This is a genomic window from Gordonia sp. C13 (assembly GCF_023218005.1).
GTDB lineage: Bacteria > Actinomycetota > Actinomycetes > Mycobacteriales > Mycobacteriaceae > Gordonia > Gordonia namibiensis.
In genome coordinates this window covers 1-56,971 of the sequence record NZ_JALPSY010000027.1, presented here as the reverse complement: position 1 = coordinate 56,971, position 56,971 = coordinate 1, and the positions used below count along the sequence as shown (strand labels likewise).

General features: G+C 67.0%; 60 protein-coding genes and 2 tRNA genes (1 of these 62 cut by a window edge). 36 read left to right on the top strand and 26 right to left on the bottom strand.

Annotated features, from left to right (window positions below; all coding sequences use genetic code 11):
* The 15 genes from M1L58_RS18780 to M1L58_RS18710 form a co-directional block, all read left to right on the top strand.
* On the top strand, positions 1–117 hold the 3' portion of the coding sequence (locus M1L58_RS18780) for a 16S rRNA (uracil(1498)-N(3))-methyltransferase (protein ID WP_248660048.1). Its footprint begins 633 nt before the window's first position; 117 of the gene's 750 nt are visible here — the last part of the coding sequence; its start codon lies off the left edge, out of view; its stop codon occupies positions 115–117.
* Positions 114–908, top strand: a complete 795-nt coding sequence (locus M1L58_RS18775; RefSeq protein ID WP_248660047.1) for an alpha/beta hydrolase family protein — start codon at positions 114–116, stop codon at positions 906–908. Before M1L58_RS18780 ends, M1L58_RS18775 begins: the two co-directional genes overlap by 4 nt.
* A 75-nt stretch (positions 909–983) precedes the next feature.
* Positions 984–1,274, top strand: a complete 291-nt coding sequence (locus M1L58_RS23645) for a type VII secretion target (protein ID WP_374112756.1) — start codon at positions 984–986, stop codon at positions 1,272–1,274.
* 287 nt (positions 1,275–1,561) lie between these two features.
* Positions 1,562–2,620, top strand: coding sequence for a hypothetical protein (locus M1L58_RS18765; protein WP_248660045.1), 1,059 nt, complete (start codon positions 1,562–1,564; stop codon positions 2,618–2,620).
* Between the two features lie 61 nt (positions 2,621–2,681).
* Complete coding sequence (locus M1L58_RS18760; protein WP_248660044.1) at positions 2,682–3,467, top strand: hypothetical protein; 786 nt, start codon at positions 2,682–2,684, stop codon at positions 3,465–3,467.
* A gap of 145 nt (positions 3,468–3,612) precedes the next feature.
* Positions 3,613–4,701, top strand: coding sequence for a PhoH family protein (locus tag M1L58_RS18755; RefSeq protein WP_227026628.1), 1,089 nt, complete (start codon positions 3,613–3,615; stop codon positions 4,699–4,701).
* Positions 4,698–5,279 (top strand): rRNA maturation RNase YbeY, encoded by a 582-nt coding sequence (ybeY, locus tag M1L58_RS18750; protein ID WP_248660043.1) that lies wholly within the window; start codon positions 4,698–4,700, stop codon positions 5,277–5,279. The genes M1L58_RS18755 and ybeY overlap by 4 nt, the downstream gene beginning before the upstream one ends.
* A 2-nt stretch (positions 5,280–5,281) precedes the next feature.
* On the top strand, positions 5,282–6,709 hold the full coding sequence (locus M1L58_RS18745; RefSeq protein ID WP_154884997.1) for a hemolysin family protein: 1,428 nt from the start codon (positions 5,282–5,284) through the stop codon (positions 6,707–6,709).
* On the top strand, positions 6,706–7,050 hold the full coding sequence (locus M1L58_RS18740; protein ID WP_006865782.1) for a cytidine deaminase: 345 nt from the start codon (positions 6,706–6,708) through the stop codon (positions 7,048–7,050). Before M1L58_RS18745 ends, M1L58_RS18740 begins: the two co-directional genes overlap by 4 nt.
* Positions 7,043–7,966 (top strand): GTPase Era, encoded by a 924-nt coding sequence (gene era, locus M1L58_RS18735; RefSeq protein WP_248660042.1) that lies wholly within the window; start codon positions 7,043–7,045, stop codon positions 7,964–7,966. The genes M1L58_RS18740 and era overlap by 8 nt, the downstream gene beginning before the upstream one ends.
* Positions 7,967–8,022: 56 nt before the next feature.
* On the top strand, positions 8,023–9,429 hold the full coding sequence (locus M1L58_RS18730; RefSeq protein ID WP_248660041.1) for a YhgE/Pip domain-containing protein: 1,407 nt from the start codon (positions 8,023–8,025) through the stop codon (positions 9,427–9,429).
* A 51-nt stretch (positions 9,430–9,480) separates the two neighbouring features.
* Positions 9,481–11,337 (top strand): pyruvate kinase, encoded by a 1,857-nt coding sequence (locus M1L58_RS18725; RefSeq protein WP_248660040.1) that lies wholly within the window; start codon positions 9,481–9,483, stop codon positions 11,335–11,337.
* Positions 11,338–11,419: 82 nt separating this feature from the next.
* Positions 11,420–12,235: a DNA repair protein RecO gene (gene recO, locus M1L58_RS18720; protein WP_035751313.1), complete on the top strand. Its 816-nt coding sequence runs from the start codon at positions 11,420–11,422 to the stop codon at positions 12,233–12,235.
* Positions 12,216–13,037, top strand: coding sequence for an isoprenyl transferase (locus M1L58_RS18715; RefSeq protein ID WP_248660039.1), 822 nt, complete (start codon positions 12,216–12,218; stop codon positions 13,035–13,037). The genes recO and M1L58_RS18715 overlap by 20 nt, the downstream gene beginning before the upstream one ends.
* Positions 13,034–13,435: a hypothetical protein gene (locus tag M1L58_RS18710; RefSeq protein ID WP_248660038.1), complete on the top strand. Its 402-nt coding sequence runs from the start codon at positions 13,034–13,036 to the stop codon at positions 13,433–13,435. Before M1L58_RS18715 ends, M1L58_RS18710 begins: the two co-directional genes overlap by 4 nt.
* A 127-nt stretch (positions 13,436–13,562) precedes the next feature.
* On the opposite strand, the gene M1L58_RS18705 is transcribed toward M1L58_RS18710, so the two are convergent.
* The 3 genes from M1L58_RS18705 to M1L58_RS18695 form a co-directional block, all read right to left on the bottom strand.
* Complete coding sequence (locus M1L58_RS18705; RefSeq protein ID WP_248660037.1) at positions 13,563–13,994, bottom strand: Fur family transcriptional regulator; 432 nt, start codon at positions 13,992–13,994, stop codon at positions 13,563–13,565.
* The gene (locus M1L58_RS18700; RefSeq protein WP_006867915.1) at positions 13,991–14,362 is read right to left on the bottom strand and encodes an ArsR/SmtB family transcription factor; all 372 of its coding nucleotides are present in this window, start codon (positions 14,360–14,362) and stop codon (positions 13,991–13,993) included. Before M1L58_RS18700 ends, M1L58_RS18705 begins: the two co-directional genes overlap by 4 nt.
* Before the next feature lie 73 nt (positions 14,363–14,435).
* Positions 14,436–15,965 carry a M28 family peptidase gene (locus M1L58_RS18695; protein WP_248660036.1) on the bottom strand — a complete coding sequence of 510 codons (1,530 nt, stop codon included), beginning with the start codon at positions 15,963–15,965 and terminating at the stop codon, positions 14,436–14,438.
* Between the two features lie 169 nt (positions 15,966–16,134).
* Here M1L58_RS18695 and M1L58_RS18690 point away from each other — a divergent pair, with 169 nt between their 5' ends.
* The 6 genes from M1L58_RS18690 (at position 16,135) to M1L58_RS18665 (ending at position 23,073) form a co-directional block, all read left to right on the top strand.
* The gene (locus tag M1L58_RS18690) at positions 16,135–17,520 is read left to right on the top strand and encodes a glycine--tRNA ligase (RefSeq protein ID WP_248660035.1); all 1,386 of its coding nucleotides are present in this window, start codon (positions 16,135–16,137) and stop codon (positions 17,518–17,520) included.
* 148 nt (positions 17,521–17,668) lie between these two features.
* Complete coding sequence (locus tag M1L58_RS18685) at positions 17,669–18,154, top strand: cold-shock protein (RefSeq protein ID WP_006867912.1); 486 nt, start codon at positions 17,669–17,671, stop codon at positions 18,152–18,154.
* Positions 18,147–19,463, top strand: coding sequence for a deoxyguanosinetriphosphate triphosphohydrolase (locus M1L58_RS18680; RefSeq protein ID WP_248660034.1), 1,317 nt, complete (start codon positions 18,147–18,149; stop codon positions 19,461–19,463). Before M1L58_RS18685 ends, M1L58_RS18680 begins: the two co-directional genes overlap by 8 nt.
* 228 nt (positions 19,464–19,691) lie before the next feature.
* A complete protein-coding gene (gene dnaG / locus M1L58_RS18675) occupies positions 19,692–21,617 on the top strand; it encodes a DNA primase (RefSeq protein WP_248660033.1) in 1,926 nt (641 codons plus the stop codon).
* A gap of 72 nt (positions 21,618–21,689) precedes the next feature.
* Complete coding sequence (locus tag M1L58_RS18670) at positions 21,690–22,235, top strand: dihydrofolate reductase family protein (RefSeq protein WP_248660032.1); 546 nt, start codon at positions 21,690–21,692, stop codon at positions 22,233–22,235.
* A 37-nt stretch (positions 22,236–22,272) separates the two neighbouring features.
* Positions 22,273–23,073 (top strand): alpha/beta fold hydrolase, encoded by an 801-nt coding sequence (locus tag M1L58_RS18665; protein WP_248660031.1) that lies wholly within the window; start codon positions 22,273–22,275, stop codon positions 23,071–23,073.
* 29 nt (positions 23,074–23,102) lie between these two features.
* On the opposite strand, the gene M1L58_RS18660 is transcribed toward M1L58_RS18665, so the two are convergent.
* Positions 23,103–23,176, bottom strand: a tRNA-Ile gene (locus M1L58_RS18660).
* 322 nt (positions 23,177–23,498) lie between these two features.
* Between M1L58_RS18660 and M1L58_RS18655 the strand changes: the two genes are divergently transcribed.
* Positions 23,499–23,571: transfer RNA gene (locus tag M1L58_RS18655), tRNA-Asn, on the top strand.
* A gap of 104 nt (positions 23,572–23,675) precedes the next feature.
* Entirely contained in the window at positions 23,676–24,062 is a 387-nt protein-coding gene (locus M1L58_RS18650) for a hypothetical protein (RefSeq protein ID WP_248660030.1), read from the top strand.
* Between the two features lie 89 nt (positions 24,063–24,151).
* Here M1L58_RS18650 and M1L58_RS18645 read toward each other — a convergent pair whose 3' ends face one another.
* The 15 genes from M1L58_RS18645 to M1L58_RS18575 form a co-directional block, all read right to left on the bottom strand.
* Positions 24,152–24,460, bottom strand: coding sequence for a hypothetical protein (locus M1L58_RS18645; protein WP_248660029.1), 309 nt, complete (start codon positions 24,458–24,460; stop codon positions 24,152–24,154).
* Positions 24,457–24,771, bottom strand: coding sequence for a hypothetical protein (locus M1L58_RS18640; RefSeq protein ID WP_024497268.1), 315 nt, complete (start codon positions 24,769–24,771; stop codon positions 24,457–24,459). Before M1L58_RS18640 ends, M1L58_RS18645 begins: the two co-directional genes overlap by 4 nt.
* Positions 24,768–25,604 carry a phage major capsid protein gene (locus M1L58_RS18635; RefSeq protein ID WP_248660028.1) on the bottom strand — a complete coding sequence of 279 codons (837 nt, stop codon included), beginning with the start codon at positions 25,602–25,604 and terminating at the stop codon, positions 24,768–24,770. Before M1L58_RS18635 ends, M1L58_RS18640 begins: the two co-directional genes overlap by 4 nt.
* 121 nt (positions 25,605–25,725) lie before the next feature.
* On the bottom strand, positions 25,726–25,902 hold the full coding sequence (locus M1L58_RS18630) for a hypothetical protein (protein WP_248660027.1): 177 nt from the start codon (positions 25,900–25,902) through the stop codon (positions 25,726–25,728).
* A 13-nt stretch (positions 25,903–25,915) separates the two neighbouring features.
* Positions 25,916–26,389: a hypothetical protein gene (locus M1L58_RS18625; protein ID WP_248660026.1), complete on the bottom strand. Its 474-nt coding sequence runs from the start codon at positions 26,387–26,389 to the stop codon at positions 25,916–25,918.
* Between the two features lie 531 nt (positions 26,390–26,920).
* On the bottom strand, positions 26,921–28,252 hold the full coding sequence (locus M1L58_RS18620; protein ID WP_248660025.1) for a phage portal protein: 1,332 nt from the start codon (positions 28,250–28,252) through the stop codon (positions 26,921–26,923).
* Complete coding sequence (locus M1L58_RS18615) at positions 28,249–29,718, bottom strand: terminase large subunit domain-containing protein (RefSeq protein ID WP_248660024.1); 1,470 nt, start codon at positions 29,716–29,718, stop codon at positions 28,249–28,251. The genes M1L58_RS18620 and M1L58_RS18615 overlap by 4 nt, the downstream gene beginning before the upstream one ends.
* Positions 29,719–30,130: 412 nt before the next feature.
* Positions 30,131–30,406: a hypothetical protein gene (locus M1L58_RS18610; RefSeq protein WP_248660023.1), complete on the bottom strand. Its 276-nt coding sequence runs from the start codon at positions 30,404–30,406 to the stop codon at positions 30,131–30,133.
* Positions 30,399–30,563 carry a hypothetical protein gene (locus M1L58_RS18605; RefSeq protein WP_248660022.1) on the bottom strand — a complete coding sequence of 55 codons (165 nt, stop codon included), beginning with the start codon at positions 30,561–30,563 and terminating at the stop codon, positions 30,399–30,401. Before M1L58_RS18605 ends, M1L58_RS18610 begins: the two co-directional genes overlap by 8 nt.
* Positions 30,560–30,715: a hypothetical protein gene (locus tag M1L58_RS18600; protein ID WP_248660021.1), complete on the bottom strand. Its 156-nt coding sequence runs from the start codon at positions 30,713–30,715 to the stop codon at positions 30,560–30,562. Before M1L58_RS18600 ends, M1L58_RS18605 begins: the two co-directional genes overlap by 4 nt.
* Complete coding sequence (locus M1L58_RS18595; RefSeq protein ID WP_248660020.1) at positions 30,712–32,532, bottom strand: AAA family ATPase; 1,821 nt, start codon at positions 32,530–32,532, stop codon at positions 30,712–30,714. The genes M1L58_RS18600 and M1L58_RS18595 overlap by 4 nt, the downstream gene beginning before the upstream one ends.
* Before the next feature lie 103 nt (positions 32,533–32,635).
* Entirely contained in the window at positions 32,636–32,830 is a 195-nt protein-coding gene (locus M1L58_RS18590; RefSeq protein WP_248660019.1) for an excisionase family DNA-binding protein, read from the bottom strand.
* 148 nt (positions 32,831–32,978) lie between these two features.
* Complete coding sequence (locus M1L58_RS18585) at positions 32,979–34,100, bottom strand: tyrosine-type recombinase/integrase (RefSeq protein WP_374112754.1); 1,122 nt, start codon at positions 34,098–34,100, stop codon at positions 32,979–32,981.
* Positions 34,101–34,464: 364 nt separating this feature from the next.
* A complete protein-coding gene (locus M1L58_RS18580; RefSeq protein WP_248660017.1) occupies positions 34,465–34,863 on the bottom strand; it encodes a hypothetical protein in 399 nt (132 codons plus the stop codon).
* Between the two features lie 151 nt (positions 34,864–35,014).
* Positions 35,015–35,404, bottom strand: coding sequence for a winged helix-turn-helix transcriptional regulator (locus M1L58_RS18575; RefSeq protein ID WP_248660016.1), 390 nt, complete (start codon positions 35,402–35,404; stop codon positions 35,015–35,017).
* A gap of 112 nt (positions 35,405–35,516) precedes the next feature.
* Between M1L58_RS18575 and M1L58_RS18570 the strand changes: the two genes are divergently transcribed.
* The 5 genes from M1L58_RS18570 (at position 35,517) to M1L58_RS18550 (ending at position 39,389) form a co-directional block, all read left to right on the top strand.
* A complete protein-coding gene (locus M1L58_RS18570) occupies positions 35,517–36,377 on the top strand; it encodes an SDR family oxidoreductase (RefSeq protein ID WP_248660015.1) in 861 nt (286 codons plus the stop codon).
* Between the two features lie 80 nt (positions 36,378–36,457).
* On the top strand, positions 36,458–37,105 hold the full coding sequence (locus M1L58_RS18565) for a dihydrofolate reductase family protein (RefSeq protein ID WP_248660014.1): 648 nt from the start codon (positions 36,458–36,460) through the stop codon (positions 37,103–37,105).
* A gap of 52 nt (positions 37,106–37,157) precedes the next feature.
* The gene (locus tag M1L58_RS18560) at positions 37,158–37,910 is read left to right on the top strand and encodes an isocitrate lyase/PEP mutase family protein (protein WP_006867903.1); all 753 of its coding nucleotides are present in this window, start codon (positions 37,158–37,160) and stop codon (positions 37,908–37,910) included.
* Between the two features lie 139 nt (positions 37,911–38,049).
* Positions 38,050–38,475, top strand: a complete 426-nt coding sequence (locus tag M1L58_RS18555; protein ID WP_006867902.1) for a pyridoxamine 5'-phosphate oxidase family protein — start codon at positions 38,050–38,052, stop codon at positions 38,473–38,475.
* Positions 38,476–38,534: 59 nt separating this feature from the next.
* On the top strand, positions 38,535–39,389 hold the full coding sequence (locus M1L58_RS18550; protein WP_248660013.1) for a hypothetical protein: 855 nt from the start codon (positions 38,535–38,537) through the stop codon (positions 39,387–39,389).
* 195 nt (positions 39,390–39,584) lie between these two features.
* On the opposite strand, the gene M1L58_RS18545 is transcribed toward M1L58_RS18550, so the two are convergent.
* Positions 39,585–40,790: a TetR/AcrR family transcriptional regulator gene (locus M1L58_RS18545; protein ID WP_248660012.1), complete on the bottom strand. Its 1,206-nt coding sequence runs from the start codon at positions 40,788–40,790 to the stop codon at positions 39,585–39,587.
* Positions 40,791–40,989: 199 nt separating this feature from the next.
* Between M1L58_RS18545 and M1L58_RS18540 the strand changes: the two genes are divergently transcribed.
* The 5 genes from M1L58_RS18540 to M1L58_RS18520 all read left to right on the top strand — a co-directional run bounded on the left by M1L58_RS18540 (position 40,990) and on the right by M1L58_RS18520 (position 46,304).
* Positions 40,990–41,790, top strand: a complete 801-nt coding sequence (locus tag M1L58_RS18540; RefSeq protein WP_006867899.1) for an enoyl-CoA hydratase-related protein — start codon at positions 40,990–40,992, stop codon at positions 41,788–41,790.
* An 88-nt stretch (positions 41,791–41,878) separates the two neighbouring features.
* Complete coding sequence (fadD5, locus tag M1L58_RS18535; RefSeq protein ID WP_248660011.1) at positions 41,879–43,483, top strand: fatty-acid--CoA ligase FadD5; 1,605 nt, start codon at positions 41,879–41,881, stop codon at positions 43,481–43,483.
* 177 nt (positions 43,484–43,660) lie between these two features.
* The gene (locus M1L58_RS18530; RefSeq protein WP_006867897.1) at positions 43,661–44,791 is read left to right on the top strand and encodes an NDMA-dependent alcohol dehydrogenase; all 1,131 of its coding nucleotides are present in this window, start codon (positions 43,661–43,663) and stop codon (positions 44,789–44,791) included.
* A gap of 48 nt (positions 44,792–44,839) precedes the next feature.
* On the top strand, positions 44,840–45,658 hold the full coding sequence (locus tag M1L58_RS18525) for a serine hydrolase domain-containing protein (RefSeq protein ID WP_248660010.1): 819 nt from the start codon (positions 44,840–44,842) through the stop codon (positions 45,656–45,658).
* Positions 45,659–45,785: 127 nt separating this feature from the next.
* A complete protein-coding gene (locus M1L58_RS18520) occupies positions 45,786–46,304 on the top strand; it encodes a DUF3145 domain-containing protein (protein ID WP_005200180.1) in 519 nt (172 codons plus the stop codon).
* 228 nt (positions 46,305–46,532) lie between these two features.
* On the opposite strand, the gene M1L58_RS18515 is transcribed toward M1L58_RS18520, so the two are convergent.
* The 6 genes from M1L58_RS18515 to aceE form a co-directional block, all read right to left on the bottom strand.
* Complete coding sequence (locus M1L58_RS18515; RefSeq protein WP_248660009.1) at positions 46,533–47,984, bottom strand: acyl-CoA carboxylase subunit beta; 1,452 nt, start codon at positions 47,982–47,984, stop codon at positions 46,533–46,535.
* A 69-nt stretch (positions 47,985–48,053) separates the two neighbouring features.
* Positions 48,054–49,322, bottom strand: a complete 1,269-nt coding sequence (locus M1L58_RS18510; RefSeq protein WP_248660008.1) for a KasA/KasB family beta-ketoacyl-ACP synthase — start codon at positions 49,320–49,322, stop codon at positions 48,054–48,056.
* Entirely contained in the window at positions 49,322–49,624 is a 303-nt protein-coding gene (gene acpM / locus M1L58_RS18505) for a meromycolate extension acyl carrier protein AcpM (RefSeq protein ID WP_005200177.1), read from the bottom strand. The genes M1L58_RS18510 and acpM overlap by 1 nt, the downstream gene beginning before the upstream one ends.
* A 124-nt stretch (positions 49,625–49,748) precedes the next feature.
* The gene (locus tag M1L58_RS18500; RefSeq protein WP_248660007.1) at positions 49,749–50,657 is read right to left on the bottom strand and encodes an ACP S-malonyltransferase; all 909 of its coding nucleotides are present in this window, start codon (positions 50,655–50,657) and stop codon (positions 49,749–49,751) included.
* A 195-nt stretch (positions 50,658–50,852) separates the two neighbouring features.
* Positions 50,853–52,127 (bottom strand): PucR family transcriptional regulator, encoded by a 1,275-nt coding sequence (locus M1L58_RS18495; protein ID WP_248660006.1) that lies wholly within the window; start codon positions 52,125–52,127, stop codon positions 50,853–50,855.
* A 74-nt stretch (positions 52,128–52,201) separates the two neighbouring features.
* Entirely contained in the window at positions 52,202–55,030 is a 2,829-nt protein-coding gene (aceE, locus tag M1L58_RS18490; protein WP_374112751.1) for a pyruvate dehydrogenase (acetyl-transferring), homodimeric type, read from the bottom strand.
* Positions 55,031–55,240: 210 nt separating this feature from the next.
* On the opposite strand from aceE, the gene M1L58_RS18485 reads away from it, so the two are divergent.
* The 3 genes from M1L58_RS18485 to M1L58_RS18475 all read left to right on the top strand — a co-directional run bounded on the left by M1L58_RS18485 (position 55,241) and on the right by M1L58_RS18475 (position 56,941).
* Complete coding sequence (locus M1L58_RS18485) at positions 55,241–55,861, top strand: hypothetical protein (RefSeq protein ID WP_248660005.1); 621 nt, start codon at positions 55,241–55,243, stop codon at positions 55,859–55,861.
* A 172-nt stretch (positions 55,862–56,033) separates the two neighbouring features.
* Positions 56,034–56,462, top strand: coding sequence for a DUF3052 domain-containing protein (locus tag M1L58_RS18480; protein WP_006867889.1), 429 nt, complete (start codon positions 56,034–56,036; stop codon positions 56,460–56,462).
* Positions 56,459–56,941: a peroxiredoxin gene (locus tag M1L58_RS18475; protein ID WP_006867888.1), complete on the top strand. Its 483-nt coding sequence runs from the start codon at positions 56,459–56,461 to the stop codon at positions 56,939–56,941. Before M1L58_RS18480 ends, M1L58_RS18475 begins: the two co-directional genes overlap by 4 nt.
* The last annotated feature ends 30 nt before the right edge of the window (positions 56,942–56,971 follow it).

Genomic DNA, 56,971 nt, shown 5'->3' with positions numbered 1-56,971 from the left:
CTCACCGCGCTCGGCGCCCATTCGGTGGTGCTCGGTCCCGAGGTGCTGCGTACCTCGACCGCGGCCGCGGTGGCACTGGGTGCGATCGGCGTGCTGACCGGACGGTGGTCGAGATGAGTGGCGTCCGACGCTGCGCCGTACGACGCACCAAGATCGAATACGGCACCGAGCCTTCACAATTCGGCCACCTCTACCTGCCTCGCGACGGCCTCGATCCCGCGACGCCGGCCCGGGTCGTCGTCCTCGTCCACGGCGGCTCATGGTCGGTGGAGTACGGCTCGACGATCCAGACCGCGGTCGCGCGCACGATGGCCGAACGCGGTGCCGTTGCGTGGAACATCGAGTACCGCCGCGTCGGAGAGCCGGGCGGCGGCTGGCCGAACACCGGCCGCGACGTCGTCGACGCGATCCGCGCCCTCGACGGTCCGGTGCGCGATGCGCTGCAGGAGCAGGACGTCGACCTCCGTGCGATCGACTTCTCCTCGGTCGGCGTCGTCGGACACTCGGCCGGTGGGCAGCTCGCGGTGTGGGCGGTCGGCAAACTCGGCGCGCGCACCGCATCGACCACCATCACCACCGTCGTCGCGCAGGCAGCGGTCCTCGACACCGTCTCCGCGGCGGACAAGGACTCCCTGCGCGCCCTCATGGGCCGGCCCTACAGCGAGTCGCCGCGCCGCTACGAAGAGGCGTCGCCCATGCTGGCACCGGTCTTCGACGCGCACGTCGTCGCGATCACCGGTGACGAGGACGACCTAGTGCCCGACATCGTCAGCCGTCGCTACGTCGACGACGCCATCGCCCGCGGACAGTCGGCCGAACTGATCGTCGTGCCGGGCGAAGGACATCAGGCGTTCGTCGACCCGCGCACGGGCTGTGCGCGGCAGACGATCCGGGTGCTGGGGATCTGAGCGACCGGTACGTCTGGTCAGTGGGCATACTGAGACCCTGACATTCGACTTACGTACACGAAGTGGTGGGGGCTCGTGCTTGTAAATCCAGATGCCTTACGTGGACTCTCTGACAAAACGTCGGACGCTGCGGACGTCGTCGAGGCGAACACACTTGGCGGAGTGGTATTGGGTGCGTTCTCTGAGATGCACGGGTCGACCTCCGAGTGGAGCGCACGCGCGGTGGATGAATTCGTGGCACCGCTCGTCGAAACTGTGTCGCAGGGCTTCGAGCAGTTGGCAAACGCGGCTAGGGGAGCTGCAGGCGACTACGAGGTGACAGACGAGGATCTCAAGTCCGACATCGAGACCTCTTTCAAACAATGATCCCTTCGCGCGCTCGGTTGAACGGTTGGAAGTTTGGGCCCATCGCGGCTGCAGCGGACACGGTGAGAACTCGGGGAGCCGCTATCGAGAAGGCAGGTCACGAGATCGAGAGTTCGTGCGAAGCTCTACCTGCTGTCCGGGCGTGGGACGGTCCTGGCCACGTTGCCGCGAGTTCGGCATTCGGACGCGCGCGAGGCCAAACCGGTGAGATCGGGAAACTGGCTGACCGCCTCGTCGATTCGCTGACTCAGGGGTATTGGACCTTGACGTCCTCGAAGGAAAAGCTGATGGGTAAGGTCGCGGAGATAGAGGGCAGCAAACTCTTCCTGGTCCACGACCATTGGGCAATCACCCTCTGTCCGATGCCGATGAGTCGCGCTCGCGCTCAGGAACTCATGGCGCAACGGGACACCCTGCAGGAGCAGCTGAACCCGCTGGTGACGGCAATGGGTCAGGCGGATGACTCAGTGTCCGACAGTTTGCAGAGTGCCGCTCGCGGTGTGGGTTTCGAGATGCGCGCGTCTTCGATACCCCAGGTGACCCCCTGGCTGATGGAGCCTGAAGACGACGTTCCTGACCCGGCCACGCTACCCGGGCAGCTTTACCAACGCTCCGTATCAGGAGCAGACGCCGCGGTGACGGTGGCAGAGACGATCGCGGGTACAGATCCGGACGGTCATGAATTCACGACCCTGATCATGCAAGACGGAAGCAAAGTAGTCAGGACTGAAATCGGTCAGTCCCGCGGGGTGCTTTGGATGGAGGAGCGGTACGACCCGAGAGGAGAGCTCGTGTGGAGTACCAGTGCGACGGATTGGCTGAATGGCCGGACCATGGTGTCAACCAGGTACGCGGACAAAACCTTGGTCTCGGTGCTCTACGGCGAAGATGGACGGGCCATCAGCGGCAAGGTCCTGCCAAACGGGAAATCCGAGGACGCGCAACCGCTGGACAGCACCTTCTTCTCACACCCGGCTTTGACAACAGTGGGCGGAATGTTGGCCGGTGCCGAAGAGCATAGCGACAACGCGCTCAAGAACGATCTCCCTACCCTGCCGAAGAACCAGTTCCAGAACATCAAAGCGGGCGCGAAATTCGGGGGTTATGGACTTGGGGTCGGCCTTGCGCTCTATGACGTGGCGACCGCGGATGAACCAGAGGACAAGTGCCGGGCAGCGATCTCGGGCTTGGCAAGCGCCGCCGGTGGCACGGCCCTAGGAGCCGCCGGCGGTCTGGTGCCCATACCCGTCGTTGATGTTGCGGCCGCTGGACTCGGCACTATTGCAGGTTCATGGATGTTCGGGTTCCTCGGCTCCGAGTTGGGAAAGGCTGTTTGTTATGACTGACGAGCAAGCGGTGCCGGAATGGGACAGAGTTCGCGTCCAAACCCGATATACGTTCCTGGCCTTGACCCTCTTCGGAGCTCTCGCACTCTTCTGGCTGTGGCAGCTGGGGCGAGCGCTGTCTGACGGCCGCTTCATGGACGCAGCCTTCTATGTGTGCGCGTCCGGGGCTTGCGCAGCGGTCCTCTGGGCGTCTGGGCTCGTGCTGAGGAACCGGGCGCGGTCCACCGCGCCTCCGGGGGCGGCCGAGGCGGTACCGGGCGGGATTCGGTTCGCGACCTCACGTCGACTGCGAATGGCGTATCGAGTGTCTCTGACGCTGATCGCGGTCTCCTCCGGTTTGTTCGCCATCGGGATGTGGTTGGGGCAGTTCGATTTTCCGATGAGTCCGGGACAGGCTTCGGTCTTCCCCTGGATCACAGCCGCGATCGCCGCATACTCCGCCATCGCCCTCGCCTGGTTCGCGACGGGACTCCTGCGATACCCGAGCATCGAGGTTTCGACTGCCGGTGTGGACGTCACCGGGTTTCGGCTGAAACAAACCGTCGAGTGGGACGACATCGCAGACATCGTTCCGCTCGCCGACGGCAAGAATCCGGAGATCGGCATCGTCCTGAGAGACCGGGCACGAGCCGGCGTGGAGATCTTCTACCGGGGGCCCTTCGCCCCGGGGTACATGCAGGCTCAGCGATCGGTCCGGATCACCGCCGATCTCTTCGCCGTCGGTGCCGCGCCACTTCTCGACTTCCTCGACTACTACGCATTCAGTCCGGAGGATCGCGCCGAGTTGGCCGATGGTCGAGCACTGCGCCGGTTGGCTGCGATGGGCCAACCGACACTCGACGGTTGACGGTCAGGAAATATTGCCTGCTGATCGGCCGTTGCATAGCGATACACTGGCCAGACAACTGTGCGTTTCCTTCAGTGAATCCGTCACTGCGAATCAGCGGACACGCGCAGGCCACAACCGCAGACCACCAGGAGTGATTTCATACGTGAGTGACGACAACCCCGACCCGAGCGGGCAATCCAGCCGAACGCAGCCGCGCCGGTCTGGGGTCACATCCACCGTCGAAGTCTCTCCCGGAGTGGTGTTCGGGCTGCTCGGTGCCAGTGACGTCAACCTTCGGACGCTCGAGCAGCTGCTTCCCGCCGACATCCATGTGCGCGGCAACCAGGTGACGTTGACCGGCGAGCCCGCCGATGTCGCCGCCTCCGAACGCGTCATCGCCGAACTCACCGACCTCGTCGGACGTGGCACCCCGCTGACCCCGGACCTCGTCCGGCACAGCGTGTCGATGCTCTCCGACGGCGGCCAGGAATCGCCCGCCGAGGTGCTGTCGCTGGACATCCTCTCGCGCCGCGGCAAGACGATCCGGCCCAAGACGCTGAACCAGAAGCACTACGTCGACGCCATCGACGACAACACCATCGTGTTCGGGCTGGGTCCGGCCGGCACCGGCAAGACCTATCTCGCGATGGCCAAGGCCGTGCAGGCCCTGCAGTCGAAGTCGGTCAACCGCATCATCCTCACCCGCCCGGCCGTCGAGGCCGGCGAACGCCTGGGCTTCCTGCCGGGCACGCTGAGCGAGAAGATCGACCCATATCTGCGTCCGCTGTACGACGCCCTGCACGACATGATGGACCCCGAGGCGATCCCGAAGCTGATGGCAGCCGGGGTCATCGAGGTGGCTCCGCTGGCCTACATGCGCGGCCGCACGCTCAACGACGCCTTCATCATCCTCGACGAGGCGCAGAACACGACGAGCGAGCAGATGAAGATGTTCCTGACGCGCCTGGGCTTCGGCTCCAAGGTTGTCGTCACCGGTGACGTGACCCAGGTCGACCTCCCGGGTGGTGCGAAGAGCGGCCTGATGGCGGCGACCGCGATCCTCGAAGGCATCGACGACATCCACTTCTCCCGGCTCACCAGCCAGGACGTCGTCCGGCACCGCCTGGTCGCCGACATCGTCGACGCCTACGGTCGCGCGGAGGAGAATCAGCGCACCGGTGCACGCATCGACGCCGCGATCGGCGGTAACCGTGCAGCGCGTCGTGCGGCTTCTCACGGGCGTCGCTCATGAGCATCGAACTGGCCAACGAGTCGGGGGTCGAGGTCCCGGCCGAGCTGATCATCGACGCCGCACGGTTCGCGGTGAACGCGATGGACGTCAACCCCGCCGCGCTGCTGTCGGTCCTGTGTGTCGACGAGGACACCATGGCCGACATGCACGTGCAGTGGATGGATCTGCCCGGACCCACCGACGTGATGAGCTTCCCGATGGACGAGCTCGTCCCGGGCGGTCGTCCCGACGCCACCGATCTCGGCCCGGCGATCCTTGGCGACATCGTGCTGTGCCCCGAGTTCGCGCGCAAGCAGGCCCGCGAGGCACGTCGCTCGTTCGAGCACGAACTCGCGATGCTGACCATCCACGGTGTGCTCCACCTCCTCGGCTACGACCACGCCGAACCCGAGGAAGAGCGCGAGATGTTCGGGCTGCAGAACGAGATCCTCGACGCCTTCTATGCCGAACGGCATCGGCGCGCGCAGGAACAGCGTCAGACCGACCGCGACTCGCGGTTGCTGTCGAACATCGGATTCACCGGCACCGAGCAGGGGACCGGAGACGCAGGGACGACCGGACGGTCCGAGGAAGACTGAAAGTGTCCTCCGACTATTGGTTCATAGTGGCCGCAGTCGTCCTGATCGCGCTCGGCGGACTGTTCGCCGCGGTCGACACCGCGGTGTCCACGGTCTCCAACGCGCGTGTCGACGACATGGTCCGCGAGGGCCGCACCGGCGCCCGACGCCTCGCCATCATCCTCGATGCCCGGGCCACCTACGTGGGACTGGTGGTCCTGCTGCGTGTGGTCTGCGAGACGGCGGCCGCCGCGCTCATCGCCCTGTCCGCGACCGAATGGCTCGGTGTCGGCTGGGGACTCGTCGTCGCCATCACCGCGATGACGGTCATCTCCTACGTCGCCATGGGTGTCGGACCGCGCACCCTCGGCCGACAGCACGCGTACACCATCGCGCTGTCGATGTCGTGGCTGTTGTCGGCGCTGGGCATCCTGCTCAAACCGGTGACCCGACTCCTCATCCTCATCGGTAACGCCCTGACTCCGGGTCGTGGCTACCGAAACGGCCCGTTCGCCACCGAGATCGAGCTGCGCGAGGTCGTCGACCTCGCCGAGGCTCGGGGTGTGGTGGCCGCCGACGAACGCCGGATGATCCACTCGGTCTTCGATCTCGGCGACACCAGCGCACGCGAGGTCATGGTGCCGCGACCGGAGATGGTCTGGATCGAGGCCGACAAGAACGTCCTGCAGGCCACCAATCTCGCGACACGGTCGGGACATTCACGTATCCCGGTCATCGGCGAGAACACCGACGACGTGCTAGGCATCGTCTACCTCAAGGACATGGTCCAACGGACGGTCGCCAAGCGCCTCGACCCGACCACGCTGCGCGTCTCCGACATCATGCGCGAGGCCGAGTTCATCCCGGACTCCAAGCCGCTGGACAAGGTCCTGGCCGACATGCAGCTCACGCGCAACCACATGGCGATCCTCGTCGACGAATACGGCGGCATCGCCGGGCTGGTGACGATCGAGGACGTCCTCGAGGAGATCGTCGGCGAGATCACCGACGAATACGACACCGACGAACTCGCACCCGTCGAGGACCTCGGCGACGGCTCCTACCGGGTGTCGGCGCGGCTTCCCGTCGAGGATCTCGGCGAACTGTTCGACGTCGAGATCGAGGAGGAAGAGGTCGAGACGGTCGGCGGACTCGTCGCCCTCGAACTCGGTCGCGTCCCGCTGCCCGGGGCGAGGGTCAAGTCCCACGGCCTGCAGCTCGTGGCCGAGGGCGGTCCCAACCGCAAGGGACGCCAACGCATCATCACGGTCCTCGTCACGCGCGTCCCCGGGACCGACGACGACGGCCGGGACTCGCACCGGCACGAATCGGCGAGTGGTCGAGGGCATTCCGGCCGGCAGGGTCGCCATGACCGCACGGCGGCCCGCGAACACGAGGACGAGTCCCATCGCAACAACCACGAGCAACCGACAGCAAGGATGAATCAGTGACCGAGACCCTCGCCGACGAGGATCAGAAGCTCGTGGTGCTCGCACGCGGAGCACTCGCACGCGCCGAGGCGCGGTCCGGAGCGGCCGTTCGTGACGGCGACGGCCGCACCTACGCGGGCGCCGAGGTCCGCACCAAGACCCTCACGCTGAGTGGCCTGCAGGTCGCGGTCGCCTCGGCGATCTCGAGTGGAGCCACCGCCTTCGAGGCGGCGGTCCTCGTCAACGGCGACGCCGACGATCCCGGTCTCGCGACCCTGCACGAACTGAGCCCGCAGGCCTACGCCTACGTCACCGACGCCGCCGGCCGGCCGCAGCAACGACTCGGCGGCGCAGATGTCTGAGTCCGCCCCCGAATTCCGTTCCGGCTTCGTCTGTTTCGTCGGCCGCCCCAACACCGGCAAGTCGACGCTCACCAACGCGCTGGTGGGGGAGAAGATCGCGATCACCTCCAACCGGCCGCAGACCACGCGTCACACCATCCGCGGCATCGTCAACCGGCCCGACGCGCAGCTGATCCTCGTCGACACCCCGGGTCTGCACCGGCCGCGCACACTGCTCGGCAAGCGGCTCAACGAACTGGTGCGCGACACGTACTCCGAGGTCGACGTGATCGGCGTCTGCATTCCGGCCGACGAGGCGATCGGCCCCGGCGACCGTTGGATCATCTCCCAGGTCCGCGAGATGGCGCCGCGCACCACGCTTCTCGGCGTCGTCACCAAGATCGACCGGGTCGGCCCCGAACAGGTTGCCAAGCAACTCATGGCGCTCTCCGAACTCCTCGGCCCCGGCGCCGAGGTGGTGCCGGTGTCGGCGAAGTCGGGCAAGCAGCTCGACGTCCTGAGCGACGTGCTCGTCAGCCTCATGGAAGAGGGCCCGGCGTTCTATCCCGACGGTGAGCTCACCGACGAACCCGAACAGGTCCTCATGGCCGAGTTCATCCGCGAGGCCGCCCTCGAAGGCGTCCACGACGAACTGCCGCACTCGCTCGCCGTGGTGATCGAGGAGGTCATCGACCGCGAGGACCGGCGTCCGGACCAGCCGCCGATGGTCGACGTCCACGCGGTGCTCTTCGTCGAGCGGGACAGCCAGAAGGGCATCATCATCGGGCGCAAGGGAGCACGCCTGAAGGAGGTCGGTACAGTTGCGCGCGCACAGATCGAGCGGTTGTTGGGGACAAAGGTCTACCTGGATCTGCACGTGAAGGTCGCCAAGGACTGGCAGCGCGACCCCAAGCAGCTCCGCCGGCTGGGCTTCTAGACGAGAAGATTGACGGCACCGTCCTCGCGGACATGGGCCGCGAGGGAGGTACGTCGATGGGAACGCACGAGTCGCAGGAGGCCTCCGAGACAGGTCACGGAGCGCACGAGGCACCGGAGATCGAGGAACCGACCGGACGGACCATCGCCGGGGTACTCGGATCGCCCCGGTTCTGGCTCGCTCCGCTGATCCTCGTCGCGGTGCTGTTCTCGCTCATGGCCGCGCTCTACATGTCGGCCGTCGTCGACCCGCAGCGCCACCTCCACGACTTCCCGATCGCCCTCGTCAACGAGGACTCCGGTGGCGAGGTGACCGGCGCCGACGGCAAGGCCACCAAGCAGAACATCGGCGATCAGGTGGCCGACGGCATCATCACCTCGGCCGCCGACAACGGCATCGTCGTCCGGCGCACCGACCGGTCGACCGCTCTCGGCGAACTGAACAGCGGCAAGGTGTACGGCGTCGTCATCATCGGCTCGAACTTCACCAATCGTGCAGTCGCGCTGGGACGTTCGACGGTGCTCCCGGCGCAACCGACGCGTCCCGCCATCGACATCTTCATCAACCGCGGGTCCGGCGCCTTCGCATCGTCGATCACCTCGACCTTCGCCGAGCAGGTGACCACGCGGGTCAACGCCGAGGTCGGACAACAGCTGACCGCGCAAGTGCGCGATCAGCTCGACCGCAACGACATCACGTTCACCGGTGCCGCCCAGCTCGCGCTCGCCAGTCCGGTGGCGGTCTCGGTGACGGAGCCGACGCCGCTGCCACAGGGCGCCGGAAACGGATTGTCCGCGTTCTACCTCACGCTGCTGCTGGTGCTGGCGGGCTTCACCGGCGCGATGATGGTGAGCATCGTGGTCGACGGCATGTTGGGTCAGACGCCCATCGAGTACGGCCCGTTCTACCAGCTCCGCGAACGCCTCGCGATCAGCCGCTGGGCGACGCTCGCCGCCAAATGGACCATCATGTTCCTCGTCTCGGTGGTGCTCTCGACCCTGTTCATCGCGGTCGGCTCCTGGGTGGGCACCTCCTTGCCGAACGCCTTCGTGCTGTGGCTGATCTCGATCCTCGCGATCTTCGCGGTCGGGGTGAGCGCGAGCGCGATGATGGCCGTCTTCGGCAACGCCGGTCTGCTGTTCAACCTCGTGTTCTTCGTCGTGTTCGGCCTGCCGTCGTCGGGCGGCACACTGCCGCTCGAGGCGAGTCCGCGGTTCTTCGAGTGGATCGGCGCTATCGAGCCCATGCACGTCATCTACCTCGGCGTGCGATCGGTCCTGTACTTCGACGCCGACCTGTCCGCCGGACTCGCGCGGTCGGTCATCCAGTGCTTCATCGGCCTTCTCCTCGGCGTGCTGCTGGGCATGCTCGGGACGAAGTACTACGACCGCAAGGGCTGGCACCGGTACCCGGGCGGCATGACGCTCCCGCCGAAGCTGGACAAGATCGTCAACGCGGGCTGAGCGGGTTCTGCGCTCCGCCCCCTTTCCGCGGAAACCTGGCACGGTGGATGCATGGGTACGTCGGTGGAGATGTCGATCGCGGAGATGTCGGCCGCTCTGCACGACCTTCGGGACGAGCTCGACCGTGCAGAACAGCTCGCGGGCCCGCTGATCTCCGCGGTCGCCGAACAGCATCGGCAGAGTGCGCGCAACCTCGTTCACTACGTCACGGTGCGGCGTCGCGATCTGCGTCCGCTGCAATCGTCGATGGCCGCCCACGGGCTGTCGAGCCTCGGCCGGATGGAATCGATCGTCTACTCCTGGATAGAGACGGTCATCGAGACCGTCGACGCTCTCGCCGAAGGCCGACGCAGACACCCGATCTGGGGCGATCTTTCCGACGGGGTGCGGATTCTCGGCGCCAACCGCGACCAGTTGTTGGGCAGCGTGCACCCGGGTGGGGCCGACGATGTGACCGCCGACCGGCCCGGCGACGAGCACGGTGAACGGGCCAGCCGGGTGATGGTCACGATGCCGACCCAGGCCGCCGACGACCCGGATCTGGTGCGACGCATGGGCGAGGCCGGGATGGATGTGGCACGGGTGAACTGCGCCCACGACGGACCCGCCGAATGGGCGCGGATGATCGAGTCGGTTCGCGGACTCCCCGGGCGTGTGCGCGTCGCGATGGATCTGGCCGGACCCAAACTCCGCACCGGACCGCTCGAACCGGGGCCGAAGGTGGTGAAGGTGAAACCTGTCCGAGCCGACGACGGGACCGTCGAACGCCGATCGCGGGTGCGGCTGAGTACGAACCCGCCCGATCCCGATCACGCCCTGCCCGACGGCATCGACGCGATCATCCCGGTCGACGACCTCGGCGCGGTGTCCGAGGGCGACCGACTCCGGCTTCGCGACGCACGCGGTCGCCGTCGACGCCTGGACGTCGTCGCGGTGTCCGAAGCCGGGATCGACGCCGAATGCGATCGCACCGTCTACTACCGGACCGGGTCGTCGATCACGGTGAAACGCGTCCGCGGGAAGGCCCTCGTCGTCGGGGACCTGCCGGAGAAGCGTCAGCATCTGCTGATCCGCACCGGCGACGAGATCCGGCTCCAGCGTGACCTCACGCCCACACCCGCGACCAAGGTCGGACCACATCGGATCGGATGCGAACTCGGGGACGCCTTCGACGACGTCGAACCGGGGCACCGGGTGCTGTTCGACGACGGGAAGATCGCCGGACGCGTACGCGAGAGGCTCGACGACGAGATCGTCGTCGACGTCGAACGCGCCGGCCCGAAGGGTTCCAAGCTGCGAGCCGAGAAGGGCGTCAACCTCCCGGACACGACGCTGCACATCCCGGCGCTGACGCCCGAGGATCGTGCGGCGCTCGAGTTCGTGGCGACTCACGCGGACATGGTCAACTACTCGTTCGTCCGGTCGCCGGGCGACGTCGCCGATCTCATCTCCGAACTCGAACGCCTCGACGCGCGCAATGTCGGGATCGTGCTGAAGGTCGAGACCCGCGCCGCCTTCGAGTCGCTGCCGCAGATGCTGCTCGAGGCGATGCGATGGGATGCCGTCGGCGTGATGATCGCGCGGGGCGACCTCGCCGTGGAGGTCGGGTTCGGCCGACTGGCCGAGGTGCAGGAGGAGATCCTGTGGCTCTGCGAGGCCGCGCACATTCCGGTCATCTGGGCCACCCAGGTTCTCGACGGCCTGGCGAAGAAGGGCGTTCCATCGCGTGCCGAGGTCACCGACGCCGCGATGAGCCGCCGTGCCGAGGGGGTCATGCTGAACAAGGGTCCGTACATCGTCGAGGCCATCGAGGCGCTCACCTCGATCCTCGACCGGATGGGCGGCCACGTCGAGAAGAAACGGTCGCTGCTCCGTCCGCTCACCTCGTTCGACATCAGCCCGCACTGATCCACTGCTATTCGAGCAGCCCCGAGCTTGCGAAGGGCATGTCGGGGGCGGCGGTGTCGGTGGACGGTGGGACAATCGGCGGGTGAGGTTCTACCGGGATGAGGCCGTCGTGCTCCGTCAGCACAAGCTGGGCGAAGCCGACCGCATCATCACCCTGCTGACCGCGGAGCACGGGCTCGTGCGCGCGGTCGCCAAGGGGGTGCGCCGGACACGGTCGAAGTTCGGCGCCCGCCTCGAACCCTTCGCCCACATCGACGTGCACCTGTACCCGGGACGCAGCCTCGATGTCGTCACCCAGGTGCACAGCCTGCACGCCCTGACCGACGCGATCGTCGCCGACTACGGGCGCTACACGACGGCCTGCGCGGTCCTCGAGACCGCCGAGCGGCTGGCGGGTGAGGAACGCGCACCCACCCGCCAGCTGCATCGCCTCACGGTGGGTGCGTTGCAGGCGCTGGCCGAGGACCGTCGGCCGCGGGAACTGATCCTCGACGCCTACCTGCTGCGGGCCATGTACAGCGCCGGCTGGATGCCCGCGCTGGAGGAATGCGCGCGCTGCGCCAACCCCGGTCCGCACCGGGCCTTCCACGTCGCCGCAGGCGGGGCGGTGTGCCTGCACTGCCGACCCCCGGGCTCGGCCACCCCGTCGCCCGGCGTGCTCGACCTCATGGACGCGCTGTTCCGGGGCCAGTGGGAACACGTGGAGGAGTCGTCGAACTCGCTGCGCCGCCAGGCCAGCGGCCTCACCGCCGCGCATCTGCAATGGCATCTCGAACGTCAGCTCCGAACCCTGCCGCTCATCGAACGCACCGCGCCTCATAGGCTGATGGAAACGGGTGTCGAGCCAGTGGTGGATGACGGGGTGAGGAGAGTCGACGATGGCGTTGCGGCCGGGTAGTTCGTCGAAGGGACGCAAACCGACGAGCCCACGCACTGAGGTTCGTCCCCCCGACCCCCATCCCAGCGGAGCGCGACCCCCGGCCATTCCCGCCCAGTTCGTACCCAAGCACGTGGCTCTGGTGATGGACGGCAACGGCCGCTGGGCCACCGATCGCGGGTTGCCGCGCACCGAGGGGCACAAGCGTGGCGAGGCCGTCCTGATGGACACCGTCTGCGGCTGCATCGAACTGGGCGTGGGCTGGCTGTCGGCGTACGCCTTCTCCACCGAGAACTGGTCCCGCAGCCCCGAAGAGGTCCGCTTTCTGATGGGCTTCAACCGCGACGTCATCCGCCGACGCCGCGACGAGATGCACGAGATGGGTGTCCGTGTCCGCTGGGCGGGTCGCCGACCCCGCCTGTGGCGCAGCGTCATCCGCGAACTCGAGATCGCCGAGGAACTGACCAAGGACAACACCGTGATGACGCTGACGATGTGCGTCAATTATGGTGGCCGCGCCGAGATCGCCGATGCCGCCCGCGAGATCGCCCGTCGCGCCGCGCGTGGCGAGATCGATCCCGAACGCATCACCGAGTCGACCTTCGCGCGCTACCTCGACGAGCCCGACATGCCCGACGTCGACCTCTTCCTGCGGCCGTCGGGGGAGCAGCGCATCTCGAACTTCCTGCTGTGGCAGTCGGCCTACGCCGAGATGGTCTACCAGGAGAAGTTGTTCCCCGACTTCGACCGCCGCGATCTGTGGGACGCCTGCCTGGAGTACGCCTCCCGCGACCGTCGCTTCGGTGGGGTGAAGCCGTCGTGACCGATGCCGCCGCACTGCTCGAACGTGCCGCCGTCATCGTGGCCGAGCTCGGCCCCACCGACCGCCCCGACGCGGAATCCGTTGTGGTACAGGTTGGTCCGACGCGTGCGTCGATCCGTGTGCTCACGCTGTCGGACGGCCTCGACGTTCTCGCCGTGACCCAGATGGTCGCCATGGATCTGCCCAACACCCCGACCCTGCGTGACGACGTCGAAGCCTTCGGCGCCCAGATGAGCTTCGGCAGCCTCCGCCGCTCGGACCCGACCGGCGTCACCACTGATGTGTTGCAGTACTACACGTTTCCCGCCGGACGACTCGACGACCTGCCACTCCTGACGGTCCTGCACATCGTGCTCGCCGCCGGCGTCGACGCCGCCGAACGCCTGGTCGCGAACTAGCTTCCCGGGCACAGTTCCGAACCCGCCCCTGGAAAGCCCCCCACAGGGCGCTCGATGACATATCGTCGTCGATCGCGCTGCCGAGGGAGGATTTCGGGGGCGGTTCTCGTCGCGTGGCGTCGCGACGTCAGTTGTGCCGGCAGCCTTGGCAATCCGCGCACAAACCGAACACCTCGACCGTGTGGTTGATGTCGGTGAAGCCGTGTTCGGCGGCGATGGTCGCGGCCCACTTCTCGACCGGATCGGCCTGCACCTCGACGGTGGTTCCGCAGTTGCGGCACACCAGGTGATGGTGGTGTCCCGACGAGCAGTGGCGGTACCGGGTCTCACCGGAGCCGTCCCACAGGACATCGATCTGACCGGCCTGGCTCAGCGCCTGCAGGTTGCGGTACACGGTGGTCAGGCCGATGGACTCGCCTCGGCCCTTGAGGATCTCGTGGAGTTCCTGCGCCGAGCAGAAGTCATCGGTGCCGGCCAGGGCATCGGCGATGGCGGCGCGTTGGCGCGTCGAGCGGACTCCGGTGACCGGCTGCGGACCGGACGCCTCGACGCCGGTCATCCGGACACCACCGACGGGCCGCGGTTGGTCTCGTTGGCGTGGACCAGCGCGTCGACGACGATGTGGGCGACGTGGTCGTCGAGCAGTTCGTAGGTGATCTCGCGGCCGTTGCGGTGGCCGCGGACGACGCCGGCGTCCTTGAGGACGCGGAGATGCTGGCTGACCAGCGGTTGGCTCAGGCCGAGGTGTCCGACGAGTTCGTGCACGCACTGCCCGCGTTCACGCAGCGAGAGCACGATCGCGACGCGGGTGGGGGAGGCGAGGGCGCGCAACAAGTCGGCGGCGGCCTCCCGTGCGGCGGCGTCGGAGTCGTCGGCCGGTCCGGATGCGCCGAACCGACCGGACCCCTCGATGGGTTCAGCCGACATGTCACTCCTCCCGGACCGCTCACAACATTGCCGTCATTCTAACGGAAATGGTTTTCAATCAGCGACGGCGGAGTCAGCCCTCCTCCCGCTGCCGCCGATCGATCGCCGGAACGCCGTCGGGACCGTTCGTCCCCAGCGCGTAGGTGGCCACCGCGTGGGCGACCGCGGCGGCGTTGACGGCCAGCAGTTCGGTGTCGACGTTGTCGATGGTGTCGCGCGGGCTGTGGTAATTCGGGTCGAAGGCCTCACCGGCCTTGCCGCCCCACATCTCGGCCTCTTTCTCGGTCTTCCGCCGTTCGGCACCGGTCGCCACGCCGCCGGCGGGGATGCCCACCGCTATGAACGGGCCGTAGTCGGATCGGCCGTCGAAGTCGACCGGACCCAGGGGGATTCCGCGGTCGGCGTAGAACTTCGCGAAGACGCGTTCGATACCGTCGGAACCGGCGGGCCCCGCCGGAGCGCCCTTGCGTTCGGAGTCGTCGCCGTCGTAGGTGAAGTAGCCGCCGTTGGGCGAGGCGAGCATGTCGAAGTTCAGGTACAACGCGAGGGCACGACGCCCGGCGGCGTCGAGACCACCGACGTACTCGCTGGACCCGAGAAGGCCGTCCTCCTCGCCGCCCCAGAACGCGAAGCGCACCCGCTGGGGTACGCGGGGTGACGACCCGAGGCGCAACGCCGTCTCGAGGACCGCCGAACTGCCGCTCGCGTTGTCGTTCATACCGGGACCCTCGGTCACGCTGTCGAGGTGGGCGCCCGCCATCACGACGTCGTCGGGTGCCCCGGTGCGGGTCTCGGCGATGACGTTGCGGGTCGTGACGGGGGTGGTCTCGGCGTCGACGGACAGGCGCAGTTGCTCGGCCTCGCGGACCTGGTCGGCGTCGTCGCGCGCCACGCCGAGAACGGGTATGTCCGGCACGTCGTCGGTGTCGAGGGTCAACCCGAACGGCGGCCCGTCCTCGTTGTTCACGATGACGACCCCGACCGCGCCCGCCGACTCTGCGTGGCGCGCCTTGTCGGTGAAAGTGCAGGTGCCTCGGTTGATCACCGCGAAGGACCCGCGCACATCGGCCGGGAAGTCGGCGGGTGCGCATCCCGTCGCCGCAACGGTCACCGGCTTCGCCGTGACCGGCTCACGGGTTCCGACCGAGTACTCCAGCACGTGGCCTTTCACGTCGCGGCCGTCGGCGGAGAATTTCACCTGCCCGAGGTCGAAGCGCTTGTAGCCGAACTCCGGCGTGGTGACCTCGAAACCGGCCGCGCGCAGCTGTCCCGCGACGTAGTCGACCGAGGCGTCGTAGCCGGGGGTGCCGGATGCGCGTGTCCCGCCGTGGTTGTCCGCGATCTGTTGGAATGCCCGGAGGTGCCCCATGACGCGGTCGAGGGTGACCGCGTCGGCCAGTCCGACCGGGGTGACCTCGCCGACCGGCGGTTCGACGGCCGGCGTCGACACCGGCGCCGAGGTGGCGCTGCGCATCGGGCCCTCGGTCTGGCTGGCGGAACAGCCGGCGAGCAGGGTCACGGTCGCCGCGGTGGCGGCGACGACGGGCAACAAGCGAGCTCGAGAGATCACCCTGCCACTGTGACAGTTCCGGCGGGGCGGCATCGTGGGTGGCGGTGGACGGTCGGCCGAACCGACTGGTTTCGTCGAACGGATGCCCCGCTCGGTAGTCTGTAAGGGTTGCCGTGCGCTCGCCCGACCCCACCCGGTCACCCCGCGCACGAGCAGGACAGTACGAAGCCGAACACCTTCAACCCGTGGAGAGCAGTTAACCGTGGCCGCCCAGTCCAAAGTGGAATCCGTCGTCAACCTCGCCAAGCGCCGGGGTCTGGTCTACCAGTGCGGTGAGATCTACGGCGGCACCAAATCCGCCTGGGACTACGGCCCCCTCGGCGTCGAGCTCAAGGACAACATCAAGCGGCAGTGGTGGCGGAACATGGTCATCAGCCGTGAGGACGTCGTCGGCCTCGACTCGTCGGTCATCCTGCCGCGCCAGGTCTGGGAGGCCTCGGGCCACGTCGAGGTGTTCACCGACCCGCTCGTCGAGTCGCTGCACACCCACAAGCGCTACCGCGCCGATCACCTGATCGAGGCCTACGAGGCCAAGCACGGCCACCCGCCGGAGAACGGCCTCGCCGACATCAACGACCCGGAGACCGGACAGCCCGGCAACTGGACCGAGCCCAAGGCGTTCAGCGGTCTGATGAAGACCTTCCTCGGCCCGGTCGACGACGAGGAGGGCCTGCACTACCTCCGTCCGGAGACCGCCCAGGGCATCTTCATCAACTTCAAGAACGTGATGACGACGGCGCGGAAGAAGCCGCCGTTCGGCATCGCGCAGATCGGCAAGAGCTTCCGCAACGAGATCACGCCGGGCAACTTCATCTTCCGCACCCGCGAGTTCGAGCAGATGGAGATGGAGTTCTTCGTCAAGCCGGGCGAGGACGAGGAGTGGCACCAGTACTGGATCGACCAGCGCTTCAACTGGTACACCGACCTGGGCATCGATCCGGAGAATCTGCGACTCTACGACCACCCCAAGGAGAAGCTGTCGCACTACTCCAAGCGGACCGTCGACGTCGAGTACAAGTTCGGTTTCGCCGGCAACCCGTGGGGCGAGCTCGAGGGCGTGGCCAACCGCACCGACTACGACCTCTCCACCCACAGCAAGCATTCCGGCGAGGACCTGTCGTTCTTCGACCAGGCCACCGGCGAGCGCTACACGCCGTACGTCATCGAGCCTGCGGCCGGCCTGACCCGTTCGCTGATGGCGTTCCTGTGCGACGCCTACACCGAGGAGGAGGTGCCGAACGCCAAGGGCGGCACCGACACTCGTACAGTCCTGCGTCTCGACCGTCGTCTCGCGCCGATCAAGGTCGCGGTGCTGCCGCTGTCGCGCAACGAGAAGCTGTCGCCCAAGGCGCGCGACCTCGCCGCCGAACTGCGCAAGCACTGGAACGTCGAGTTCGACGATGCGCAGGGCATCGGCAAGCGCTACCGGCGCCAGGACGAGATCGGCACGCCGTTCTGCGTGACCGTCGACTTCGACACCCTCGACGACCAGGCCGTCACCGTGCGTGAGCGAGACACCATGAGCCAGGAGCGCGTCGCCCTCGACAAGGTCGCCGAATACCTCGGCGGCAAGCTGCTCGGCGCCTGATCCGAAGCCGCCACACCTGGCATCAGGGTATGGCGGAACGGTCACGATTCCGCCTGACCTGCGGATGTCTGTCACAATTGATGGCGAGTTGTCGCGCGGAGCAGGGCATGGGGTCCGTCATGCGCGCGACGAGAGAGTGAGTGGAGTCGTGTCTGTCAGCGGGAAAGTCGTTCATTACGACGCAAATCGGGGATTCGGGTTCTTGGCGCCGGAGTCGGGCGGTGCCGATGTGTTCCTTCACATCAACGACATCGACATCGACGAGAACTCGCTGAAGCCGGGTGCCAAGGTGACGTTCGACGTCGAGGAGACCGATCGCGGTTCCAAGGCGATCAACGTCGCCGTGACCGAGGCGGCTCCGGCCGACGATGCGGCGGGTGCGCGTGCGCATCGTCGCGAGGAGCACCACGGTCGCGGAGACCGGGGCGACCGCGGCCATCGTCGTGACGACCGTGATGACCGCGGCAGCCGACGTCCGCGCGGCGGCAGCGGATCGCTCGACGCCGGCGCGTTCACCGAGGAACTGACCGAGCTGCTCCTCGACGCCGACGACGACCTCACCGCACGCCAGATCGTGGCCATCCGTCAGCGGGTCACCGATTTCGCGGTCGGCCGGGGCTGGGTGCTTGACTAGCACCCAATCCGGTTCCGGCGCCGCCGGCCATGTCCTCCCGGCCGTGGCCGCCTACGGCGACGAGGCCGTCGAACGTTTTGTCCCAGAAGGTGCCAAGGTCGCGAGTCTCCCCGGCACCCGAACGGATCATCGCAGTGATTTCGCGCGAGACCGTGCGCGCGTGCTGCACTCCGCCGCGTTGCGTCGGCTGGCCGACAAGACACAGGTCGTCGGACCACGCGAAGGTGACACCCCGCGCACCCGGCTGACCCATTCTCTCGAGGTGGGTCAGATCGGGCGGGGCATCGCCATCGGTCTGGGTGCCGAACCCGACCTCGTCGAACTCGCCGGCCTCGCCCACGACATCGGGCATCCGCCATACGGGCACAACGGGGAACGGGCGCTCGACGAGGTCGCCGTCGACTGCGGCGGCTTCGAGGGCAACGCGCAGAACCTCCGCATCCTGACGCGACTGGAACCGAAGTTGCTCGACGCCGACGGCGTCAGTGCGGGCCTCAACCTGACGCGGGCCTCGCTCGACGCGACGCTGAAGTACCCGTGGACGCGTCGCAGCCCGGGCGGCAAGTTCGGCGCCTACGACGACGACGCCGCGACGCTCGACTGGGTTCGCCGGGGTGCTCCCGGGACCCGGAAGTGCATCGAGGCGCAGATCATGGACTGGTCCGACGACGTCGCCTACTCCGTGCACGACCTCGAGGACGGCGTCATCGGCGGTCGTATCGACCTCCGCAGCCTCGGCGACCCGCAGGATCGTCGGGAGATGGCCGAGATCGGCGCCAAGGAGTTCCCGGGTCTCGACCCGGAGGCACTCGTCGGCGCGGCCCAGCGGCTCTACGAGATGGACATCGTCCGGGCGGTCGGCGTCTTCGACGGCACGCTCGACTCCTACGTGGCCCTCAAGCGACTGACCAGTGAGCTGATCGGGCGTTTCGCGTCGGCGGCCATCACCGGCACCCGTGCGGTGGTCGGGGACCGGCCGGTGTCACGCTACGACGCCGACCTCGAGGTGCCGCCGCTCATCGCCGCCGAGGTCCCGATGCTCAAGACCATGGCGCTGCGGTTCATCTTCTCCAACGAACGCCACAAGTCGACCCAGCAACGGCAGCGGGAACGTATCCACCGCGTCGCCAGCTGGTTCGTCGAGGCCGCTCCCGGCGGACTCGACCCGATCTTCGTGCCGTGGTGGAACGCCGCGACCGACGACGCCGGCAGGATGCGGGTCATCGTCGACCAGATCGCGTCGATGACCGAGGGTCGGCTGGAACGCACCGACAAGCAGAACTCCGGGGCGCAAGCGCATCTGGGGTAGCCCGGTTCGGTGTTGAGAACCGCCCCTGAAAAGCGCCCCTGAAAAGCGCCCCCGAGATGCGCCCTCCCCAGGAGCGCCGACGACATAGTGCGATCGGAGCGGCGCTGGAGGGCGGTTTTCGGGGGCGGTTTTCGGTCCGACGACCCGGAGCGGCGTCGTAGTGCCCCGGACGCGGGTGCGTGTTGAGTGCCCGGGCGGACCGGCTGCGGGTGTCACTACACTGGACGCGTGGCAGGCCGAATTCCCGATCGTGACATCACGGCGATCCGTGAGCAGACGAGGATCGAGGACATCGTCGGCGACTATGTCGCGCTGCGCCGCGCCGGTGCCGACAGCCTCAAGGGATTGTGCCCGTTCCACGACGAGAAGTCGCCGTCGTTCCACGTCCGCCCCAACCATGGCCACTTCCACTGCTTCGGCTGCGGTGAGGGAGGCGATGTCTACAGCTTCCTGCAGAAGCAGGAGCACATCAGTTTCGTCGAGGCGGTCGAGCAACTCGCCGACCGGCTCGGGTACCAGATCAACTACGAGGGTGGCGGCACCGCGATCAAGCGGGACCGTGGCACCCGCGCCCGGCTGGTCGCCGCCAACGCCGCCGCCGCGAAGTTCTACCAGGAGAAGCTGCAGACCCCGGAGGCGCAGGCGGCGCGGGACTACTTGGCGGAGCGCGACTTCGACGCCGCGGCCGCGATCCAGTTCGGCTGCGGATACGCGCCCGCCGGCTGGGACACGATGACCAAGGCACTGCTGTCGCAGGGATTCGAGTTCAGCGAACTCGAGGCGGCCGGGCTGTCCAAGCAGGGACGCAAGGGTCCCATCGACCGATTCCATCGCCGACTGCTCTGGCCCATCCGCAATCTCGGCGGCGACATCATCGGCTTCGGTGCCCGCAAGCTCTACGACGACGACAACCTCGGCAAGTACATGAACACGCCGGAGACCATGCTGTACAAGAAGTCTCAGGTGTTGTTCGGTCTCGACCACGCGAAGAAGTCCATCGCCAAGGGGCATCAGGTCGTCGTGGTCGAGGGTTACACCGACGTCATGGCCATGCATCTCGCCGGTGTCACCACCGCCGTCGCCTCGTGTGGCACCGCCTTCGGTGAGGACCACCTCGCGCTGATCCGTCGTCTGATGATGGACGACTCGTACTTCCGCGGCGAGGTCATCTACACCTTCGACGGAGACGACGCCGGAAAGGCCGCCGCGCTCAAGGCTTTCGAGGGGGAACAGTCCATCTCGGGTCAGACCTTCGTGGCCATCGCGCCGGAGGGCATGGACCCGTGCGAGCTCCGGCAGGCCCGGGGTGACGCCGCGGTCCGCGACCTCATCGCGCGCCGGGTTCCGATGTTCGAGTTCGCCATCAAGACGCTGCTGACCGAACACGACCTGGACACCGCCGAGGGGCGCGTGCACGCCCTGCGTGACACGGTCCCGGTGGTCGCCCGCATCAAGGACATCGCGCTGCGCGACGAGTACGCCCGTCAGCTCGCCGGCTGGGTCGGCTGGGAGGAAGTGAGTCAGGTCCTCGGGCGGGTGCGGGAAGAGGGTGCGAGGATTCGGAAGGCGAAGGGCGGCGGTGATTCCGGGCGCGGTGAGCGGCGCGGTGCTCCCGCACGCAACCGGCCGGAGGCGGAGGCCGCGCCGACGTCCGCCCGTCCCCAGCCCAACGACCCGCGGCTGTGGCCCCAGCGCGAAGCTCTCAAGGCCGCGCTGCAATACCCGGCGATCGCCGGCACCGTCTTCGACTCGCTGCCCGTCGAATGCTTCGACGAACCCGCGTATGCCATTGTGCGACAGGCGATGATCAGTATCGGCGGTACGTCGTCGGGCCTGGGCGGGGCCGCCTGGGTCGACTCTGTGCGCAACGCCGTCGACGACCCGGTCATCGACCCGCTGGTCACCGAACTCGCCGTCGAGTCGATGCCCGTCGACGAGGACAACATCGCCCGCTACATCACCAGCGTCCTCGCCCGCCTACAGGAGGTGTGGGTCGGTTCGCAGATCGCCGACATCAAGTCGCGTCTGCGCCGGATGGCCCCGAGTGACGACCCGGACGGTTACAACGCGGTCTTCGGTGATCTCGTGGCCCTGGAGGCCTACCGTCGTAGCCTTCTCGAACAGGCTCTCGACCCGACGGTCGACGTCGGCTGAGCCACTCGTCGCGATGAGTTCTCGTCGTTCACCCGGTCTGCACATCGACCACATCTGAACGGAGAACACCACATGGCGACGACGATCTACTCGGCAGCGGCATCGCTCGACGGCTTCATCGCCGGTCCCGGCGGCGACATGTCCTGGCTGACGCGATTCTTCGGCGAGGACGCCGGGGAGGGTGGTGACAGCACCGCGGCTCTGCGTCTCCGGGAGAGCACCGGCTCCCTGCTGGTGGGCAATCGGAGCTTCCGCGGCGACGACCCCAACAAGGGGACGGACCGCGAGGGTGCGTTCGAGGGTGAATTCTCGGGACCCACAGTGGTTCTCACGCACAACCCACCCGCGGAGCCGGAGGAGGGCGTCACCTTCGCCTCCGACCTGCACCGCGCCGTCGAGGAGGCCAAGCGCCTGGCGGGCGATGGGTACGTCACCGTCATCGGCGCCGACGTCGCACGCCAGATGATCGACGCCGGACTCCTCGACGAGGTCCTCATCTTCCACGTCCCGGTCTTCCTGGGCGACGGGGTCCGTGTCTTCGACCGTCCCGGTGGCGGAGAGGTGCGGCTGACACGCATCCCGGGCGAGACCGACTTCTGGTGCCGCGTCGAGAGGTGAGCGGGAATCGAGGGTTCCGGTGTGAGAGCCTGGATTCATGACGACGGTGTCGATCGGCGATCTCACGGTGAACTACTCAGAACAGGGCAGCGACGAAACCTCGTCGGCGCCAATTGTTCTCGTGCACGGACTGGGGGAGGACGGTCGTAGCTGGGCGCACACGCAGCGTGACCTGGCCGACCTGCACACCTACGCCTACGACCTCCGCGGCTTCGGTTCGACGACGGTCGGGGACGCCGAGGGCACCCTGGAACAACTCGGCCGGGATCTCGTCGCCTTCCTCGAGACGGTGACCGGTCCCGCGATCGTGGTCGGCTTCTCCGCCGGCGGGACGATCGTGCTCTGGGCGGCCGCCGAACGGCCGGATCTGGTGAGCCGCGCCATCGTCCTCGGCACCTCGTCGGTGGTGGGACGGGCCGCGGCCGAGTTCTACACCCAGCGCGCCGATCAGGCCGCTGACACCGCCACCGACGAGTTCCGCGCCGCGATGCGCGACGACACCGTCGCCGGACTGGTCTCCGCTCACGATCGCATCGACGAGATCACGGCCAGGAGGCTCGAGGCAGTCGGGGAGGGCGCAGGCTATGCGAACGCAGCACGCGCGATGGCCGGAGTGCGCGAGCAGCCCCTGACCCCACGGCTTTCCGAGATCCGGCAGCACGTCGACGTCATCGCGGCAGATCGTGACGCGTTGTGTCCGGAGAAGGCCGCGAAGATGATCGTCGACGGCCTGGCGGACGTGACCTACCGCGTGATCCCGGACGCCGGGCACCTGATGAACGTCGACAACCCGGCCGCCGTGACCGCGGCGCTGCGTGAGGCGATCGTCGGCGCGTAAGCGTCGGCGAAAGAACCCGTCACCGTTTGTGGGGAGTGCGGGGCTCGAACCCGCGACCTACGGATTATGAGTCCGCGGCTCTAACCGACTGAGCTAACTCCCCATGCGGGCACCCGGCCCGCGGGAGGAGATTACCGCACGGTCTCCCGGCGGCCGCAGCCTGCTACGGCGACGGCGCGCTGCTCTCCTTCATCGGCCTGATCCACGTACCGGAGGTGTCATGGGCGGCGGCAGGTCGGCGAATCCGACGTCGTCGCGGGTAAATGGCCTCGTAGATCTGCGGCAGTTGGTGCCGGATATCGGAACCGACTGCCGCCGGGCTCTCGTCGCTGACCTGCCGTTTTGTTGTACGGCGGCGGCATGCGCTAGAGTCTGTCCTCGGTTCAAGTGAAGCGTTCCACGACGCCGAACGCGGGCCGGAGTAATCCCCCATAGCTCAATTGGCAGAGCATTCGACTGTTAATCGAACGGTTACTGGTTCGAGTCCAGTTGGGGGAGCAAGTAAACCGCCTGGTCACAGGCGGTTTTCTGCTTTTCAGGGGCGTTGGCATGCCAGACATGTGCCAAACCTGCCGGGTGCCAGACCCCGAAAGGCGCACGTGATGACCACCGAGCAACGACCCGTCCTCTGCCGACACTGCCAGCGGCCGACCGCAGTGCCGAACCGCTGGCGCTGCTGTCCCGATTGCCTCGGGATTGAGTACGCCGACGGCGAGGGCTACAGCCTCCTCGACGAGAATCGCGTCTACCCGATGGTCGACGGCTACCTCATCTACACCCTGATCGGGTCCGAGGGCGGCGAACGCCTGTATGTGGTGGACAGCGCCGACCGGAACGTCCCTTGCCAGGGCCTCCCAATCCCTCCCCACGAAGAGGTCGGAAAGCTGCCGGCCGAGACGCGAGCGCGTATCTGGTCGTCGCGGTGTGGCCGGCCGACAACGTTGGGACGGCCGTGCCGCAACGGGCCGTCCTGCCACCTGCACCGCTGACCGTAGACAGCGAACGACCCCGGTCCTCCACCATGCCCAGAGGAGACCGGGGTCGTTCTGTGTCCTGAGTCAGTAACCCACCACTACCCTCAGGACACGTCGAGGCTCACCACCTCGACAGTTCGGGCGCCCACCTGATCGGAGCGGGCGATGACCGGTCGGACACTGCCGTCAGGCAACGTGACGATGTCGCCGACGTCGGGCAGGTTCTCGCCGGGCTGCACATAGATGGTGGCGGCGGCAACGAGGTCCTCACCGTTGGCATTGCGGACGGTCTTGGCGCTGAACTGGACCCGCGCCGGAATGGTGACCGGGTCGGCGTAGATGGGGCCGAAGCTGCCCCGGCCGACGATCGGCCGGTAGGTGAGCCGCTGCGGGAGCAGCCGTGTCGGGATCATCGCGCACGCCGGCGGTAGCGGCCGAGGATCGCCAGCTCGGGCAACGTCCACCCGTCGATGACCTGCCGCTGTACCTCGTAGTCGCCGATCTTCTCAGCGCGCAGGTTCTCGGGGTTGGCGGCCAGACGTGCCGTCGAGGTGAGGATGACCGTCTCGACGTCGGGCGCTGGCTGGTCGCCGGAGAATCCACGCCCGCGGGTGTAGGCGCGCACCTGGGCGGTGACGATCGGTAGCGCCCGCTCGGCCACGGCGGCGAGTTCAGTGTCGCCGTCGCGGCCGAGCAGGGCCACCACCTGAGAGGACTCGATCACGGCGTCGCAGTGAGGATGGTGACGGCCTTGGGCTGCAACAGCGCCAGGTCGTAGCGAGCCACCACGCGCAACGCGACTTCGTCGGTGTCGAAGTAGCGGGAGCTGTCGACGGTGACGCTCGGGCTCATGTCGCGGGCGATCGCGACCATGCTCATGTCGGCGAGTGCCGCCTTGCCGGTGGGCATCTGGGCGGTGACCGTCACCGGCACGCCGAAGAGCACCTCTTGACCCGTCTGGGTGAGATCAGGCTGCAGGATGTAGCGGCCGTCAGCGTCCTTGACCTTGCGGATGGACAGGTAGTCGGCGGGGCTGAGGAACCAGCGGTTGGGCTTGACCTCGTTGGCTCGGGCGATGCCGATGCCGTCGAGGAGGCTGTCGGGTTCGTCGGCGTCGAGGGTGCCGGTGGCCACGCCGGTCTGGTTGAGCAGACCGCGGATGGTGTTCGATGAGCCGGTGCCGGTGAACAGGGCGACGTCGAGGGCCTTGGCGGTGTCAGTTACCAAGCGCTGCTTGAGGATTGCGTCGAGCGCCTGAGCCGACGAGCGCAGCACCTCGGACGTGACACGGCTGATGACCTTCAGGCTCTTCAGCGTCGAGGGCAGCATCGAGACCTCATCGAGGCCGACCGAGCTTTCGGGGATGGTGCCGCCTTCAGCGACGAATCCGACGGTGAGGCCGGAGGCGATACGCGGGATGCGGATCGGGCCGTTGGTGTCGATGACCTTCGGGCCGGAGGCGAGGAACACGGACTCGCTCTCGAGGGGCTGGACGAGTAGCTGCTGAATCTGGGTCTGTTGCAGCGTGGACAGGGTTGCGGTGGTCTGGGTGGCCATATGGGGCTCCTACGTGAGTGTGGGGATTCACGTCGAGCGCCCGGCTCGCAACGTCTCTAGGCAGGCATCTGGCCTGCACCCCATGATGACAGGATGCAGGCCAGATGACAACGGTTGTCGTTTACTTGCTCTTGACGCCGTTCAGCTGCACGCTGAACAGCTCTTCGGCTACGGCAAGCGTGGCGTAGACCTGCGCCATGCGTAGTAGGCGATCCGCGTCGGCAGCGTCTTTGGGATTCGCCGCGAGTGCGAGGAGTCGTTCGGCGGTCTTGCCATGGCCGTTGGTTCCGGACAGCATCAGTCCTCCTGGATCAGGCTCGGCCTTGCATGATGCCGAGCAGGTCGACACCGGTGGTGGTGCCGGACTCACCTTGCCCCACGGCGCCGACAACTCGGCGTGCCTTCAGATGTGGCTTGGCCGAAAGCAACTGATCGATGGACACGGCCAGCTTGTCCGGGTCGTCGAGGTGCTCGGGATCGAATGGCATGTCGGTGGGGTCGGCGAGCTTGCCGGTGGCGCGGACGAGTTCGGTGTGCAGCCGCTTGGCGAGGTCGTCGGCGGCCTTGGCGCGGGTGCGGTAGTCGGCGTTCTCCTTGCGGAGGTCTTCGACGTAGGCCCGCGGGAAGACGTCAGGCTCAGGCTCCGGCGTCGGCTCGTTCTCGGTTGGCTCGTCGGGTTGCTGCGCCTCGTTGGGCTGCGGCTGATCGTCGGGCTGCGGCGTCGGGGGTGTCGTTGGCTCGTCGGGTTGCTGCTGCTCGTTTGGCTGCTGCGGATCGTTGGGCATCTGCGTTCTCCTTCTCGGTGGGGGTGGCTGGCTGCTGGGTGCAGGCACAGCCGGTGTGGTGCCACATGGGGGTGTCGATGGGCAGGACAGTGCCGGCCAGGTTCTGGCAGGCCGGACAGGCGCCGGAGTTCGGTACGCGCTTCCAGAACTGCACCTCGTGACGACGCAGGCCCGACGCATACGATTCGCGGGCTGTTTCCAGCGTGCGACCACGGGCGGCGGTGTCGAGTTTCCTGCGCGGGTCAGGGTCGTCGAGTGCGTCTCGAATCAGGTTGTGCAGCAACCCATCCGGCGGGTTCGGTGCCGGGACGCCGACGGGTAGGGCCACTGTGCGCAGTTGCGCGGTCAGTACTGCAGCGACGCCGACGTCGGCCAGGGTGGCGGCGCGGTGATCGTTGACGGTCAGCGCGGTGATGGCCAGCTCGACGAACATCTCCTCGGTGAGCTCACCGGCCAGGAAACGGTCGTAGAGCGCCTGCACCGACTCGCTGGTCGACTGTGCCAGCGCGGTCACCCGGTCGGCGTAGGCGTTCACGGCAGCAGGCTCGTGACGTCGGCGCCGGCGGAGTCCATCGCCTCGAGCCGGGTGGCGGTGCGAATCTCGACGATGTCGGAGTCGCTGTAGCCCAACCGCTTGAGCGCGTAGGTGGCCGGCAGGAGACCGGCCTGATGCAGCTTGACCACCGCGTCGGCCTCCTGGGCGATCGAGCGGGTCGACGGGTCGGCCCACTGCACCGACGCCTGCACCTCAGCCGGATCGACACCGTCACGAACCGCGACGATCAGCCGCGCCACCTGCTCCCAGGCGCGACCGAACAGCGCCTGCTTGGCCTCGGCGCGGGCGGTGAGCGCGGCCTCAGCGGCGCGCATGGCGTCAGCGCTCGCCGGGTTCGCCGAGGTGATGCCGACATAATGGGCGGGCAGCGCCGACACGGCCATGATCTGCTCGAGCAGCACCTTGACACTGGATTCGTAGGCCGCGATGCTGGCGGCCTCGAGCTGACCGAACTTGGCCTGCACCTCCTCAGCGATCATCATGCGGTTGTTCTCGGGATACGGGTTCTTCTCCTCCACGACCGGGTCGCCGTCCTCGTCGAGCACCGGGTTGCCCTCGTCGTCGAGGACGGGTTCCTCGATGAGCTCGACGCCGGTGGCCCAGCGGCGCGGCCGGGCGTAGAACTCGGAGCCGACCAGCATGTCGGCCAACGTCTTGTTGAGCGCGTCGACCAACGGAATCAGATCGGCGATCTCAGACACCGGGTCGCCGAGGATGCGGTCAGTGTTGGCCAGCCGCACCACCGGCACCACGCCGAGCGGATTGTCGAGCACCTCGACCGTCTCGAATCCCGCGGTGGTTGCGCCGGTGTTGTTGGCCCGCAGCCGGGTGATCTTGTCGGCCTCGAAAATCGTTGCCTCGGTTGTGGTGTCAGTGGTCCACCGTTTGCAGGCGGCGACGATCTGGCGGGTGCCGGGATCGACCTTGACCGACATCTGATGCGCCGACTCGATGGATACCTGCGGGCGGCCCTGGGCGTCGGCCCACACCACGACGTAGTTGGCGCCGAGTAACAGCGCTTCGCGGTGGGCGACCGGGGCGAGCTGGTCGAGGTCGTTGCGCAGCCAATCGCCCCACACGTCGGCGCCGGTGAATCCGGTGACGCGCAAACGTTCGGCGATCGACGTCACCGACAGGCGGCACAGATTCGAGGCGATGCGGCCGAACCTGTCGCCCAACGCTTTCCGCGCTTCGGGGGCCAGGAACGCCAGCGGTTGTTCGCCGACGTAGTAGCGGTCCAGGACCGCGTAGCGGGCGGCAGGGGCGTCGATGCGTTGCAGCAGAGTGGTGTGCAGGGCGTTGGTCATGTGAAGCTCCTTGTTCGTTTCTTCTTCTTCGATGCGCGCCAGGTGGCACGCGAGTGCGCCATGACCGCGCACGCGGCCAGGTCGATCTTTCGGGCCTTCGCCGACCGCGACGCCTTGGAGAGGCGGATGCCGCGGGCGTCCTCGGTGATGACCGCCGCGCCGATGTGCTCGGCCAGGGTGCGGTCGCCGGAGTGGCTCAGGCGGCCGTTGAGACACGCGTTGTAGAGGTCGCCGGTCGCCGCGGTCAGCCGGGCCGGGGAATGCGGGAACTCGACCACCGGCAGCCGCTCAGCCTCGAGGGCTTGTAGGGTGCGCGTCCAGCGGAACGGGTCGGCGATGATCTCCACCACCTGCCAGTACCGGCACGCCTTGCGTATCTCGTCCTCGACCTCGGCGATGGGCACCCGCCAGGTGGTGTCATCGCGGTCGGGGCGCTGCCACACCTTCACCTTGTCCATGTGCGGCTCAGTCGACACCGTCGCCACCAGCAGGGCGGTGGTGTCGTCGGAGAACGACCCGTCGAGGGCGAGGACCACCCGCGCACCCTTGGGCACCGGATGCCCGGTCGACAGGTCTCCCCACACCCCAGGAGGCAGGAACGCGCCGTCGGTATCAGAGGCGAACTGACACAGGCGTGCTCGCCGAAACGTCGCCTCCCGCGTCTTGGGCGGCAGCAACGCGGTCAGCGCGTCGCGGTGCAGGAAATCATCGAGTGCCGGGTTGGCCAGCTCCCAGCAGTGTTCGCAGTCGACGGGGTGGTCCTCGAATCCGGCGGCCGAGTGTTCCCGCCACACCAGGCTCGTGTCCTCGGGATGCTCGTCGGCGTAGTTGCGCAGATCGGCGAGCACCTGATCGTTGGGGTCCGGTCCGGGTGTGCCGATACAGACCAGCGTCGAGCGCTCCCGCTTGCCCTGCGCCAGCGTCAGAACCTCGTAAGAGTCCCTGTTCGCCACACCGGCCTCGTCGAGGATGGCCAGCGTGTAGTCCAGACCCTCGAGGCGCTTCGGTTCGGCAGGCAGGCAATGGAAGTAGGAATCGGTGGTCGGGTTGTACAGCCGCTCCTTGAACACCTGCACCCGGCCGGCGAGGTCGGCGTCGAGCTCCACCATGCGCCGGGCGATGCCGAACACGATGCCGGCCTGACGCTCATCCACCGCGACCACACAGACCACCGCGCCCTCACCGTCGGTGAAGAACCGATACAGCCCGTAGGCGGCCACCAGCGTGCTCTTACCCTGACCACGCGGCAGCATCCAGCCCGCGGTGCGCGGCGTCGGCGTGGCGTCCTCCACCGACCCGATCAGGTCCCGCTGCCAGTCCCGCAGGCGCAACGCTTTGAGCGCATTCGTGCCCTTCGGGACCTTGATGAACCGCTCACAGAACTTCGCAAAGCGTGCCGATCCGGTGACCCTCGGCGCCCACGGCAGCGGAGTCGGGTCTACCGCGGCCTTCGGCCCGGCCTTCACGCGGCATCACCGCCCGACGGGTACCCCCCGGGGGTGTGTGATGGCCTTCGCGGCTCCCCCCGTCCGCCTCCGCGCCCCCCTCGCAGGGGCTGCCCCCCAGGGCGTGCGCGGCCCTTGCGGGCGTTGCAGCGGCGACACAGCACGTCGACGTCCTGCAGGCGGACCGGTTTGCCGGCGGCGTGGCGGCGCCAGGCTTCCTCGGAGTGGTCGCAGGTGAGGTCCTCGCGGGCTCCGCAGGCCGAGCAGAACGGTTGCAGGCGTCGGGCTTGGCGGCTGAGCTTGTCCCAGGCCGACGTGTAGCCGACGCTCCGCGATGGTCGGACCTCCGGCGGGCGGTTGGCGCTGCGGTGCTCGCTCGCGCAGTCGTAGCAGCGGGTGGACTCTGCGGGCTCACCACAGCCCATGCAGGGCATCACTGGGCGCCGTCCTCGCCGTCGAGGGTCACCATGACGCGGAACCACGCCGGGAGCTCCACCGGAACCTTGTTGTAGCGGCGGCAGTCGTCGGCGAAGGCGATGGTGATTGAGCAGCCTGCGAGCCACATGTCGATGCGTTCGACGTCGGTGAGGCTCTTGAGGTAGGCGAATGCGTCTCGTCGTCGGCCTTCGGCGACGAGGGCACACAGAGACAGGTAGTGGTTGATGCTCTCGCGGTGGTCGAGGTCGTTGAGGTTGGCGGGCTCAGTCATCGGTCCAGTCCTTCGTGGTGTCGTAGTAGTGGGTAAGGAGGGCGTCGAGGTAGACGCGCTGGCGCTCGGACAGCCGGCCTTTGCGGGAGTGCTTCTCGAGCAGCTCGAGGCGGTTGGCCAGGGTGATGTGGTGGTGGGGCGGGCGTGGCCTGGTCATGCGCTGCCCCTCTCGCAGCGCTGGGCGTACTCCGACTCCGACTCGGTGATGTGGTCGAGGCGGTCGCGGGTCTCGGGCTCGAGGTCGTCTCGCTCGTCGCGGACGTAGATGACTGCGGTGAGGCCGTAGGGCAGCGCTCGGGTCTCGATCACGATGCACACCCCGCGTGGTGTCCGAGCTCGATGTCGGACTCGAAAGTCATCGGGAACTGACACTCAGAGCAGGTGCAAATCCCGGTCCCGGCTGACCTGTCCCCACCTAGGGGTGGGGACATGGGCGGACAGGTCGCCTGGAGGACGTCGCCCACCCTGTCCCCAACCTGTCCGGGACAGGTCTGATCTGCGGTTTCTCTCTGACCTGTCCCCGTCGTGGGGACAGCCGCTGGTGAGGTCACCTGTCCCGGCGGTCGGGGACAGGTATTTTCGGCCTGTTCTCGGCGCCGGTTGATCGCTTCGGCGAGCACTTCGTTGCGGCACTTCTTGGTGTAGCGCCGGCGTACTCGATCGCGTCCCCAGTCGACCGGAATCTCGAGCCGGTCGAGGTCGGCGATGACCGCGAGCACCGGGTCGCTGGGCTCGACGTTGAGGAGGCCGTAGTCGGCGGTCAGAGAGTGGCGTAGCGGGTTGCGCTGACGGGTGATCTCGATGTGCTGGGGGTGGTCGCCGGATCGCTGGCGTTCGCACCGCAGGGAGTAGGTCTCTCCGGCGAGCTTCTCAACGAGGAGCCAGACGCAATCGACGTCGTCGTTCTTCGCTGACGATCCGCGTTGCCCCTTGGTCGCGTCCTTGCCTAGATGATCGAGGCGGAGCACAGCCACACCGGTGCGCTTGAGCGCGAGCAGCGAATGACGGTAGAACGCTTGGTAGGTCGCCGAGTCGTTCTCGTCGCCGTTGACGAACCGGCTCACGGTGTCGAGGACAACCAAGTCGGGTTTGTGGGTGTCGACGAGTGCGAACAGTTGTTGACCGCCGGCGGGGGTGTCGAGCGGTGCGAGGTTGGGATAGAGCCGATAGCTGAGCCGGCCGACGAGGTCCTCGGCGGTCGCTCCCATCGCCAGGACGCGCGAACGTAGGTCTTGTTCGGTCTGCTCGTTGTCGAGGTAGAGGACTTTCACTCGATGCTGGATCAGCAGATCGAGCATCAGCAACGACTTTCCGGCTTTCGCACTGGCGGCGAGGGCGTAGCTGCGGCCCTTTGCGATGACGTCGGGGATCAGCCAGTCGACGGGTTCGGCTTCGCCGTCGAGTAGCGCCGTCCAGTCGATGATGTGACCGAACGGGTCGGCGTCGTTCGGTTCTTCGATGGGCACCAGCTCGTCGACGGTGTGCCCGTTCTGGATGTGGTCGGTGAAGTCTTTGCCCTCAGCGGCACGGACAATCGACACCGATGCCGCGACGTTCTCGAGCAGGTCAGCGACGCGGTGGGCGTGCGCGATGCCGGCTTCGTCGTTGTCGGCGACGATCACGGCGGGGCGGCCTTTGAGTGGTGACCAGTCGTAGCGTTCGGGTGGGGTTGCTGCCCCTTGGCGTGGCGACACCGCGGCCACACCGTCGAGGTAGGCGGCGGTGTTGGCGTCCTTCTCGCCCTCGACGACAAGGACCTGTATCGACGTGTCCTCAGGTAGCTTCTCCACACGAAAGAGGCTGCGGTCGGCCATGTTTCCGGATTGGGAGAACTGTTTGCCGGGTCGGCGGTGCGCAACGGCGCCGCCCGCGTACTGGTAGGTGGCGTGCTCGTCGAACAGGTCGCGCACGGAGAGGCCCAGTTCGGTCAGGACGTCGGTGTCGTCGCAACCGGCGAAGCAATGCAGGACTACGCGGTCACCGGTGTGACCGACCTGGACGTGGAGCGAGGGGTTGCGGTCCTCGTGTGCGGGGCATTGCGCCATGGCATCGTCGCGGCCGCGGTCCTCGACCCTGCTGCCGTTGGCTCGAAGAGCGTCGATGACACGCTCGTATGCGCTGCTCATGCGCCACCACCGCAGGTAGAATCAGAGCTGTCGGCTTGCTTGGTGGCGACTGACTTGGAGAGGTCCTCGTGTGGCGCGGGGGCCTCTTCGCCGTTCGGGGGCCTCAAGCTGCACCGCCGAATGGCTGCATGGACTGGTCAATCTCGTTGAGGTCCAGCCGGATCAGGCGGCCGCCGTTGCGGTAGCCGGTGAGTCGACCGTCGGCGATCATCTGCCGGATCGTGCGGTCGGTGACGCCGAGGTACTCGGCGGATTCCTTGATGGACGCGTAACGGCGTCGAGAGGTGTGGGCGGGCATCGTCGGGCTCCTGATAGATCGCGTCATGGAACGACGCGTTCAAGATCCCGACGGCTCACCTTGGAGAGGTGCCCGAAGCTGTTGTTTTGACGCTTCTGCGGTTACGTTATCAGATTCCGCATGCTGCCTCGCTGATACACGACAAGCTTTATCCCTCAATGAGTTTCGACAGGGCTTCGGCGATTGCTTTGTCGCGGCCCTGGGCGGCGTGCTGGTAGCGCATGGCGGCGGCCACCGTGGAGTGTCCAAGTCTGGCTTGCAGATCGGCGAGCGTGGCGCCGCTGACAGCGGCCAGCACGGCGCCGGTGTGGCGCAGATCGTGGAACCGGAGATCGGGTCGGCCGGCCTCCTGGCGGGCGGGGTAGTAGTACCGGTACAGCGACGTCGGGGACAGGTATCCGCCACCAGGCGCCGGGAACAGTAGTGAGTCCTGGCGGCGCTCGGTGTGCTTGTCGAGGTGCTCGACGATCGCCGGGAGTACGTGCGGCGGAATGTGAACGACGCGGATGCCGGCGTCCGACTTCGGGGTCGTCACGATGTAGCGACCGGTGTCGCCTTCGCGGACCGCGGCCCGGCTGATCGACACAACTCCCTCGGCGACGTCGATGTCGCTGCGCCGCAACTCGATCAGCTCGCCGAACCGCATTGCACACCACCCGGCGAGGAGGACTGAGGCGCGCAGGTGGTCGGGCATTGCGTCGGCGATCGCGGTCAGCTCGGGCACCGTGGCGGGTTTGGTGCGTGAGCGTCGCTGTGCCGACCCTGCGCCTTCGACCCGGCATGGGTTGGCGTCGATCAGGTCGGCGTTGACCGCCGAGGTCATGATCGTGCGCAGCAGACTGTAGGCGTGCGCCCGCATGGTGTCCTTGCCGGGCAGGAGTTTCGCGTGCCACTGGCGGACTGCGGCCGGGGTGATCTGGTCGAGGCGCTGCTCGCCGAACGCGGGGATCAGGTGCAGCTTGAGGAGCTCGGCGTAATGATCGCGGGTACGGGTCTTGAGGGGGCGGCCGCGGACGGTTCGCGTTGCCAACCATTCCTCGGCGTACGGTCCGAACGTGGGGGCGACGTCGCGGTCGGCGGTGGCGGGGTTCCACAGGTTGCGGTCGATCTCGCGGCGGCGGTCCGACAGCCACGCCTCGGCGTCGATCTTGGCGGCGAACGTCTGCGGGGCCTTGTGCTCGGCACCGTCGGGGCCGGTGTAGCGGGCCTGGTATCGGCCGGAGGGGAGACGTCGGATGTTGCCGAATCCTCGTTTACTGGCCACTGCCATCTGTCCTCTCGCGTGCCAGATACGTGCCAGATCAACCTATCAGAGCTTCCGCTTGCTTCCGTCTACTTCCGCGGTTACTGTGTGCAGTACCCGCAGGCAGAGGCTTGATTCTGCAGGTGGGTCACCATAACCGAAGAACACCCGGTTTACTGGTTCGAGTCCAGTTGGGGGAGCAGAACGAGAAGCCCGCCCCTGCGCACGCAGGCGGCGGGCTTTTTCGTCGGCGTTCGTAAACCCACCCTTTTTCGGCTTTTCCACCCCTCGTCGCCTGGAGGGTTTGCCGAAAAGTGGTGGGTTTACGGACGGTCAGGTCTCGTCTGTGACTTTCCGTCTATCAACACCGGATTCGTCCGACAAATAGTCCCTACGCGTCGGCGCGGCGGACACGCTGCTCAACGGCGTCTGCGATGTCGGTCACCAATTGCTCGTGCTTCACGTCGTCCGATTGTGGACGCAAGCCGACTGCGTACGTGAGTGCGAGGATGAGGACTGCGGTGACTGAGGTTGCGGTGGTGATCCCAGCGCTCTCGGTCGAGAAGTCTGCGACGATCGCGGTGAACCACGCCGCGGCTGCGAGTACCCAGCCAACCGATCTGGCGATCTCCGTAGCCCAGCGAGGACGCAGTTTTGCTGCTCCTAATGCCCCAGCTGCGAGTACACCCGACATGGAGACGAGGCCGGTGGGATCGATGCGTTCGGCTCGAGGTCCGAGACCGTGCTGCCATATCAGCGAACCAATGAACGCCATTATCATTGCAGTCACGAACCACATACTTGCGCGGCCGGTTATCGACATGTCTCGTTCCCCCGAGTGGATTACTGCATGTCACCTCTACCTGAGGACTACGACAAGTTCGGGGCGTAGCAGGTCGTGACGATATTGATCGCGGTTCTTGGGTGGTTATTTGGACGGGTCAGGCCGTCCCGCGCCGCGCGTCGTAGTCCGCCTGCGCCTCACGCACAGTGGGCATGCTGTCCTGCACGAGATCGATGAGACCTTGCAGCCGATCCGCCACCTGCCGGCCGAGTGGAGTGAGGTGGTACTCGACCTTCGGTGGGATCGCCTCGAGGACGGTACGCACGATCATGCCGTCGCGCTCGAGGTTTTGAAGCGTCTGCGACAGCATCCGTTCGCTCACACCGTCGACGCGGCGTCGTAGGGCACTGAACCGATAGTTGCTCTCGCCCAACGCGATCAGGACCAGACTGCCCCAGCGGCCGGTGACCGTCTGCAGCGTCGACCTCGACGAGCAGTCGCGCGCGAAGACGTCCGCTTCGAGGGACTGGTCGTCGTGATCGGGCATGGCCTCAGGTTAGCGAAGGTCACACCGATACGCTAACCAACCGTATTGCACTTACGAAAAGTAAGTGGGTACTGTCTCGGGGACAGACCATGACGACGAGGGAGAAACAACGATGACGATTGCAGTGACAGGTGCAACGGGACAGCTCGGTGGGCTGGTGATCGGCGAGTTGCTCGCACGGGGAGTCCCGGCCGCGGGCATCGTGACGATCGTGCGGGACGAGGCGAAGGCCACCGACCTGGCGTCGAAGGGTGTTCAGATCCGAATCGCCTCCTACGAGGATCCCGACGCGCTGCGACGCGCGCTCGACGGCGTCGACAAGCTGCTCCTGATCTCGGGCTCGGAGGTCGGACGCCGAGTTCCGCAGCACACCAACGTCATCGAGGCTGCGGAAGCTGCCGGCGTGAAGCTCATCGCATACACTAGCCTCCTCAATGCTGCGACGAGCGGACTCGGGTTGGCGCCCGAGCATGTCGCCACCGAGAAGCGGCTCGGCGAGTCGTCGATCCCGGCGGTGTTCCTCCGCAACGGCTGGTACTGGGAGAACTACCTGCAGGCCATCGGCCAGGCGGCCTCGTCCGGTGCGCTGTTCGGTGCAGCAGGCGACGGCAAGGTCGCCGGTGCGGCGCGTGCCGACTATGCGGCCGCCGCTGCTGCGGTCCTCACCTCCGACGCCGACCAGGGCGGCAAGACCTACGAACTCGGCGGCGACGAACGACTCACCTACGCCGACCTCGCGAAGATCATCGGCGAGGTCGCCGGCAAGACCGTCGAGTACCGCGACCTGCCGGAGGCCGACTACGCGAAGATCCTCGCCGACAACGGCGTTCCGGAGCAGTTCGCCGCCGTGCTGGCGGGCTCCGACGCCGGCATCGCCCGCGGAGAGCTCGACACCACCTCCGGCGACCTTCAGGCGCTGATCGGCCGGTCGTCGACGCCGGTCGCCGAGATCGTCAAGGCCGCCATCGCCTGAACTGCGCCCATCGATGAGTTTCGCTGCGGTGCCGAGTCTGTCCTGATTGGATTGCCCGACGACGACAGGAGCGGAAGACCATGCCGCAGCTACTCAGAGTGCAGAACTTCTCGGTCTCGCAGGACGGGATCGGTGCCGGTGAGAACCAGACCTTCGAGCGGCCCTTCGGCGACACCGTCGAACCCTGGGAGTTGATGTCCTGGGCAGGGGCCACCGCGAGCTGGCCCAACCGCACCGATCCCGGCGGCACCCGCGGCATCGACGACTACTTCACCCGCGACTTCACCCACAACATCGGTGCGGAGATCATGGGCCGCAACAAGTTCGGCCACCAGCGAGGTCCGTGGACCGACCACGAATGGCAGGGATGGTGGGGCGACGAGCCGCCGTTCCGCACCCCGGTCTTCGTCCTCACCCACCACCTCCGGCCGTCGTTCACGTTGGGTGAGACCACATTCCACTTCCTCGACGCCACGCCGGCCGAAGCGGCGGAGAAGGCAAAGGCCGCCGCCGACGGCAAGGACGTCCGGATCGGCGGCGGAGTCAGCACCGTCCGGGAGTTCCTCGACGCCGATCTCATCGACACGCTGCACATCGCGGTCGCACCCGTCACCTACGGAAAAGGTCTGCGGCTGTGGAACTCGCCCGCCGAGTTGGAGGACCGTTTCGAGCACGAAGTGGTCCCGAGTCCCAGCGGGGTCACCCACCACTTGTTCTGGCGGAAGTAGTTTTTCGCCAACCCCCGGAATGTGTGCGTCGACCGGCGTAGTTGTAGGGGTCATGACGGAACTCGCCGACAAGGCCAAGACCCTGCTCGAACTCCACAAGCCCGGAGACCCGGTGATCCTGCCGACGGTGTGGGACGCGTGGTCGGCGAATCTGGCGGTCTCCGCCGGATTCACCGCACTCACCGTCGGCAGTCATCCGGTGTCGGACTCCATCGGCAAACCCGACAACGAGGGCATCACCTTCGGAGAACTGACCACGCGGATCAAACAGATCACCGCCGCGGTCGACGTCCCGATCTCCGTCGACATCGAATCCGGCTACGGCGAAGACCCCAAGACGCTGATCGACGGCCTCATCGACGCCGGTGCCGTAGGTCTCAACATCGAAGACACCGTGCACAGCGAAGGCGGGCGACTCCGCGAGGCGCAGGAACACGCCGATTTCGTGGCTGCCCTGCGTGCCGCGTCGGACGCCACCGATGTCCACGTCGTCGTCAACGCCCGTACCGACCTGTTCCTCAAGCAGGTCGGCGACGAATCCGACCGCGTCGACCGCGCCATCGCACGGATGAAGCTCTGTGTGGAGGCCGGTGCCGACGTGCTCTATCCCGTCGGCTTCCACGACGACGCCACCCAGAAGCGGCTCACCGACGAACTCCCGCTCCCGGTCAACGCCATCGGGCACCCGACCAAGAACAACAAGGCGGCACTCGCCGCCCTCGGCGTCGGACGCGTGAGCTTCGGCCCGCTGTTCCAGATGGTGCTCGCCGAACGCGCCGCCGAGGTTCTCGCTCCCTGGAAGTAGGGACGTCGTCGCGGCTCACCGTCCCGCCGTCAGTAGACGTCGCGAATCGTGACGGTCGACGCCACGTTCCGCTACTTCTGCGGTCCGGTGCCACGCGAATCGGGCACGAACTGTCGGAGGCCGGGTTTACCGTCGGGACATGGCACTCACCAAGAGCGAAAGAGAAGCGTTTCTGGCAGAACCACACGTCGCGGCGTTGTCCGTCGAGGCAGAGCCCGGGCGGGCACCACTGGCGGTGCCGATCTGGTACCAGTACGAGCCCGGCGGCCGACCATGGCTGCTCACCGGCACGGAGTCGCGGAAGCTGAACCTCATCCGGGCCGCGGGACGGTTCACCCTCATGGTCGACGAGGTGTCGCCGCGACTCATGTACGTCTCGGTGTCGGGCAATGCCGTGGACATGGTCGCCGGAACCCGAGACGACCTGCGCGAGATGGCATCTCGTTACCTCCCGCCCCAGGCCGTCGAACCGTACATCGAGATGGCCGAGAAGGAGCACGGCCCGCAGACCAAGGTGTACCTCGACCCCCAGCAGTGGGTGTCGCTGGACCTCGGCGGCCTCTGACATCCGCGGCGGTATGACGCCGGACACAATGCCCGAGGCGGCATCGCTACATTGAACCCATGCCGAAGCCTCGTCAGACCTCCGACGCCCCCGACGCCACCTCGGTGACGCCCGACGTCGAAGACGGCGTGACCCCGCTCGACGGCGACGAATTCCTGCAGGCCAACCGCACGAACCGGGAGAAGTACCGGGCCGAGGCGGAGGCCAAGGCGGCGAAAGCGGCCCGCAAGGCGGCCCGTCGCGGGGAAGTGGATGATGGCGACGCCGTGACGAGCGACGCCACGCCCGGCGACACGACCGACTCGGACGAGACGGTCGCGGCGGAGTCCGAGGACCGCACACCGCGCAAGCTCGACCCGTCCGCGGCGTCGGGCAAGAGCAACCGCGGGACCGGTTGGGCGACGAGTCTCGGTAAGAAGACCTGGGCGGTCGTCGTGCTGGTTGCGGTCGTTGTGGTCCTCGCGGTGTCGACCGCGGTCCTGGCCGTTGCCTACATCGACGCCGACCATCGGGCCGACGCGGCGGCAGGCGCGATCGACACGACGATCCTCGACACCGCACGCAAGTACGCCGCCGAGATCACCACCTACGATTCGAGCGACTACTCCGACCTCGACCGCCGAATCCGCGAGATCTCGACTCCCGCGTTCACCCAGATGTACATCGAGTCCTCCCAGGACGCCCGAAAAGGCTCCACCGAGGCAGAGGCTGTGTCGACCGCAAAGGCCGACAACGCCGGCATCATGTCGCTCGACGACGGGAAGGCCGTCGTGCTGGTGACACTCGACCAGACCATCAAGTCGCCGCAGACCGCACAGGAATTCCCCGAGGGGTTCCCGTACCAGACGCGCGTCAAGGTGACCCTGGTGCAGCAGGACGGCCGCTGGCTGATGGACGATTTCGCAGTGCTGTAGGGCTGATTTCGGATGACGTCCGGTGCTTGCGGGCGAGGTCGGCTCACCAGGCCTTCGTGGCTCGTCGCTTGCGCTCCTCGCACCTCAGGCAGCAGGGGGTGCGTCGCTTGCGCTCATCGCCTACTCAATCAGCGAGGGGCGACTACTTCTGCCGGCCGAGTAGGTCCGAGGCGCCAGCCGAGGACCGTATCGAGGTCAGCTGTTCGCGCCCAACAGGATTCGTATCGACAGTGCCTCGATGCGTTCGGGGGAGGGTTGTGGCCGTAGTCGGGACAGGTCGGTGACGACGTTCAGTGCAGCGTGAACGAGGAACCGTGCGTGAGTGATCGGCAAGTTCGCTCGTTCGCGGCTCATCCAGGTCGCCCATTCCTCGACGGTGATGCGTTGCTGATTGCGCAACGCGTCCCGGGCCTCGGGCGTCGCGTGTCCGATCTCGGTTTCGTAGACGCTGATCAGATCGGTTGAGCTGCAAGTCAATCGGACGTATCGGCGCACCATGCCGGCGAGTGCCTCGTGCGGCGTCGTCGCATCGGCCAGGGCGTCGGAGATGGCGGTCGTGACGCGGTCGGTCGCCCGCCAGAACGCGGCCTCGAGGATCGCGACCTTGCTCGGGAAGTGGCGGTACACGCCAGACGCCGGAAGGTCCGCGGCATGGGCGATGTCCTCGATGGTCACATCACGGAAGCCGCGTGCGGCGAACAGGTTGATCGCCTCGGTCAGGATGATCTCGCGCTTCGCCGCCGGTGCGAGGCCGTGAACGGCGGGAGCGGGAGTTTCCACCGGATCGGGGAGGTCGACGTCGACCAGGTCGAGGGCGGCTTCGGAGACGAGGGCGGTGACCTCACGCGCCGGGAGGGAGGAGCGGTGGGTTGTCGGGCTGGCCGCGACGCTGGTCATCGCGGCGACGATCAGATTGGCATCGGCGAGGTCGGGGCGCAGGCGTCGCGCCGCCGCACGGACGCGCCGGTGCTGGTGCACGACGACATCGCGGACGATGTCCCGGTCGGCCGGCTCGAGGTACCGGGACTCCCAGCGGTAGAGACCGCCCGTTCTGCGATTCTCGAACGAGGCTGCGGTGATCGCCACGAGCAGGTCGCGCAGTTCGTCGTCGCCGTCGGTGTCCACGGCGTCGAGCGCCGACCGGAGCGACCGTGCGAGGACTGCGGTGGTCTCGGCGAACAGTGCGTACTTGTTGGGGAAGTGCCGGTAGAGGGCGGGTGCGGAGATCCCGACCGCATCGGCGATGTCGTCGAGGCGAACCGCGTGGTAGCCGCCGTCGCTGAACGCCTTCGCTGCAGCGTCGACGATGAGTCGCCTGCGGTCGGCCGGACGGCGTCGTCGGATGCCCGGCGCATCGGTCTGAGACGTGTCGGAGGTCGACGTCCCCGGGCGCACGGTCATGGCGACAGACTCTAGCCGGATACGACGTTCACGCGACATCTTCGGAGCTATTCGCTGAAAAGCCCAGCAAGAAGTCTTGAGTGACAAGTATAAGTTAACCAAGATTCTCGTGATCTGCGTCGCACTGTGGTAGTACTCTAGGCGATGGCACAGATCCGAGAATCTGTGTCTATCTGTCCGGTCACGAGTGGGGAGTGCAGTGAGCGACGAGACCAGCCAGGCAATCGTGACCTCGGTCGATGACCGAGGGGTCGCGCGGCTGACCATTTCCCGCCCGGAGAAGATGAACGCTCTCGACACCGAGGCGAACTACGGCATCAAGGCTGCGATGGAGGAATGGTCGAAGAACGGCGACGTCCGCGTCATCGTTCTCGACGGCGCCGGCGGGAGCTTCAGCGCCGGTGCCGACGTGGTCTCCATCAACTCGCAGTCGACCGCCGGCGGGGCGTCTGGGCTCGACCCCGACCAGGCCCGCGGGATCATCTCGGCCGGTTCGGAACTTGCGCGCGCGGTGCGCTCGTCGCAGGTTCCGGTCATCGCATCCGTCGACGGGCCGGCCGCCGGCATCGGTGCCTCGCTGGCCCTCGCCGCCGACCTCATCTACACGACGAAGCGGTCGTACTTCCTCCTCGCCTTCATCAACATCGGCCTGATGCCCGACGGCGGCGCGTCGATGTTGTTCACCTCCGCGGTGGGTCGGGTCCGCGCCAACGAACTCGCTCTCCTCGGCGAGAAGCTGCGCGCCCCCGAGGCTCTCGCAGCGGGACTGGTCAACGGCGTCTACGACGACCGGCCCGCACTCGACGAAGCCGTCGACAAGGTCGCCGCGAAGCTGGCCGGCAAGAGCCGTTCCGCACTGCGCCTGACGAAGTCGGCGCTCGACGCCCACACCATGTCGGGCTTCGAGGCCGCCATCGAACGGGAGCTCGAGGGGCAGACCGAACTGCTGCAGTCGCCGGAGTTCCAAGCCGCCATCGCCGCCTTCGCCGGCAAGAAGTGAGCTCGGCGCAGACGCCGAACCCTCACCCCCGCAGACGCTTTCACGACCCACGTTCGTCACGACGACAGACAACAAGGAGACCGATCGTATGACCGCGACCGTCGACACCGTCACCGACCTCGCCATCGAACCGCTGCGTTCGCGCCGCAACCACTGGAACAACCAGATCAAGCGCCACGCCTTCATGAACCCCGATGGTCCGGCCCTGAAGTTCCAGGGCACGGTCACCACCTGGAAGGAGCTCGACGAGCGGACCCGAGCCTTCGCCGCCGCCCTGACCCGTCGCGGCGTCGAGTTCGGTGACCGCATCCTCGTGGTCCTGCTGAACCGCAGCGAGTACGTCGAAGCGGTGTTGGGCGCCAACCTCATCGGCGCCATCCCGGTGCCGGTGAACATCCGCATGAGCCCCGCCGAGATCGCCTTCCTCGTCAACGACAGCGGCGCCAAAGTCGTCGTCACCGAGACCCTGCTCGCTCCGCTCGTCGACGCCGTCGCCGCATCGACCAACGCGATCGACCACATCGTCGTCGTCGGTGGATCGGACAAGGACAACCACCTCGACTACGAGGCACTCGTCGCCGAGGACTCCTCGGACCTGCCCGAGATCGACGTCCCCGAAGAGACCGTCGCACTGATCATGTACACCTCGGGCACCACCGGAAAGCCCAAGGGCGCCATGCTCACCCACACCAACCTGCAGGCGCAGGCCGCCACCTGCATGCAGGCGCTGCACACCCGGTCCGACGACATCGGCTCGTGTGTCGCCCCGATGTTCCACATCGCCGGCCTCGGCGCGATGGCGCCGCTGTTCTACATGGGTGCGCTGTCGGTCATCCACCCGCTCGGTGCCTTCGACCCGAACGACATGCTCGACACCATCGAGAAGGAGGGCACCACCTCGATCTTCCTGGTGCCCGCCCAGTGGCAGGCGGTCTGCGCCGCCCAGCAGGCGAAGCCGCGAGACCTGAAACTGCGCGTCATCAGCTGGGGCGCCGCCCCCGCGTCGGACACCGTGCTGCGGGCGATGAACGAGACCTTCCCGGACGCGCTGAACGTCGCCGTCTTCGGTCAGACCGAGATGTCGCCGATCACCTGTGTGCTCGAGGGCAAGGACGCGCTGGACAAGATCGGCTCCATCGGCAAGGTCGTGCCCGCGGTGACCGCCCGCATCATCGACCCCGAGGGCAACGACGTGAAGCAGGGCGAGGTCGGCGAGATCGTCTACCGCGGACCCAACATGATGAAGGGCTACTGGCAGAACGAGCAGGGCACCGCCGATGCGTTCGCCGGCGGCTGGTTCCACTCGGGCGACCTCGTGCGCGAGGACGAGGACGGCTTCCTCTTCGTCGTCGACCGTGCCAAGGACATGATCATCTCCGGCGGCGAGAACATCTACTGCGCCGAAGTCGAGAACGTCCTGTTCGGCCACCCGAGCATCAGCGAGGCCGCGATCATCGGTCGCGCGCACGAGAAGTGGGGCGAGGTCCCGGTCGCGGTCGTCGTCCTCGCCGAAGGTGTCGCCGACCTGACCCTGGCCGAGCTCGAGCCGTACCTGAACGAGAACCTGGCCCGCTTCAAGCACCCCAAGGACCTGGTCATCGTCGACGAGCTGCCGCGCAACGCCGGCGGCAAGGTCGTCAAGCCGACCCTGCGTGCGAGCTACGGCTCCAAGGACGCCGGTCTGGCCGACTGACCGGTCGCGGTGTCGCGGCGCCGGATTCGGAGATCCGGCGTGTGGGCCGAGCGATGGAACACGGACTAGAACACGTTTCAATTTTGTGATTGAGTGACTACAGTCACAAGCGACGGCAACGTCGCTCGACGGACTTCCCGGGGCGAGATTGTTGCCGGGTTCGAACGGAGGAGACCAGTGAAGACAAAGGGCGCGCTGCTGCGCGAGCACAACAAGCCGTGGGCGATCGAGGAGATCGAGATCGGCGACCCCAAGGCGCACGAGATCAAGATCAAGATGGAAGCGGCGGGCATGTGCCACTCCGACCATCATTTGATGACCGGCGGCATCCCGATGGCCGGGTTCCCGATCCTGGGCGGCCACGAGGGTGCGGGCGTCGTCGCCGAGGTCGGCGAGGGTGTCACCGACTTCGAGGTCGGCGACCACGTTGTGCTGTCGTTCATCCCGTCGTGCGGCAAGTGCCCGTCGTGTCAGTCGGGCATGGCCAACCTGTGCGACTTCGGCGCCATGCTGCTGCAGGGCGAAGCGGTGTCGGACAACACCTTCCGCATCCACACCGCAGCCGGTGAGAACGTCTACCCGATGACCCTGCTGGGCACCTTCGCGCCCTACATGGTCGTCCACGAGGCGTCGGCGGTGAAGATCGACAAGGACATCCCGTTCGAGATCGCGGCCCTGTGCGGCTGCGGCATCCCCACCGGTTACGGCTCGTCGACCCGCAGCGGTGACGTCCGTCCCGGCGAGGACGTGGCGATCGTCGGCGTCGGTGGCGTCGGTACGGCAGCCCTCCAGGGTGCCGTCATCTCGGGTGCCCGCAACGTCTTCGCCATCGATCCGGTGGAGTGGAAGCGCGAGCAGGCGCTGAAGTTCGGTGCGACCGCGGCATTCGCGTCGGTCGAAGAGGCCGCCATGTCCATCGCGGAGACCACCCACGGCGGCATGTGCCAGAAGGTGGTCGTCACCGTCGGTGAGGTCCACGGCAAGGACGTCGACTCGTGGATGGGCATCACCGCCAAGGGTGGCACCTGTGTGCTGACCGGCATGGGCAACATGCTCGAAAGCGACGTGACGCTGAACCTCGCGATGCTGACGCTGCTGCAGAAGAACCTGCAGGGCTCCATCTTCGGTGGCGCCAACCCGAAGCTCGACATCCCGCAGCTGCTGTCGATGTACAAGATCGGCAAGCTCAACATCGCCGACATGATCACCCGCCAGTACCGTCTGGACCAGATCAACGAGGGCTACCAGGACATGCTGGACGGCCGCAACATCCGCGGTGTCATCCGCTACACCGAAGAAGATTGGTGAGCCCTGTGCCCACCGGCCGGCACGCGGGCACGGGTAACGTGACCCGATGTGTCGGTCCTTGAATCTCTGACGGAATGGCCCGTCGACAATGTGTCGGCGGCGATCATCACCCGCAACGGGGTCGCCGAGGAATTCGGCGACCCCGTTCGCGTCTACGAACTCGCCTCGGTCACCAAACTCCTGGTCGCCGAGGCGATTCTGGTGGCCGTCGAAGAGGGGGCCGTCGAACTCGACGATCCGGCCGGGCCACCCGGGGCGACCATCCGGCATCTTCTGGCCCACTCATCGGGACTCGCATTCGACTCGCGGGACATCGAGGCCGGGGTGGGGGAGAAGCGCATCTATTCGAGCGCGGGCTTCGAGGTCCTGGCCGAGACGGTGGAACAGGCCGCGGGTATCGGCTTCGCGGAGTACCTGGCCGACGCCGTCTGCGCGCCGCTCGGCCTGGATTCCACCGAGTTGTACGGGCCCGCCGGGCATGGGGCGCGGTCCACTGCCGCCGATTTGGCGCGTTTCGCACAGGAACTGCTCGAGCCTCGACTACTGGCACCGCAGACCCTCGCCGATGCGACATCGGTCCAGTTCCCGGGACTCGACGGCTTCGTGCCGGGTTACGGCAGGCACCGCCCCAACGATTGGGGGCTCGGGTTCGAGATCCGGGCGGAGAAGTCCCCGCATTGGACCGGGACCGGCAACTCGCCCCGTACCTTTGGGCACTTCGGCCAGGCCGGTACCTACCTGTGGGTCGACCCCGAACTGCAGGCGGCGTGCGTCGTTCTCACCGACCGTGCCTTCGGGCCATGGGCGAAACCGTTGTGGAGCGAGTTCAACGACCGGGTGGTCAGTGAACTTTCGTCACAGAAATGAACCTTTCTCGCACGAGAAACTAGCGCAACACGCGCATCATGGGGCACAATGAATCCCACGAGTGTGATATCCGAAGTCGCGAGGTGTGTTGGGGAAGACGTTCCTCGTCGACAACGGAGGTGAAAAGGTGCGCAATCTGAACCAGTTTGCGGACATGACAACAGGAGTGGTCTACATCCACTCGGCGCCGGTGGCGCTGTGCCCGCATGTGGAGTGGGCTCTGTCGTCGACCCTGAATGCGCGCGCGAACCTGAAATGGTCGGCACAGGACGCCGAACCGGGTATGCAGCGTGCGACTGTCGACTGGGCAGGGCCGGTCGGGACAGCGGCACGTCTGGTGACCGCTCTGCGTGAATGGTCGGCGCTGCGGTTCGAGGTCACCGAGAACCCGAGCGAGGGCGTCGACGGTGAGCGCTACAGCTACGTGCCGGGTCTGGGACTCTGGCGCGGATCGACCAGCGCCAACGGCGATGTCATCATCGGCGAGAACCAGCTGCGTTCGATGATCGAATCCCAGCCCGACAGTGCAGGACTCGCCGGCGAACTCGAAGCCGCGCTCGGCACCGCCTGGGACGACGCCCTCGAGCAGTACCGCATGGGCGGTGCCGGGGCCGAGGTCACCTGGCTGCAGCAGCGGGTGGGCTAGTCTTCCGGGCACTCTCCGGGGAACGAGGTGGCGTCCTCGATTATGAGGAACGCCACGCTCTTCAGGCGCGAGACGGGGTTTCGTCGAGCCGATGAGTGGGAATCCTCCTGAGGCTGCGGAAATTACAGACTTCCCAGGGAGCGCGGTGATGAGTCCCGCGAGCTCAGGGACACACGAGAAACGCCACCGGTGAGAACCGGTGGCGTTCTTCGTGTGTACGTCCGCTGATCAGAGCGGGATGTTCTTGTGGCGGCCGCGTCGGGCGGGTGCAGCAGCAAGTGCTTCGGCGATGATGCTGCGCGTGTGGGCCGGGTCGATGATCTCGTCGACGACGCCGATCGACTGGGCGCGTCCCACACCGCCGGCGATGGCCTCGTGTTCGGCGGCCAGCCGGTCGTGCAGGGCTTCGCGCTCGTCGTCGGGAGCGGCGGCGAGGGCCTTCTTGTGCAGGATGCCGACGGCGGCCTTGGCGCCCATGACGGCGACTTCGGAACCGGGCCAGGCGAACACGGCGGTGGCGCCGAGCGCACGCGAGTTCATGGCGATGTAGGCGCCGCCGTAGATCTTCCGGGTCACCAGGGTGACGCGGGGGACCGAGCATTCGGCGAAGGCGTGGAGGAGTTTGGCGCCGCGTCGGACGACACCGTTCCACTCCTGTCCGACGCCCGGCAGGTAACCGGGGACGTCGGTGAGGACGATGAGGGGGATGCCGAAGGCGTCGCACAGGCGGACGAACCGGGAGGCCTTCTCCGCACTCTCCGAGTTGAGGCAGCCGCCCATGCGCAGGGGGTTGTTGGCGATCACGCCGACACTTCGACCGGACAACCGGCCGAACCCGATGACGATGTTCGGCGCCCACTTTGCCTGCAGCTCTTCGAAACTGGAGATCTCGGTCTCGCCGTCGGCGGCGAGAGCCGTGTCGAGCAGCTTCTCGACGACCGGGTGGACGTCATAGGCGCGGCGGGCGGATTCGGGCAGCAGCGCCTTGAGATCGGTGTCGCCGGCAGCGGCCAGCTCACGGTTGAAGTGGCCCTGCCGGCTGAACGTCGAGACGAGGCGTCGCGCGCGCCACAGGGCGTCGGGTTCGGAGTCGGCCACGATGTGGCAGACGCCGGACTTCTTGCCGTGGGTGGTGGGGCCGCCGAGCGACTCCATGTCGACGTCCTCGCCGGTGACGCTGCGGACCACATCGGGTCCGGTGACGAAGACGCGACCGGCCGGAGCCATGATCACGATGTCGGTGAGGGCGGGTCCGTAGGCCGCGCCGCCGGCCGCGAAGCCGACGACCACGGAGATCTGCGGGATGTATCCGGAGGCCCGGACCATCGCTTCGAAGACCTGACCCACGGCGTGCAACGCCTCGACACCCTCGGCGAGGCGGGCGCCACCCGAGTGCCAGATGCCGATGACCGGCGCCTGCTCGGAGATGGCGGTGTCGATGGCGTTGACGATGTGAGCACACCCGACGACACCCATGGCACCACCCATGACGGTGCCATCGGTGCAGTAGGAGACCGTGCGAACGCCGTTGACCAGGCCGACAGCGGCCTGGACACCGGACTTGTCGCGAGGATGCAGCAACGACATGGTGCCTTCGTCGAAGAAGTTCGTCAGCCGCAACAGCGGGTCGCGGGGATCGGCGGCTTCTTCGTGGCCGGCCATGGGGGCCAAGGTCGTCATCGCAGTCTCCTCCAAGGGTGTCGGGGCGTGGTTCGTCTCAGGCACTACCGAGATCGGCGGGGCCGATGTTCAGTAGCGACCGAAGGCGAGCGCCACGTTGTGCCCACCGAAACCGAACGAGTTGTTGATCGCGTAGTCGATCTGTCCGTAACGGGGTTCACCGTGGACGACGTCGATGTCGCATTCCGGGTCCTGGTTCTCGAGGTTGAGGGTCGGCGGGATGACGCCTTCCTCGACGCTCTTGATGGTCAGGACCGACTCGAGCGCACCCACCGCACCGATCGAGTGTCCGAGAGCGGACTTCGGCGCATAGATCGCGGCGTGCTGACCGATGGCGGCGGTGATGCCCGCGGCCTCGGCGGTGTCGCCGATCGGGGTCGACGTCGCATGCGCGTTGATATGGGTGATGTCGGACTTCTGGAGACCGGCGGTCTGCAGGGCCCGCGTCATCGCGCGAGCGTTGCCCTGACCGCTGGGGTCCGGGGCAACCAGGTGGAAGCCGTCGGAGGTGATGCCGGAACCGAGCAGGCGTGCGTGGATGTGCGCACCGCGGGCCCGGGCGTGCTCCTCGCGCTCGAGGATGAGCATCGCGGCACCTTCGCCGAAGACGAAGCCGTCGCGGTCCTTGTCGAACGGACGAGAGGCGGCAGCGGGGTCCTCGTTGCGGGTGCTCATGGCACGCATCATCGAGAACGCCGCGATCGGCACTGCGTCGATGTGTCCCTCGACGCCACCGGTGACGACCATGTCGGCGTCACCCATGACGATGTGGCGCCATGCGTGTGCGATCGCCTCGGCACCCGACGAGCACGCCGAAACCGGGGTGATGACGCCTGCGCGGGCGCCGATGTTCAGTCCGACGACGGCAGCCGGGCCGTTGGGCATGGCCATCGAGACGGCCAGCGGGGACACCTTGCGGTAGTTGCCGGTGCCTTCCATGGCCTTCACGGCGTCGATCATCGCGTCGCCGCCGCCCTGGCCGGTGCCGATGACCACGGCGAGACGGTCGGGATCGACCTCGGGCTCGCCGGCCTGCGTCCAGAGACGCTTGCTCAGCACGTGGGCGATGCGTTCGACGTAGGCCATCCGACGAGATTCGACTCGCGTGACCTCTTCGGACGGATCCTTCAGCAGTCGACCGCCGATGCGCACCGGCAGGTTGTACTTGGTGATGAAGTCGTCGGTCAGCTCGCGGATGCCCGACTCACCCGCCAGCAGGTTTTTCCACGTCGAGTCGAGATCCTCGCCGAGCGAGGTGGTCGCCACCATGGAGGTGACGACCACGCTCGGGAAGTTCCCACCCAGCGTCGAGTAGTCGCGGAGGGAGAGGGAGCTCATCAGTTCTGGTCTGCCTCGACCTGGGCCTTGATGGCAGCCGCAGCCTCGGGGTTCTCGCTCTCGAGCTTCTGGATGTACGAGACGGCGTCGCCGACGGTGCGCAGACCGGCGAGGTCCTCATCGGGGATCTTCACGCCGTACTTGTCCTCGGTCTGCACCGCGATCTCGACCATGGACAGCGAGTCGATGTCCAGATCGTCGACGAACGACTTCTCCATCGTCACCTCGGACGGCTCGATGCCGGTGACTTCCTCGATGATCTCGGCGATGCCGGCAATGAGTTGTTCCTGGGTGGCAGCCACTGTGTGGTTCCCTTTCGTGTTCGGGTTGATGATTCCGGAGCGTCTGACGGACGTGTAGTCCGCGCGCTTGGACAGATCGGCGGCGGGCGCCGATCTTCCGGGGGTCGCGGACTAACCGCGACCGCTATCCAAGTTCTGCGATCTTCGCGATGTCGCCGGGCTCCTTGAGAGCCAGCGATGGGGTGCCCTTCAGCTCACGCTTGGCGATCCCCACGAGCGTGCCCGCCGGCGGCAGTTCCACGACGGCGGTGGCCGAGTTGTCCCGGAGGTACGCCGAGCAGAGATCCCAGCGGACCGGCCTGGTGACCTGGCCTACCAGTTTTGTCAGTGCGTCGACGCCATTCGTTACAGGCTGACCGTCCGAGTTGGACAGCAGCGTGCGATTCGGGTCGGCGGGGGTGATCTTCGCGGCCGCGGCGGCGACCGAGTCCTGCGCCGGGGCCATGAAGTGGGTGTGGAAGGCGCCGGCGACCGCGAGTTTGCGGATACGGGCCTTCTCCGGCGGGTTGGCGATGAGCTCGTCGATCTTCTCGACGGCGCCGGCCGCCACGATCTGGCCGACCGCGTTGCGGTTGGCGGGGACGAGCTCGAGCTCCTCGAGGCGGGCGAGGACTGCGGCTTCGTCGCCACCGAGGACGGCAGCCATGGTGGTCGGCACGAGCGCGCAGGCCTTGGCCATCTCCGCGCCGCGGATCGCGGCGAGGGTGACGGCCTCGTCGGCGGAGATGACGCCGGTGATGGCGGCGGCGGCGAGCTCGCCGACCGAGTGGCCGGCGACGACCGCGTCGGCGGGCAGGTCACCGTTCTTGCGGACCTCGTCGAAGGCGAGGAGGGCGGCGACGACCACCAGCGGCTGGGTCACCGCGGTGTCGGTGATCTCTTCTGCGGTGGCGGTGGTACCGAGTCGTTCCAAGTCCAGTTGAGTGAGCTTGGACCACGTGGCGATCTGGTCACGGTTGCCGGGCAGGTCGAGCCACGGCGTGAGCATGCCGGGTGTCTGGGAACCCTGGCCGGGAGCAAGCAACGAAAGCACGTGACCAGAGAACACCCTTTACTCGTCCTATGTGGGTGTAGAGAAGCATGAACCTTGTCGCCGGGTTTTGTGGGGTTCCCACAAACTTGACCTCAGTGTCACCTGCTTCGTCATCAGGCTGAGATTCGTTACCGAAACGTGCTCTTAAGGCTCCTATCAGCATAAATCCGGAATCGGACATGTTGCGCGTGTGACTCATGGTGCAGGAGAGTCCGATTTGTGCCGTAAGTGTGTCAGACGACCGACAGTCGTCGCGATCCGCAGTACATACGCGTCTCGTGGATTTGTCGGATCGCGTCGTGTGATTTCCGCAACTTTCTTCAGCCTGTACCGGACAGTATTTGGATGTATGTACAGAACGCGCGCGCAGGATTCGACCGATCCGCCAGAGTCGAGGTACGCCTCGAGCGTCGTGGTCAGCGTGGTGCCCCCTGCGGAGAGCGGACGGACCACCGATTCGACCAGTGCTTCGACCGCCGATTCGTCACCGTTGAGGGCTCGTTCGGGTAGCAGTTCGAGGCTGTGAACCGGGCGGGGTGCACTGGGCCAGCCCACCACCGCCTCGATCGCCGCCATGGCCTCGGCGGCGCTGGCATGGGCGCTCCCGAGGTTCGGCATGGTCGGTCCGATGACCACGGGGCCGTCGGCGAAGTGGGAGAGAAGAGCCGAGACGAACTTCTCCGTGGGGCGGGCGGGGCCGCTGACGATGGCGACGAGCACCGAACCCTGGACCACGGAGAGTGCCGACCGGTCGAACTGACGGGCCGTGTTGTGGATGGCCAGCGGCACTGACACGTTCTGTTCCGGCGGCGGGGTCCCGACGATCACCGTCGCCGGCGCGTCGGAGTCCCAGTTCAGCGCTGCCGCGCGGGAGAGGAGCTGCGGACCCGTGTCACCGCGGACCACGGCGTCGACAACCAGGGCCTCGAGACGGGAGTCCCAGGCACCGCGGGATTCGGCGGCCGATGCGTAGATGGCGGCGGCGGCGAAACCGATCTCTCGCCCGTAGCGCAGGACCGACTCGGTGAGCGCACGGAGCTGGGCGTCGTTGCGGGCGAGGAGCGGCAGCCATTTCTCGAAGAACTCCATGGCCACGCGGACCATCTCGACGGTCTGCAACAGCGTGATGCGTCGGGCGAGGTCCTGCGGCACCACCTGGAAGGCCTGGACCGTGAACTTCACGTTGCCCTCGGGATCCTGGATCCACTCGACGAAGTTCACCACCGCCGTCTGCACGACGAGCTGCACACTCGCGCGCTGCGCGGCGTCGAGGTCGCCGAAGTAGGGCAGCTGGTCCTGCATGGAGTGGACCGCTTCGGTGGCGAGCCGGCCGCTGTACTGCTTGACCCGCCGGAGGAGCGTGTCCGGTAGCGCGTCGTGCACGGTGGCGGGGGCCGGTACATGGGCACCCCGCTCACCGAACACGTCAGCCGGTGGTGTTGTGGGCTGATTCACTCGCGCGTCGGACACGCTCTCAATCTAGTCCCCGGACACCGCCGCGCCGGGATCGTCGGTCTTCCCGGGTGCGGCGGTCCGGTGCCGAACTAGGCCACGCCGGGATCGCCGGTCTGCTCCGGAGCGGCTGCGACGTCGTCGATCTTGTACTTCTCAGCGGCCTGCTTGGCCACCGACATGTCGATGTGACCGTCGCGGGCGAGCGCGACCAGCACCGCGACCGCGATCGACTCGGCGTCGACGTTGAAGAAGCGGCGCGCCGCCGGCCGGGTGTCGGAGAAACCGAACCCGTCGGTGCCCAGCGTCAGGTACGTGCCGGGCAGGTAGGCACGGATCTGCTCCTGGACGCCGCGCATGTAGTCGCTGACGCCGACGAACGGTCCGGCCGCGTCGGCCATCAGCTCGGTCAGGTAGGCGGGCGCGGGCTCGCTGCCCGGATCGCGCAGTGCCTGCCGGTCGGCGCGGATACCGTCGCGGGCCAGCTCGCTCCACGACGTCACCGAGTACACGTTGGCGCCGACGTTCCATTCCTCGGCGAGGAGTTCGGACGCCCGCAGGGCGTCGGGCATGGTGATGCCGGAGACCAGGATGTTGGCCGGGTACTGCTTGTTCTCCGGTGCCTCCTGGAACAGGTAACCACCCTTGACGATGCCCTCGTGGTCGACGCCCTCGGGCTTCGCCGGCTGGCTGATCGGCTCGTTGTAGACGGTGAGGTAGTAGAAGACGTTCTCCGGGTGCTCGCCGTACATGCGCGTGAGGCCGTCGTCGACGATGTGGCCGAGTTCGTAGGCGAACGCGGGGTCGTAGGCGACTACGGCGGGGTTGGTCGCGGCGAGCAGCGGCGAGTGGCCGTCGGCATGCTGCAGACCCTCACCGGTGAGGGTCGTACGACCGGCGGTGGCTCCGATGACAAAGCCGCGCGCCATCTGGTCGGCAGCCGCCCAGAAGCTGTCGCCGGTGCGCTGGAAGCCGAACATCGAATAGAAGATGTACAGCGGGATCATCGGCTCGTCGTGCGTCGAATACGACGTGCCGACCGCGGCGAAACTTGCTGCCGAACCGGCCTCGTTGATGCCCTCGTGCAGGATCTGGCCCTCGGAACTCTCCTTGTAGGCGAGCATCAGCTCGGCGTCGACCGAGGTGTAGAGCTGTCCGTTGCGGTTGTAGATCTTCAGGGTCGGGAACCACGAGTCCATACCGAAGGTGCGGGCCTCGTCGGGGATGATCGGCACGATGCGCTTGCCGATCTCCTTGTCGCGCAACAGATCCTTGAAAACACGGACCAGTGCCATGGTGGTCGCGACCTGCTGCTTGCCCGAACCCTTCGCGGTGGCCTTCAGAGCCGAGGAGGTGTCGGCCTTGAGTACCTTGGACTCGGTACGCCGGCTCGGCAGGAAGCCGCCGAGGGTCTTGCGACGGTCCAGCATGTACTGGAGCTCGGGGGAGTCCTTGCCGGGGTGGTAGTACGGCGGCAGGTATGGATCCTTCTCGAGCTGCTCGTCGCTGATCGGGATGCGCGTGCTGTCGCGGAAGGCCTTGAGGTCGTCGAGCGTCAGCTTCTTCATCTGGTGGGTCGCGTTGCGGCCCTCGAAGTGCTTGCCGAGCGTGTAGCCCTTGATCGTGTGCGCCAGGATGACCGTCGGCTGGCCCTTGTGGGTCATCGCGGCGGCGTAGGCGGCGTGGATCTTGCGGTAGTCGTGGCCACCGCGCTTGAGGTTCCAGATCTCGGCGTCGGAGAGGTCCTTGACGAGCTCCTTGGTCCGCGGGTCGCGGTTGAAGAAGTGTTCGCGGACGAATGCGCCGTCGTTGGCCTTGTAGGTCTGGTAGTCGCCGTCGGGCGTCGTGTTCATCAGGTTGACGAGGGCGCCGTCACGATCGGCGTGCAGGAGCGCATCCCACTCGCGGCCCCAGATGACCTTGATGACGTTCCAGCCGGCACCGCGGAAGAACGACTCCAGTTCCTGGATGATCTTGCCGTTGCCGCGCACCGGGCCGTCGAGGCGCTGCAGGTTGCAGTTGATGACGAAGGTCAGGTTGTCGAGGCCCTCGGTGGCCGCGAAGCTGGCGAAGCCGCGCGATTCCGGCTCGTCCATCTCACCGTCGCCGAGGAACGCCCACACGTGCTGGTCGGAGGTGTCCTTGATGCCGCGGTCGTGCAGGTAGTGGTTGAAGCGCGCCTGGTAGATCGCGTTCATCGGGCCGAGGCCCATCGAGACGGTCGGGAACTCCCAGAAGTCGGGCATCAGGCGCGGGTGCGGGTACGACGGCAGTCCGCCACCCTCACCGGCGTGGCTGTGCTCCTGACGGAAGCCGTCCATGCGGGCCTCGTCGATGCGACCCTCGAGGTAGGCGCGGGCGTAGATGCCGGGGGAGGCGTGGCCCTGGATGAAGATCTGGTCGCCGCCGCCGGAGTGGTTCTTGCCGCGGAAGAAGTGGTTGAAGCCGACCTCGTACAGCGACGCCGACGACGCGTACGTCGAGATGTGGCCGCCCACACCGACTCCCGGCCGCTGGGCGCGATGCACCATGATCGCGGCGTTCCAGCGGATCATCTGACGGAAGCGGCGCTCGACCTCCTCGTCACCGGGGAACCACGGTTCCGCCTCGGTGGGGATGGTGTTCACGTAGTCGGTGGAGGTGAGTGCAGGGATCGAGACCCGCTTCTCACCGGCGCGCTCGAGCAGCCGCAACATCAGGTAGCGGGCGCGGCCGGGGCCGGCGGCGTCGAGCAGGGCGTCGAACGAGTCGAGCCACTCGGCGGTCTCGTCGGGGTCGATGTCGGGCAGATAGGATGCGACGCCTTCACGGATGACGCGGACGCGGTGCCCGCTTCGTCCGGCAGCACGTCCGTTGGAGCCCGGGCCGGCGTGCTCGCTGGGAATCGTGTCCTGCGTCGCCTGGTCCATCTGGTCGGTCACGGTGATGCCTACTCCCTCTGACAGGCCGGACTCGGGGGTGGTGGTCCGGCTGCATGGCGTACGACACCGCAACTCCTTTTGTTGTGCGGTGTCACCCCTCATCGTGCCCCATGTGAGGTGGCTTGGCACCGGGCGGATCCGGGTAGGCTGCCGCGACCGGAAAGGTGCTGTAGCTTCCTTGCAGCGTTACTGACGAGTAGGGGGAGGGCGATGCTGGGCACAGGGGAGGCCGGGCCCGGCCGCACGGGACACGGGGGTGTCCGGACGAGCGTGATCGTCGGCATGGCATTCGGGGGAATCATGTTGTCGGCGTGTACGTCCACGGTCGGGGGTACGGGTGTTGCGGCGCCCGGTGAGGTGGCGATCTATCGCTCGGAGGTGTCGGCGTCGGCAGCCGCGGAGGTGCGGACCGAGGGCGTCGAACTCTGTCGGGAGTCGATGTCGTCGATGGTCGTGATGGTGCGCGGCTACAACACCTTCATCGAGCGGCTCAACACGACGCATTCGTATCCGGAGGTCGGGGATCTTGCGGACAAGGCACGCGCGAGCCTGATCGCCGGTGCCGATCAGATCCGGCCGAAGATCACCGAGAGCGCGCCCGTCGACGTCGCGACGCCGGCGCGGACGTTCCTCGATTCGACGGCGCGTCTGGAGAACGCGATCCGCAGGGAACAGCGCACCGAGCTCAACCCGGTGTCGGGACAGTGGACACGCGACAAGGCGCGTCTGCTCGAGGTGTGCGGCGAGTACACGCCCGTGCCGGCGGCGTCGTCGGCGACGCCCCGTTCGTCGGTCACCACCACGCCGGTGCCGACGAGTCCGGGGCGTTGAGCATGTCCCGGGCGTGTCGACGCGAAAAGAAACGCCCGAAATCGAGTGACGTAGGTCGGCTTGCAATGTGAGGCTCTAGGCTGTTGCCTATGCTGACAAGCGAGTTGGCGTACACCGATGTACACAACGGCGACGGAAAGAACGTCCCATCACCCTCAGGAGGTCACGCGCGGTGGTAGCCGCCACAGACGGTACGGGCAGCAACGCCCAAAAACTGGGCTTGAAGGCCGGCTTGGTCGTGCAGGAAGTCGGCTGGGACGAGGACACGGACGACGAGCTCCGGGCCGACATCGAGGATGCGATCGATGCCGAGATGGTCGATGAGGATGCCGACGACGTCGTCGACGTCGTCGTTCTCTGGTGGCGTGAAGGCGACGGAGACCTCGTCGACGCGCTGATGGACGCCATCGGACCGCTGGCCGAAGACGGATACGTGTGGGTGTTCTCGCCCAAGACCGGGCAACCGGGATACGTGGATCCGAGCGAGATCGCCGAGGCGGCGCCCACTGCGGGCCTGACCCAGACATCGGCGATCAGCCTGGGGGATTGGTCGGCAGCCCGACTCGTCCAGCCCAAGGCGCGCTCGGGCAAGAAAGCATGAGCGATGCTCTGCCCACCGCGCCGCTGAGCGTCGGTGACCAGGCACCTGATTTCGAACTCCGGGATCAGAACAACCAGCTCGTGTCCCTGAGCGCGTTGCGTGCTGAGCGCAATGTGCTCGTGGTCTTCTTCCCGCTCGCCTTCACCGGCACCTGCCAGGGCGAGCTGGGCTACATCCGCGACCAGCAGCCGCGCTTCGAGAACGACGACGTCACGACCGTGACGATCTCGGTGGGTCCCTCCCCGACGCACAAGGTCTGGTCGGCCGCACAGGGGTTCCTGTTCCCGCTGCTGTCGGATTTCTGGCCGCACGGTGAGGTCGCCAAGGCCTACGGCGTGTTCAACTCCGATCGCGGGTACGCGAACCGCGGCACCTTCCTCGTCAACCGTGAGGGCGTCATCGTCTACGCCGACATGGTCGGGCCGGGCGAGGTGCGGGAGAGCAACGTCTGGGACAAGGCTCTCGGCGCTGTCGGCTGATCTCGATTCATAGCTCCAAGTCGCGCTGAG

Coding starts and splice junctions, on each gene's coding strand:
- M1L58_RS18700 (WP_006867915.1), bottom strand. CDS start 14,362: ATGTCGGCTGAACCCATCGAGGGGTCCGGTCGGTTCGGCGCATCCGGA.
- M1L58_RS18650 (WP_248660030.1), top strand. CDS start 23,676: ATGACCACCGAGCAACGACCCGTCCTCTGCCGACACTGCCAGCGGCCG.
- M1L58_RS18725 (WP_248660040.1), top strand. CDS start 9,481: ATGGGTACGTCGGTGGAGATGTCGATCGCGGAGATGTCGGCCGCTCTG.
- M1L58_RS18570 (WP_248660015.1), top strand. CDS start 35,517: ATGACGATTGCAGTGACAGGTGCAACGGGACAGCTCGGTGGGCTGGTG.
- M1L58_RS18575 (WP_248660016.1), bottom strand. CDS start 35,404: ATGCCCGATCACGACGACCAGTCCCTCGAAGCGGACGTCTTCGCGCGC.
- M1L58_RS18665 (WP_248660031.1), top strand. CDS start 22,273: ATGACGACGGTGTCGATCGGCGATCTCACGGTGAACTACTCAGAACAG.
- M1L58_RS18510 (WP_248660008.1), bottom strand. CDS start 49,322: ATGAGCTCCCTCTCCCTCCGCGACTACTCGACGCTGGGTGGGAACTTC.
- ybeY (WP_248660043.1), top strand. CDS start 4,698: ATGAGCATCGAACTGGCCAACGAGTCGGGGGTCGAGGTCCCGGCCGAG.
- M1L58_RS18645 (WP_248660029.1), bottom strand. CDS start 24,460: ATGATCCCGACACGGCTGCTCCCGCAGCGGCTCACCTACCGGCCGATC.
- M1L58_RS18605 (WP_248660022.1), bottom strand. CDS start 30,563: ATGACCAGGCCACGCCCGCCCCACCACCACATCACCCTGGCCAACCGC.
- era (WP_248660042.1), top strand. CDS start 7,043: ATGTCTGAGTCCGCCCCCGAATTCCGTTCCGGCTTCGTCTGTTTCGTC.
- fadD5 (WP_248660011.1), top strand. CDS start 41,879: ATGACCGCGACCGTCGACACCGTCACCGACCTCGCCATCGAACCGCTG.
- M1L58_RS18670 (WP_248660032.1), top strand. CDS start 21,690: ATGGCGACGACGATCTACTCGGCAGCGGCATCGCTCGACGGCTTCATC.
- M1L58_RS18585 (WP_374112754.1), bottom strand. CDS start 34,100: ATGGCAGTGGCCAGTAAACGAGGATTCGGCAACATCCGACGTCTCCCC.
- M1L58_RS18610 (WP_248660023.1), bottom strand. CDS start 30,406: ATGACTGAGCCCGCCAACCTCAACGACCTCGACCACCGCGAGAGCATC.
- M1L58_RS18625 (WP_248660026.1), bottom strand. CDS start 26,389: ATGCCCAACGATCCGCAGCAGCCAAACGAGCAGCAGCAACCCGACGAG.
- M1L58_RS18775 (WP_248660047.1), top strand. CDS start 114: ATGAGTGGCGTCCGACGCTGCGCCGTACGACGCACCAAGATCGAATAC.
- M1L58_RS18705 (WP_248660037.1), bottom strand. CDS start 13,994: ATGACCGGCGTCGAGGCGTCCGGTCCGCAGCCGGTCACCGGAGTCCGC.
- M1L58_RS18565 (WP_248660014.1), top strand. CDS start 36,458: ATGCCGCAGCTACTCAGAGTGCAGAACTTCTCGGTCTCGCAGGACGGG.
- M1L58_RS18475 (WP_006867888.1), top strand. CDS start 56,459: ATGAGCGATGCTCTGCCCACCGCGCCGCTGAGCGTCGGTGACCAGGCA.
- M1L58_RS18620 (WP_248660025.1), bottom strand. CDS start 28,252: ATGACCAACGCCCTGCACACCACTCTGCTGCAACGCATCGACGCCCCT.
- M1L58_RS18635 (WP_248660028.1), bottom strand. CDS start 25,604: ATGGCCACCCAGACCACCGCAACCCTGTCCACGCTGCAACAGACCCAG.
- M1L58_RS18730 (WP_248660041.1), top strand. CDS start 8,023: ATGGGAACGCACGAGTCGCAGGAGGCCTCCGAGACAGGTCACGGAGCG.
- M1L58_RS18715 (WP_248660039.1), top strand. CDS start 12,216: ATGGCGTTGCGGCCGGGTAGTTCGTCGAAGGGACGCAAACCGACGAGC.
- M1L58_RS18595 (WP_248660020.1), bottom strand. CDS start 32,532: ATGAGCAGCGCATACGAGCGTGTCATCGACGCTCTTCGAGCCAACGGC.
- M1L58_RS18560 (WP_006867903.1), top strand. CDS start 37,158: ATGACGGAACTCGCCGACAAGGCCAAGACCCTGCTCGAACTCCACAAG.
- M1L58_RS18765 (WP_248660045.1), top strand. CDS start 1,562: ATGGGTAAGGTCGCGGAGATAGAGGGCAGCAAACTCTTCCTGGTCCAC.
- M1L58_RS18515 (WP_248660009.1), bottom strand. CDS start 47,984: ATGACGACCTTGGCCCCCATGGCCGGCCACGAAGAAGCCGCCGATCCC.
- M1L58_RS18630 (WP_248660027.1), bottom strand. CDS start 25,902: ATGCTGTCCGGAACCAACGGCCATGGCAAGACCGCCGAACGACTCCTC.
- M1L58_RS18485 (WP_248660005.1), top strand. CDS start 55,241: ATGCTGGGCACAGGGGAGGCCGGGCCCGGCCGCACGGGACACGGGGGT.
- M1L58_RS18555 (WP_006867902.1), top strand. CDS start 38,050: ATGGCACTCACCAAGAGCGAAAGAGAAGCGTTTCTGGCAGAACCACAC.
- M1L58_RS18590 (WP_248660019.1), bottom strand. CDS start 32,830: ATGCCCGCCCACACCTCTCGACGCCGTTACGCGTCCATCAAGGAATCC.
- M1L58_RS18550 (WP_248660013.1), top strand. CDS start 38,535: ATGCCGAAGCCTCGTCAGACCTCCGACGCCCCCGACGCCACCTCGGTG.
- M1L58_RS18545 (WP_248660012.1), bottom strand. CDS start 40,790: ATGACCGTGCGCCCGGGGACGTCGACCTCCGACACGTCTCAGACCGAT.
- M1L58_RS18695 (WP_248660036.1), bottom strand. CDS start 15,965: ATGCCGCCCCGCCGGAACTGTCACAGTGGCAGGGTGATCTCTCGAGCT.